Annotated in this window: 53 protein-coding genes, 1 other RNA gene and 3 pseudogenes (1 of these 57 only partly in view); 23 read left to right on the top strand and 34 right to left on the bottom strand. The window is 63.9% G+C overall.

Annotation, left to right across the window (positions count from 1 at the left end; translation table 11 throughout):
* The 7 genes from ilvC to miaA form a co-directional block, all read right to left on the bottom strand.
* On the bottom strand, window positions 1–609 hold the 5' portion of the coding sequence (gene ilvC / locus JQ621_RS12840; RefSeq protein ID WP_212235080.1) for a ketol-acid reductoisomerase. Its footprint begins 411 nt before the window's first position; 609 of the gene's 1,020 nt are visible here — the first part of the coding sequence; it begins with the start codon at window positions 607–609; its stop codon lies beyond the left edge, outside the window.
* Window positions 610–741: 132 nt separating this feature from the next.
* Complete coding sequence (locus JQ621_RS12835; protein WP_212235079.1) at window positions 742–1,344, bottom strand: LysE family translocator; 603 nt, start codon at window positions 1,342–1,344, stop codon at window positions 742–744.
* A gap of 7 nt (window positions 1,345–1,351) precedes the next feature.
* A complete protein-coding gene (locus JQ621_RS12830) occupies window positions 1,352–2,242 on the bottom strand; it encodes an EamA family transporter (protein ID WP_212235078.1) in 891 nt (296 codons plus the stop codon).
* A 50-nt stretch (window positions 2,243–2,292) separates the two neighbouring features.
* A complete protein-coding gene (locus JQ621_RS12825) occupies window positions 2,293–2,988 on the bottom strand; it encodes a class I SAM-dependent methyltransferase (protein WP_212235077.1) in 696 nt (231 codons plus the stop codon).
* Between the two features lie 3 nt (window positions 2,989–2,991).
* Complete coding sequence (ilvN, locus tag JQ621_RS12820; protein WP_212235076.1) at window positions 2,992–3,534, bottom strand: acetolactate synthase small subunit; 543 nt, start codon at window positions 3,532–3,534, stop codon at window positions 2,992–2,994.
* Between the two features lie 25 nt (window positions 3,535–3,559).
* On the bottom strand, window positions 3,560–5,335 hold the full coding sequence (locus JQ621_RS12815; RefSeq protein ID WP_212235075.1) for an acetolactate synthase 3 large subunit: 1,776 nt from the start codon (window positions 5,333–5,335) through the stop codon (window positions 3,560–3,562).
* A gap of 330 nt (window positions 5,336–5,665) precedes the next feature.
* A complete protein-coding gene (gene miaA, locus JQ621_RS12810) occupies window positions 5,666–6,607 on the bottom strand; it encodes a tRNA (adenosine(37)-N6)-dimethylallyltransferase MiaA (protein ID WP_212235074.1) in 942 nt (313 codons plus the stop codon).
* Between the two features lie 11 nt (window positions 6,608–6,618).
* On the opposite strand from miaA, the gene serB reads away from it, so the two are divergent.
* Complete coding sequence (gene serB / locus JQ621_RS12805) at window positions 6,619–7,524, top strand: phosphoserine phosphatase SerB (RefSeq protein ID WP_212235073.1); 906 nt, start codon at window positions 6,619–6,621, stop codon at window positions 7,522–7,524.
* Between the two features lie 130 nt (window positions 7,525–7,654).
* Here serB and JQ621_RS12800 read toward each other — a convergent pair whose 3' ends face one another.
* The 11 genes from JQ621_RS12800 to JQ621_RS12750 form a co-directional block, all read right to left on the bottom strand.
* A complete protein-coding gene (locus JQ621_RS12800) occupies window positions 7,655–9,163 on the bottom strand; it encodes a Do family serine endopeptidase (protein WP_212235072.1) in 1,509 nt (502 codons plus the stop codon).
* A gap of 143 nt (window positions 9,164–9,306) precedes the next feature.
* Window positions 9,307–9,513: a DUF2065 domain-containing protein gene (locus tag JQ621_RS12795; RefSeq protein WP_188100998.1), complete on the bottom strand. Its 207-nt coding sequence runs from the start codon at window positions 9,511–9,513 to the stop codon at window positions 9,307–9,309.
* Window positions 9,514–9,584: 71 nt separating this feature from the next.
* Complete coding sequence (gene hflC, locus JQ621_RS12790; protein WP_212235071.1) at window positions 9,585–10,481, bottom strand: protease modulator HflC; 897 nt, start codon at window positions 10,479–10,481, stop codon at window positions 9,585–9,587.
* The gene (gene hflK, locus JQ621_RS12785) at window positions 10,478–11,614 is read right to left on the bottom strand and encodes an FtsH protease activity modulator HflK (protein WP_212235070.1); all 1,137 of its coding nucleotides are present in this window, start codon (window positions 11,612–11,614) and stop codon (window positions 10,478–10,480) included. Before hflK ends, hflC begins: the two co-directional genes overlap by 4 nt.
* Window positions 11,615–11,773: 159 nt before the next feature.
* Window positions 11,774–12,289 carry a dihydrofolate reductase gene (locus JQ621_RS12780; protein WP_212235069.1) on the bottom strand — a complete coding sequence of 172 codons (516 nt, stop codon included), beginning with the start codon at window positions 12,287–12,289 and terminating at the stop codon, window positions 11,774–11,776.
* Complete coding sequence (locus JQ621_RS12775) at window positions 12,289–12,774, bottom strand: GNAT family N-acetyltransferase (protein WP_212235068.1); 486 nt, start codon at window positions 12,772–12,774, stop codon at window positions 12,289–12,291. Before JQ621_RS12775 ends, JQ621_RS12780 begins: the two co-directional genes overlap by 1 nt.
* A gap of 5 nt (window positions 12,775–12,779) precedes the next feature.
* On the bottom strand, window positions 12,780–13,574 hold the full coding sequence (locus JQ621_RS12770; RefSeq protein ID WP_212235067.1) for a thymidylate synthase: 795 nt from the start codon (window positions 13,572–13,574) through the stop codon (window positions 12,780–12,782).
* Between the two features lie 199 nt (window positions 13,575–13,773).
* Window positions 13,774–15,339 (bottom strand): tripartite tricarboxylate transporter permease, encoded by a 1,566-nt coding sequence (locus JQ621_RS12765; protein ID WP_212235066.1) that lies wholly within the window; start codon window positions 15,337–15,339, stop codon window positions 13,774–13,776.
* A 7-nt stretch (window positions 15,340–15,346) separates the two neighbouring features.
* Window positions 15,347–16,108, bottom strand: a complete 762-nt coding sequence (locus JQ621_RS12760; RefSeq protein WP_212235065.1) for a tripartite tricarboxylate transporter TctB family protein — start codon at window positions 16,106–16,108, stop codon at window positions 15,347–15,349.
* A gap of 94 nt (window positions 16,109–16,202) precedes the next feature.
* Window positions 16,203–16,733 carry a chromate transporter gene (locus JQ621_RS12755; RefSeq protein WP_212235064.1) on the bottom strand — a complete coding sequence of 177 codons (531 nt, stop codon included), beginning with the start codon at window positions 16,731–16,733 and terminating at the stop codon, window positions 16,203–16,205.
* Window positions 16,730–17,335 (bottom strand): chromate transporter, encoded by a 606-nt coding sequence (locus JQ621_RS12750; protein WP_212235063.1) that lies wholly within the window; start codon window positions 17,333–17,335, stop codon window positions 16,730–16,732. Before JQ621_RS12750 ends, JQ621_RS12755 begins: the two co-directional genes overlap by 4 nt.
* Window positions 17,336–17,431: 96 nt before the next feature.
* Here JQ621_RS12750 and ssrA point away from each other — a divergent pair.
* The 8 genes from ssrA (at window position 17,432) to JQ621_RS12710 (ending at window position 23,722) form a co-directional block, all read left to right on the top strand.
* Window positions 17,432–17,808: a transfer-messenger RNA gene (ssrA, locus tag JQ621_RS12745) on the top strand.
* A 114-nt stretch (window positions 17,809–17,922) separates the two neighbouring features.
* Window positions 17,923–18,441: an SspB family protein gene (locus JQ621_RS12740; protein ID WP_212235062.1), complete on the top strand. Its 519-nt coding sequence runs from the start codon at window positions 17,923–17,925 to the stop codon at window positions 18,439–18,441.
* 89 nt (window positions 18,442–18,530) lie between these two features.
* A complete protein-coding gene (gene fumC / locus JQ621_RS12735) occupies window positions 18,531–19,958 on the top strand; it encodes a class II fumarate hydratase (RefSeq protein WP_212235392.1) in 1,428 nt (475 codons plus the stop codon).
* A gap of 278 nt (window positions 19,959–20,236) precedes the next feature.
* On the top strand, window positions 20,237–20,425 hold the full coding sequence (locus tag JQ621_RS12730; protein ID WP_212235061.1) for a DUF4169 family protein: 189 nt from the start codon (window positions 20,237–20,239) through the stop codon (window positions 20,423–20,425).
* Window positions 20,422–20,676 (top strand): ribbon-helix-helix domain-containing protein, encoded by a 255-nt coding sequence (locus JQ621_RS12725; protein ID WP_008134463.1) that lies wholly within the window; start codon window positions 20,422–20,424, stop codon window positions 20,674–20,676. Before JQ621_RS12730 ends, JQ621_RS12725 begins: the two co-directional genes overlap by 4 nt.
* A gap of 119 nt (window positions 20,677–20,795) precedes the next feature.
* Complete coding sequence (locus tag JQ621_RS12720) at window positions 20,796–21,071, top strand: FeoA family protein (RefSeq protein WP_212235060.1); 276 nt, start codon at window positions 20,796–20,798, stop codon at window positions 21,069–21,071.
* Between the two features lie 23 nt (window positions 21,072–21,094).
* A complete protein-coding gene (gene feoB / locus JQ621_RS12715) occupies window positions 21,095–22,966 on the top strand; it encodes a ferrous iron transporter B (protein ID WP_212235059.1) in 1,872 nt (623 codons plus the stop codon).
* A 258-nt stretch (window positions 22,967–23,224) separates the two neighbouring features.
* Complete coding sequence (locus JQ621_RS12710; protein WP_212235058.1) at window positions 23,225–23,722, top strand: GNAT family N-acetyltransferase; 498 nt, start codon at window positions 23,225–23,227, stop codon at window positions 23,720–23,722.
* Between the two features lie 239 nt (window positions 23,723–23,961).
* Here the strand turns inward: JQ621_RS12710 and JQ621_RS12705 are convergent, their stop codons facing one another.
* The gene (locus tag JQ621_RS12705; RefSeq protein WP_212235057.1) at window positions 23,962–24,492 is read right to left on the bottom strand and encodes a hypothetical protein; all 531 of its coding nucleotides are present in this window, start codon (window positions 24,490–24,492) and stop codon (window positions 23,962–23,964) included.
* Between the two features lie 300 nt (window positions 24,493–24,792).
* On the bottom strand, window positions 24,793–25,383 hold the full coding sequence (locus JQ621_RS12700; RefSeq protein ID WP_212235056.1) for a TetR/AcrR family transcriptional regulator: 591 nt from the start codon (window positions 25,381–25,383) through the stop codon (window positions 24,793–24,795).
* A 98-nt stretch (window positions 25,384–25,481) separates the two neighbouring features.
* Here JQ621_RS12700 and JQ621_RS12695 point away from each other — a divergent pair.
* Window positions 25,482–26,232, top strand: a pseudogene (locus tag JQ621_RS12695) (SDR family oxidoreductase).
* Window positions 26,233–26,369: 137 nt separating this feature from the next.
* Entirely contained in the window at window positions 26,370–26,732 is a 363-nt protein-coding gene (locus tag JQ621_RS12690; protein ID WP_212235055.1) for a hypothetical protein, read from the top strand.
* Between the two features lie 133 nt (window positions 26,733–26,865).
* Here JQ621_RS12690 and JQ621_RS12685 read toward each other — a convergent pair whose 3' ends face one another.
* On the bottom strand, window positions 26,866–27,396 hold the full coding sequence (locus JQ621_RS12685; RefSeq protein WP_212235054.1) for a sterol desaturase family protein: 531 nt from the start codon (window positions 27,394–27,396) through the stop codon (window positions 26,866–26,868).
* Window positions 27,393–30,764 carry an AAA family ATPase gene (locus JQ621_RS12680; RefSeq protein ID WP_212235053.1) on the bottom strand — a complete coding sequence of 1,124 codons (3,372 nt, stop codon included), beginning with the start codon at window positions 30,762–30,764 and terminating at the stop codon, window positions 27,393–27,395. The genes JQ621_RS12685 and JQ621_RS12680 overlap by 4 nt, the downstream gene beginning before the upstream one ends.
* A gap of 160 nt (window positions 30,765–30,924) precedes the next feature.
* On the opposite strand from JQ621_RS12680, the gene JQ621_RS12675 reads away from it, so the two are divergent.
* On the top strand, window positions 30,925–31,764 hold the full coding sequence (locus tag JQ621_RS12675; RefSeq protein WP_212235052.1) for a class I SAM-dependent methyltransferase: 840 nt from the start codon (window positions 30,925–30,927) through the stop codon (window positions 31,762–31,764).
* 9 nt (window positions 31,765–31,773) lie between these two features.
* Here JQ621_RS12675 and JQ621_RS12670 read toward each other — a convergent pair whose 3' ends face one another.
* From JQ621_RS12670 to JQ621_RS12650, 5 genes are all read right to left on the bottom strand, one after another.
* Window positions 31,774–33,480, bottom strand: coding sequence for a di-heme-cytochrome C peroxidase (locus JQ621_RS12670; RefSeq protein ID WP_212235051.1), 1,707 nt, complete (start codon window positions 33,478–33,480; stop codon window positions 31,774–31,776).
* Between the two features lie 339 nt (window positions 33,481–33,819).
* A complete protein-coding gene (locus JQ621_RS12665; RefSeq protein ID WP_148775825.1) occupies window positions 33,820–34,065 on the bottom strand; it encodes a hypothetical protein in 246 nt (81 codons plus the stop codon).
* A 25-nt stretch (window positions 34,066–34,090) separates the two neighbouring features.
* A complete protein-coding gene (locus tag JQ621_RS12660) occupies window positions 34,091–35,215 on the bottom strand; it encodes a DUF2336 domain-containing protein (protein WP_212235050.1) in 1,125 nt (374 codons plus the stop codon).
* 232 nt (window positions 35,216–35,447) lie between these two features.
* Window positions 35,448–39,077 (bottom strand): AsmA family protein, encoded by a 3,630-nt coding sequence (locus JQ621_RS12655; RefSeq protein WP_212235049.1) that lies wholly within the window; start codon window positions 39,075–39,077, stop codon window positions 35,448–35,450.
* 143 nt (window positions 39,078–39,220) lie between these two features.
* A complete protein-coding gene (locus JQ621_RS12650; RefSeq protein ID WP_212235048.1) occupies window positions 39,221–40,453 on the bottom strand; it encodes a cytochrome P450 in 1,233 nt (410 codons plus the stop codon).
* Between the two features lie 129 nt (window positions 40,454–40,582).
* Between JQ621_RS12650 and JQ621_RS12645 the strand changes: the two genes are divergently transcribed.
* Complete coding sequence (locus JQ621_RS12645; protein ID WP_212235047.1) at window positions 40,583–41,194, top strand: TetR/AcrR family transcriptional regulator; 612 nt, start codon at window positions 40,583–40,585, stop codon at window positions 41,192–41,194.
* Window positions 41,195–41,452: 258 nt separating this feature from the next.
* Here JQ621_RS12645 and JQ621_RS12640 read toward each other — a convergent pair whose 3' ends face one another.
* Genes JQ621_RS12640 through JQ621_RS12625 form a run of 4 tightly spaced genes read right to left on the bottom strand, consistent with a single transcriptional unit; the run spans window position 41,453 to window position 47,106 of the window.
* Entirely contained in the window at window positions 41,453–42,121 is a 669-nt protein-coding gene (locus JQ621_RS12640; protein WP_312015414.1) for an SOUL family heme-binding protein, read from the bottom strand.
* Window positions 42,109–42,966 (bottom strand): DUF6671 family protein, encoded by an 858-nt coding sequence (locus JQ621_RS12635; RefSeq protein WP_212235046.1) that lies wholly within the window; start codon window positions 42,964–42,966, stop codon window positions 42,109–42,111. The genes JQ621_RS12640 and JQ621_RS12635 overlap by 13 nt, the downstream gene beginning before the upstream one ends.
* An 8-nt stretch (window positions 42,967–42,974) precedes the next feature.
* A complete protein-coding gene (locus JQ621_RS12630) occupies window positions 42,975–45,506 on the bottom strand; it encodes a YbcC family protein (RefSeq protein ID WP_212235045.1) in 2,532 nt (843 codons plus the stop codon).
* A gap of 13 nt (window positions 45,507–45,519) precedes the next feature.
* The gene (locus JQ621_RS12625; protein ID WP_212235044.1) at window positions 45,520–47,106 is read right to left on the bottom strand and encodes an NADH-quinone oxidoreductase subunit L; all 1,587 of its coding nucleotides are present in this window, start codon (window positions 47,104–47,106) and stop codon (window positions 45,520–45,522) included.
* A 104-nt stretch (window positions 47,107–47,210) separates the two neighbouring features.
* Here JQ621_RS12625 and JQ621_RS12620 point away from each other — a divergent pair, with 104 nt between their 5' ends.
* Window positions 47,211–48,101: a LysR substrate-binding domain-containing protein gene (locus tag JQ621_RS12620; RefSeq protein WP_212235043.1), complete on the top strand. Its 891-nt coding sequence runs from the start codon at window positions 47,211–47,213 to the stop codon at window positions 48,099–48,101.
* Window positions 48,102–48,262: 161 nt separating this feature from the next.
* On the opposite strand, the gene JQ621_RS12615 is transcribed toward JQ621_RS12620, so the two are convergent.
* The 3 genes from JQ621_RS12615 to JQ621_RS12605 all read right to left on the bottom strand — a co-directional run bounded on the left by JQ621_RS12615 (window position 48,263) and on the right by JQ621_RS12605 (window position 50,246).
* Window positions 48,263–48,715: a BLUF domain-containing protein gene (locus JQ621_RS12615; RefSeq protein ID WP_212235042.1), complete on the bottom strand. Its 453-nt coding sequence runs from the start codon at window positions 48,713–48,715 to the stop codon at window positions 48,263–48,265.
* A 5-nt stretch (window positions 48,716–48,720) separates the two neighbouring features.
* Window positions 48,721–49,494, bottom strand: a complete 774-nt coding sequence (locus JQ621_RS12610; RefSeq protein ID WP_212235041.1) for an EAL domain-containing protein — start codon at window positions 49,492–49,494, stop codon at window positions 48,721–48,723.
* A gap of 524 nt (window positions 49,495–50,018) precedes the next feature.
* Window positions 50,019–50,246 carry a hypothetical protein gene (locus tag JQ621_RS12605; RefSeq protein ID WP_212235420.1) on the bottom strand — a complete coding sequence of 76 codons (228 nt, stop codon included), beginning with the start codon at window positions 50,244–50,246 and terminating at the stop codon, window positions 50,019–50,021.
* Window positions 50,247–50,759: 513 nt separating this feature from the next.
* On the opposite strand from JQ621_RS12605, the gene JQ621_RS12600 reads away from it, so the two are divergent.
* From JQ621_RS12600 to JQ621_RS12560, 9 genes and pseudogenes are all read left to right on the top strand, one after another.
* Entirely contained in the window at window positions 50,760–51,557 is a 798-nt protein-coding gene (locus JQ621_RS12600; protein ID WP_212235040.1) for a helix-turn-helix transcriptional regulator, read from the top strand.
* Window positions 51,558–51,634: 77 nt separating this feature from the next.
* The gene (locus JQ621_RS12595; RefSeq protein WP_212235039.1) at window positions 51,635–52,060 is read left to right on the top strand and encodes a hypothetical protein; all 426 of its coding nucleotides are present in this window, start codon (window positions 51,635–51,637) and stop codon (window positions 52,058–52,060) included.
* Window positions 52,061–52,082: 22 nt separating this feature from the next.
* The gene (locus JQ621_RS12590) at window positions 52,083–52,328 is read left to right on the top strand and encodes a hypothetical protein (protein WP_212235038.1); all 246 of its coding nucleotides are present in this window, start codon (window positions 52,083–52,085) and stop codon (window positions 52,326–52,328) included.
* A 155-nt stretch (window positions 52,329–52,483) separates the two neighbouring features.
* Window positions 52,484–53,114: pseudogene (locus JQ621_RS12585) on the top strand (tyrosine-type recombinase/integrase).
* Window positions 53,115–53,246: 132 nt separating this feature from the next.
* Window positions 53,247–53,495, top strand: a pseudogene (locus JQ621_RS12580) (transposase); the annotation flags it as partial.
* An 87-nt stretch (window positions 53,496–53,582) separates the two neighbouring features.
* Entirely contained in the window at window positions 53,583–54,005 is a 423-nt protein-coding gene (gene tnpA, locus JQ621_RS12575) for an IS66-like element accessory protein TnpA (protein WP_212235037.1), read from the top strand.
* A complete protein-coding gene (gene tnpB / locus JQ621_RS12570; RefSeq protein WP_212235036.1) occupies window positions 53,999–54,352 on the top strand; it encodes an IS66 family insertion sequence element accessory protein TnpB in 354 nt (117 codons plus the stop codon). The genes tnpA and tnpB overlap by 7 nt, the downstream gene beginning before the upstream one ends.
* 51 nt (window positions 54,353–54,403) lie before the next feature.
* Window positions 54,404–55,969 carry an IS66 family transposase gene (gene tnpC, locus JQ621_RS12565; protein ID WP_212235035.1) on the top strand — a complete coding sequence of 522 codons (1,566 nt, stop codon included), beginning with the start codon at window positions 54,404–54,406 and terminating at the stop codon, window positions 55,967–55,969.
* On the top strand, window positions 55,966–56,553 hold a 588-nt coding region (locus JQ621_RS12560), incomplete at its 3' end, for a plasmid pRiA4b ORF-3 family protein (protein WP_212235034.1). The genes tnpC and JQ621_RS12560, both read left to right, overlap by 4 nt.

Here is a 56,553-nt window from a genome sequence, read left to right as displayed (position 1 = left end):
CAGGCCGCCGCAAAGCACGACCTGCTCACCGAACAGGTCGGTCTCGCACTCTTCCTTGAAGGTGGTCTCGATGATGCCGGCGCGGCCACCGCCGACAGCGGAGGCGTAGGACAGGCCGAGGTCATGGGCATTGCCCGAGACGTCCTTGGCGATCGCGATCAGGCAGGGCACGCCGCCACCGCGCTGGTACTCGGAGCGCACGGTGTGGCCGGGGCCCTTCGGCGCGATCATCAGCACGTCGAGGTCGGCACGCGGATCGAGCAGGTTGAAGTGGACGTTGAGGCCGTGCGCAAACACGAGGGCGGCGCCCTTCTTCATGTTGTCGTGCAGGTGCTCGCGATAGATATCGCCCTGGAGCTCGTCGGGGGTCAGCATCATGACGAGGTCGGCCCATTTGGCAGCTTCGGCGACTTCCATCACCTTGAAGCCGGCGGCTTCCGCCTTCTTCACCGAGCCCGAGTCCTTGCGCAGAGCAATGGCGACGTCCTTGACGCCGGAGTCCTTGAGATTGAGCGCATGGGCGTGGCCCTGGCTGCCATAGCCGACGATGGCGACCTTCTTGCCCTTGATCAGGTTCAGGTCGGCGTCGCGATCGTAATAAACACGCATAGTCGTTTCCTCGTTCAAGGCCGGAATCGGCCGATAGTCAGTGTCCGAAGGGTGAAATTTGCGGATTTCGGGGGCTGTCTAGAGCATTTCGGCCCCTGAGGGAAACCCGTTTCTGCATGGAAATCCGCGACATCATGCATCCATGAAAACGGGGTAGAGGGAGGCAAGCAGCAGCAGCGCCATCAGGATGTTGAAGGCGCGGACCAGCCGCTCCGAGGTCAGCACCGGTCGAAGTGCAGTGCCGAAGAGGGCCCAGGCCACGGTCGAGACCATGCCGACCAGGAGGCTGATCAGGGTCTGGATCGCGATGTTGACCGGGAATTGGGCAATGGCCGCATAGGCCGTGATGGTGCCGATCACGATCACCCAGCCCTTGGCATTGATCCACTGGAACAGGGCCGCGCCCCAGAAGGTCATCGGGCCGCGGCCGTCGGCCTTGCCCGGCTTGGCCGGGCCGGACATCGCGATGACTGCCGCGAGATAGATCAGGTACGCAGCGCCGGCGTATTTCAGGATGGTCTGGAGGATCGGATAGGCCAGGAAGATCGTGCCGAGCCCGAGGCCGACGGCGCCGACCATGAAGGCAAAGCCAAGGACGATGCCGGCAATGTGCGGAATCGTGCGCCGGAAACCGTAGGTCAAGCCCGAGGCCAGCAGCATGATGTTGTTCGGCCCTGGGGTGAAGTACATCACCACCATGAAGGCGAGGAAAGCATAGAAGAGGGAGTGGGCCATGTTCACCTCACGCAGTCTTCGCCTGCGATTCTTTGGGTGGCGTCCTGGGCCGCTTGACCAGCACCATCACGGCGATGCCGCCGATCACCGTCAGCATGCCGGCGAGGCGCAGCGGCCCGAAGCGCTCGCCAAACACGATGCTCGACGCCGCCGAACCGACGAACGGCACCAGCAGCGCGAACGGCACCACTTGCGCGGCGGGATAGTCGCGCAGCAGCCGCCCCCACAGCCAATAAGCAATGCTGGTGGAGACGGCGCCGATCGCCAGCAGGCAGAGAAGGCCGGCCAGCGACATGTGGGTCAGCGACTGAAAGGTCGGCGCCGGTCCGTTCACGACCAGCGCCAGCGTGAACAGCGGGACAGCCGCGGTCAGGCAGAGCCACGCGAAGAGGTCGAACATCGGCGCGCCACGCGCGCCGCGCAGCAGGAGGTTGCCGATCGCAAAACAGATCGGCGATATCATCAGCACGGCGAAGGCGCCGATGCTGAAATCATAACCGACCGTGCCGCAGATCATCAGCAGTCCGACGGCAGCAATGGCGATCCCGAGCGTCTGCACCGGCGTCGGACGCTCGCCGAATACGACCGCCGCAAAGCCGATCGTGAACAGCGCCTGGCTCTGCACGACGACGGAGGTCAGCCCCACCGGCACGCCATGAGCGATGCCATAGGCCTGGCTCAGGAACTGCCCGAGAAACAGCGTGAAGCTGATCGCGATCAGCAGCGACCATGCGACCTTCGGTTTGGGAATGAACAGGCACGGCGCGGCCGCGATGGAAAAGCGCATCGCCGTCATCAGCTCCGGCGAAAATTCGTCGAGCGCGATCCGGCTCGCCACGAAGGCAAGCCCCCAGATGATCGCCACCATGAGGGCGATGAGGATATCGGCCGGCTTCATTGTTGTTTCCGGTTCTGCGCCTGTGGTGCAGCCCTGCTTGTTCTTTGCGTCTAGCCTTGCTCGCCGGCTTTCGGTTTGCGGAGGAGATAAGTGCCGTGCATCGGCGCGTGATAGTCGGCCGAGACCAGCGTGAAGCCGACATCGGTCAGCATCCGCTCCATCACCCAGCCGAAAGTGGAATATTCGTCACGCATATGGGTCACCACGCTCTCCCTCGAGAAATCGTGGTTCTTGATGTGGTAGTCGGCCCATTGCTCGACGTCGCGCTCGACCGCGTCGGGCATCGAGGCGTAGACGATGTCGCGCAAATAGAAGCTGGCGCCGGGTTTCAGCGCGCGAAGGATCCGCGACATCGCCACGACCTTCCAGAAGTCAGGCAGATGGTGCAGCGTGAACTCGCTGACGATCAAATCATAGGATTCCGGCCGATAGGCAAAGCTGAGCAAGCCGGCCGATTGCGTGCGCACGGACGCCTTGCGGTCGCGGGCATAGATTTCGGCAAGCGCCAGCATCGCCGGCGAGATGTCGATGGCGTCGACCTCCGCGCCCATCAGGGCCGCTTCGGTGGCGAGAACGCCGTTGCCGCAGCCGATATCGGCGATGCGCCAGCCGCGCTGGACTCCAAGCATTTTAAGCGCGGCGCGCGCCCGCAGATCGGCATCCTCGTGGGCGTCATAGAGCGACGCCACCGCGGGCTCGATGCCCATCCGGTTCCGCTCGTTATAATACCAGTCGCGCGCCAGCATGGTTCACATCCCTTCAGGCCCGCGACCGATCGCGGCAACACCGGTGCGCGACACCTCGACGAGGCCGAGCGGGCGCATCAGGTCGATAAACTGGTTGATCTTGTCCGTATTGCCTGTGATCTCGAACACGAAACTCTCGGTGGTGGCATCGATCACGCGGGCGCGGAAGGCATCCGCCAGCCGCAGCGCCTCGACGCGGTGCTCGCCCTGCCCGCGCACCTTCACCATCGCGAGCTCGCGCTCGATCGAGCGCTTGCTCAACGTCATGTCGACGACCTGGTAGACCGGGATCATGCGGTCGAGCTGATGCTTGATCTGCTCGATCACCATCGGCGTCCCCGTGGTGACGATGGTGATGCGCGAGAGGTGCTTCTGCGCTTCGGTCTCCGAGACGGTGAGGCTCTCGATGTTGTAGCCGCGGCCGGAGAACAGGCCGATGACGCGCGCGAGCACGCCGGGCTCGTTCTGCACGAGCACCGCGAGCGTGTGCGTCTCGTTGGGATCGTGACGCTCCTCGATGAAGTAGGCGGATGCCGGCTGGTTCATTGTCGTCCCCTCAAAGGTATCTCACTCACACCAGCGCCTTGCCGCCGGCGAACGCCTTGGCGGTAGCTTCGTCGTTGGCCTGCTCGGGCAGCAGCATCTCGTTGTGCGCCTTGCCGGACGGGATCATCGGGAAGCAGTTTTCCAGCGCCGCGACCCGGCAGTCGAACAGCACCGGACGCTTGACCGAGATCATCTCCTTGATGGCGCCTTCAAGATCGGCCGGCTTTGTCACCTGCAGGCCGACGCCGCCATAGGCTTCCGCGAGCTTGACGAAGTCAGGCAGCGCCTCCGAATAGGAATGCGAAAGCCGGTTGCCGTGCAGCAGCTGCTGCCATTGGCGCACCATGCCCATGTACTGGTTGTTCAGGATGAAGATCTTGATCGGCAGCTCGTACTGAACTGCCGTCGACATCTCCTGCATCGTCATCTGCACCGAGGCGTCGCCAGCGATGTCGATGACGAGGCTGTCGGGATGCGCGACCTGCACGCCTATCGCTGCCGGCAGGCCATAGCCCATGGTGCCGAGACCGCCCGAGGTCATCCAGCGATGCGGCTCCTCGAAGCCGTAGAACTGCGCCGCCCACATCTGGTGCTGACCGACTTCCGTCGTGATGTAGGTGTCCCTGCCGCGCGTCGCCTCGAACAGGCTCTGGATCGCGTGCTGCGGCAGGATGATATCGTTGCTCTTCTTGTAATAGAGCGAGTTGCGCGCACGCCATTGCGCGATCTGCTGCCACCAGCTCTTGATGTCGGGCTTCTTCGCCTCGGCCTTGAACACCTGGAGGATGTCGCCGAGGATGTTGGCACAATCACCGATGATTGGTACATCGACACGGATGTTCTTGTTGATCGAGGACGGATCGATGTCGATGTGGATCTTCTTCGAGTTCGGCGAGAACGCGTCGACACGGCCGGTGATGCGGTCGTCGAACCGCGCGCCGACGCACAGCATGACGTCGCAATCATGCATCGTCATGTTGGCTTCGTAGGTCCCGTGCATGCCGAGCATGCCGAGCCAGTTCTTGCCCGACGCCGGATAGGCACCGAGACCCATCAGCGTCGAGGTGATCGGGAAGCCGGTGACCTCGACCAGCTCGCGCAGCAGTTTCGTCGCCTCGGGGCCGGAATTGATGACGCCGCCACCGCTGTAGATCACGGGGCGCTTGGCGTTCGCGAGGAGAGAGACCGCCTTGCGGATCTGTGTCGCATCGCCCTTCACGCGCGGCGCGTAGGAGCGGTGCACGTCGGATTTGCGGGGCGGATGATAGGTGCCGGTCGCGAACTGCACGTCCTTGGGAACGTCGACCAGCACCGGACCCGGGCGGCCCGTGGTCGCGACATAGAAGGCTTCGTGCAGCACCTTGGCGAGGTCGTTGACGTCGCGCACGAGCCAGTTGTGCTTGGTGCAGGGGCGCGTGATGCCGACGGTGTCGCATTCCTGGAACGCGTCGTTGCCGATCAGATGGGTCGGCACCTGGCCTGAGATGCAGACCAGCGGAATCGAGTCCATCAGCGCGTCAGTCAGCGGCGTCACCATGTTGGTGGCGCCGGGGCCGGAGGTCACCAGCGCGACACCGGGCTTGCCGGTCGAGCGGGCATATCCCTCGGCGGCGTGACCGGCGCCCTGCTCGTGGCGGACCAGGATGTGCTGGACTTCGCTCTGCTGGAAGATCTCGTCGTAGATGGGAAGGACGGCGCCGCCGGGATAGCCGAAAATGTCGGTCACGCCATGATCGATGAGCGCGCGGACGATCATCGCGGCGCCGGTCATCTGGTTCGGATCGTGGCTCTTGTCACTCATTGGCTTGCTCCGGATGCGCTGTTGTCAGCGGCTTCGTTCGTGTCGGGTTTTCGGAAATAAAAAAGGCCCCGAAGAGGGACCCTGCACACCGCCTGTCGTGTGGATGGCAGCTAGCCACCCCCGGCGGTGTGCCTGGGTACGACGGCGATAAGGAGTTTGGTAATAATATTACGCATTGCTGGCGCTCGGCTTCCCAAAGGTTGCGCGAAACATAACGACCAAAGCCCCGATGTCAAGGCAAAGCGGCCACTTCCGCGCTATTCTGGCAGTGTAGCGGGGTTCCTGGGTTCCGGCGAGAGGTAAAATCGGGAACTTGAGGACAAAAACGCGTCAACCGGGCTCCCGCGCCGCGTTGACGGCGGCGCCGAGCCAGTCCGTCGCCTCCTCTGGCCTCACCCACACAAAATCCGGCAGTTGGTGCCTAAACCAGGTGAACTGGCGCTTGGCGTAGTGGCGGGTGTCCGCCCGACCGATCTTGGCAGCCTCTTCGAGGCTGAGCTCGCCGCGCAGATGTCGGATCAGGGCCGGCACACCGTGGGCCTTCATGGCCGGCAGCAGCGGATCGAGGCCGCGGGCGGCAAGCCGCTCGACCTCATCAAGGGCGCCGGCGCCCAGCATGGCGTCGAAACGGGCATCGATGCGCGCATAGAGCTCTTCTCGATCGGGCGCGAGAAATACCGCGCGAAAACTGTCCTTGGGCAATAGCGGCGGCTGACCCTCATGGTGCCAGTCGAGCAACGAGCGGCCGGTTGCTTCGACGACTTCGAGTGCGCGCGCAATCCGGGTGCGGTCACGCAAGTTCAATCGCTCCGCCGAACTGGGATCGCGGTGCGCGAGTTCCGCATGCAGTGCCTCGACGCCGTTCCGCTCCAGGCGCGCGCGCACGTCTTCACGTATCTCCGCGGGGATCGGGGGCACGACCGAGAGACCTGCCGTCAGCGCCTTGAAATAGAGCCCGGTGCCACCGATGAAGATGGGCAGACGGCCCTCGGCCTCTGCTTCTTGCAGAATCTTCGCGGCATCCGTCACCCAGGCGCCGGCCGAGAAATTCACGGCCGCATCGACATGGCCGTAGAGCCGATGCGAAACGCGCGCCTCCTCATCCTGCGTGGGACGCGCGGTGATGATGCGGAGGTCGCGATAGACCTGCATGGAATCGGCGTTGATGACCACGCCCCGCGCGCTCAGAGCAAGCTCGAGTGCCAGCGCCGACTTGCCGCTGGCGGTCGGGCCTGCGATAAGCACGGCCTTGATCGGATGCCCCTCGTTCACGAAAACCTCAAATGTCCCTCGTCGCCACGCTGATCTGCAACCCTGACAATCCCGCCCTCGACTCGACCATCGTCGACGGCGCCCGCGCCGTGCTGCCCAACGCGGCGCCCGCGCACTGGCTGTTCGACGGAGTCGCGGTCGACATTCCCTTCGGCGCCGACAGTAACCTCGAAGGTGACCGTCACGCCATCGAACAGCGGCTCCGCGAGCTTCGCGGCGACCTGCCCATCGATATCGTGGTGCAGCCTGTTGGCTTCCGGCGCAAGAAGCTTTTTCTCGCCGACATGGATTCCACCATGATCGGCCAGGAATGCATCGACGAACTCGCTGATCTCGTCGGGATGAAGGCCCACGTGGCCGCGATCACCGAACGCGCGATGCGAGGGGAGATCGAGTTCGAGCCGGCGCTCCGCGAGCGCGTCGCGCTGCTGAAGGATCTTCCCGCCAACGTCGTCGACGAGGTGCTGGCCAAGCGCATCACGCTGACCCCGGGCGGCAGCACGCTGGTCGCCACCATGCGCGCCCACGGCGCCTATACCTGCCTCGTCTCCGGCGGCTTTACGCTGTTCACGAGCGCGGTCGCCGCCAGGATCGGCTTCCAGGAAAATCGCGCCAACGAGCTCGTGGTGCGCGACGGCAAGTTCACCGGCGAGGTGAAGGAGCCGATTTTGGGTCGCGCCGCCAAGCTTGCGACCTTGGTGGATCTGATGGAGTCGTTCGATCTGGACGACATCGACTCTGTCGTCGTCGGCGACGGCGCCAATGATCTCGCGATGATCCAGGCAGCGGGTCTGGGCGTAGCGTATCATGCGAAGCCGGCGGTGGCCGCCGCAGCGGCGGCGCGGATCGACCATGGCGATCTCACCGCGCTGCTCTATGCGCAGGGGTATCGGCGGGACGAATTCGTGGAGGGGTAGCCTCTCTTGCTACACGCTCGCAGCCGTAGGGTGGGCAAAGGCGCGCTTGCGACGTGCCCACCACTCTTGCTGTTGCGATAGAGATGGTGGGCACGCTTCGCTTTGCCCACCCTACGAGGTTGCGCCTCGACTACTGCACGCTCAGCGCCACGAAGCGCAGTTCGCCATCGCCATTCGACACCAGCAGCAGCACGGACTTCTTGCCGTCCTTCTTGAGCTGGTCGATCCGCTTCTGGATCTCATCGCCGCTCGATACCGCTTCCTGCGCGACTTCGACGATGACGTCGCCGGCGGAGAGCCGCTTCTCGGCAGCATCCGAATTCGCGTCGACATTGGTGACGACCACACCCTTGACGCTGTCCTTGATCTTGTAGCGCGCGCGCAGATCCTTGTTCAGCACGGCGAGATCCAGACCAAGCGCCTTCTGCGTCACCGGCTTCTCCGGCGGCGGCTCGTCGGTCTTCACCGCGGCCTGCACTTTGTCGGGATCCAGCAGGCGTCCGAGCGTGACCTTCTTGGTCTGCTCCTCACCCTTGCGGATGATCACGACGTCGACCTCCTTGCCGACCGCGGTGTCTGCGACGATGCGGGACAGGTCCTTCGGGTCCTTGACGTCCTTGCCGTCGAACTTGACGACCACGTCGCCTGGCTCGATGCCGGCCGGCTTGGCCGGGCCCTTGTCGTCGATGCCGGCAACCAGCGCACCACGCGCCGGCTTGATGCTGAGGCTCTCGGCGATCTCGTCGGTGACGCTCTGAATGCGCACGCCCAGCCAGCCGCGACGCAACTCGCCGAACTGGCGAAGCTGATCGACCACGCCCGCGACGGTCTTCGACGGCACGGCGAAGCCGATGCCGATCGAGCCGCCGGAAGGCGAGATGATCAGCGTGTTGACGCCGATGACGTCGCCTTCGAGGTTGAACAGCGGACCGCCGGAATTGCCGCGATTGATGGCGGCGTCGGTCTGGATGTAGCTGTCATAGGGTCCCGAGGAGATGTCGCGGTTCTTGGCCGAGACGATACCCGCCGTCACCGTGCCGCCGAGGCTGAACGGGTTGCCGATCGCAACCACCCAGTCGCCAAGGCGCAGCTTGTCGCTATCGCCGAACTTCACCGACACCAGCGGCTTCGGCGGCTTGAACTTCAGCACGGCAAGGTCGGTCTTCTTGTCGACGCCGACGAGCTCGGCCCTGATCTTGGTGCCGTCGTTGAGGATGACGTTGATTTCGTCGGCATCGGCAATGACGTGGTTGTTGGTGACCACGACGCCGGAGGTGTCGATGATGAAGCCCGATCCGAGCGAGTTGGCCTTGCGCGGCGGTCCGCCGCCGTTGTCACCGCCCTTGCCGCCGCCACCGGGACCTTTGCGGTTCTTGAAGAAGTCGTCGAAGAATTCCTCGAAGGGTGAGCCGGGCGGCAGTTGTGGCATGCTGTTGCTGCCGCCCTTGGCCTCGACCGTCTGCGAAGTCGAGATGTTGACGACCGCGTCGATCACTTTCTCCGCGACGTCGGCGATGCCCTCCGGTCCGCGCGCCTGCGCCGGGGAGCCGAACACGCTGAAAGCACTGAACGCAAGCGCGGCCAGCCCAATTCGCGCGCTATGGCGCAAGCGGGTCGGGACGATGGTGGCAGCGGTCATTGTGGTCTCCAGGGAAAAGGATTCGGGCTCAAGACTGCGCTCGAACGGGGGCGCGGCGCAAGCGCGGAGCTTAACGGGCCGCAAGAGTGCGATAATACGGCGAAAACCCGCGTCCCGCCTTCACATTGGCGTTGGTGCGGCGGCTAGATGGGACGTCGCATGACCCAGATCAGGATCAGGCCGGCCACGGCGGATCCGATCCCGACCGCCCGCAGGATATTGTCCGGCGTGGCGATGGCGCTCTTCATGGCCTTGCGCATCCAGGCCGGACTTGCCGCGAACATCAAGCCTTCCAGCACGAACAGGATGCCTAAGCCGATGAGGAAGTCGGCGAACGCAATGGACCTCATCGGATGGGAACCTCCCGTTGTGCTGTTATTGTCTGGACGAAGGGCGGCCAAACCAGCCGCCCTTGTCTAATTTAAGGTTTCGCCGGCGTCTCTGTCGCCATCTTGCCGGACGGGTTACCAAAATACCGGAAGAAATCCGAGTCCGGCCGCAGCAGGAAGCGGGTGTCATTCGGCTTCAACCCGGCCTCATAGGCGGTCATCGACCGGTAGAAGGCGAAGAAGTCAGCATCCTTGCCATAGGCCTCGGCAAACAGACGGTTGCGCTCGGCATCACCGACGCCGCGCGTCTGCTCGGCCTGGGAGTTCGCGTCGGCAATGATGACGGTCACATCGCGGTCGGCCTTAGAACGAATTTCCTGCGCCTTCTGGGCGCCCTGCGCGCGGAACTCAGCCGCCTCGCGCTGGCGTTCGGACTTCATCCGGTCGTAGACCGCCTGGCTATTCTGCTCCGGCAGATCGGCGCGGCGAATGCGGACGTCGACCACCTCGATGCCGTAACCACCGGCCTCGTGGTCGAGCTGCTCGCGGATGCGCCCCATCAGCTTTTCGCGTTCATCACGCACCACGGTGATGAACGTGACTTCGCCGAGCACGCGGCGCAGCGCCGCGTTCAGGAGCGAGGTGAGCTGGAGGTTGGCCGCCTGGATCGAGCCGACGCTCTGATAGAAGCGCAGCGCATCCTTGATGCGATAGCGCGCAAAGGCGTCGACCACCAGCCGCTTCTGGTCGGAGGCAATGACCTCCTGCGAGGGGTTCTCGAGATCGAGGATCCGCTTGTCGATGTTGATCACCGAATTCCAGGGGGCCTTGAAGTGAAGCCCGGGATCAGTGACCACCTCCACCGGCGCGCCGAATTGCAGCACGATGGTCTGCTCGGTCTGCTGCACCGTGAACAACGACATGTAGGCGACGATCGCGACCAGAAGCGCCGCAAGAAGCGCGACAATACCTGTGACGGGAGATCTCATCTTGTGCCTCCGCTCGGCAGCTGGCCTGTCGTCGTCGGCTTCTTGGCTGACAATTCGTTGAGCGGCAAATAGGGCACGATGCCCTGGCCCGAGGAGCCTCCGTCGTAGATCAGCTTGTCCGAGCCGCCAAGCACGCGCTCCATCGTCTCCAGATAGATCCGTTCACGCGTCACGTCGGGCGCCTTCTTGTATTCCTCGTACACTTTGAGGAAACGTGCGCTCTGGCCCTTGGCCTCGGCGACCGCCTGCTCCTTGTAGCCTTCGGCCGCTTGCAGGATCTGCGCAGCTTTGCCGCGCGCCTCCGGCACCACCTTGTTGGCATAGGTCTGCGCTTCGTTCGACAGCTGCTCGAGATTGGCGCGTGCCGCCTGTACGTCGCGGAACGCATCGATCACCTGCGCGGGCGGATCGATCTTCTGCATCTGAACCTGGGTGATCTGGATGCCGGCGCCGTAGCTGTCGAGCGTCTTCTGCATCAGGTCCTGCACCGTGGCTTCGTTCTGCGTCCGGGCGCCGGTCAGGATCGGCTGGATGTCGGACCGGCCGATCACCTCGCGCATCGCGCTTTCGGCGACCGCCTTCACGGTGCCCTCGGGATTCTGGATGTTGAACAGGAAGTTGCCGACGCCGTTGGGCTTGATACGCCACAGCACGGTAAAGTCGACGTCGACGATGTTCTCGTCGCCGGTCAGCATCAGGCTCTCTTCCGGCACGTCACGGATCGAGCGGCCGCGGCGGGCCGGATCGTCGATCAGCGTCATGCCGATGGAAATGGTGGAGACGCGCAGCGCCTTCGGAAGCAGCACGGTCTCGATCGGATAGGGCAGGTGATAGTTCAGACCAGGGTCCACGGTGCGAACGTGCTTGCCGAAGCGCAGCACGACGCCCTGCTCTTCGGACTGCACACGGAAAAAGCCCGACAGCAGCCAGAGCGCAATGATGATGAGCAGGATCAGCGTGATGCCGACGCCGGAGAAATAGCCGCCCGGCATGATCTGCTGGAGCCGGTCCTGGCCACGCCGGAGAAGGTCTTCCAGATCCGGCGGCCTTGGCCCGACCGGTTGCGGGCCTGTGCCCCATGGTCCTTTCGGACCCGAGCCCCATGGGCCACCGCCCTGATTCTTCCACGGCATTCGACGTTCTCCTCGGCAGACCGGGACTAGAACTAAGCCGGCCCGCATTGTCCGGTCCGGCTTTATAGGGGACCGAAAGGACCCTTACAACGCAGGCGTGACCGACCCACGAGCTATGCTCGGGGGCGGAAAAGTCAATGTAAACATTGGCGAATGCGGTTAATGGGACGGCCGCCGACGATATGTCACATAGGAGAAGCCGGCGCTGTCCTCGGGTCCGGCCGGATGGCGGACACGTGCCACCTCGTCCCATTGCGCCTTGTCGATGTCGAAATGCGTGTCGCCGTCGGGCCGCGCATGCACTTCCGTGATCTCGAGGCGATCGGCGCGATCTAGCCACTGCCGGAAGATTTCGGCGCCGCCGATCACCGCGATTTCAGCCGCCGAACGCCGCAGCGCGTCGCCGCGCGCGACCGCCTCCGCATCCGCGGACGATGTCGCGACGACGGCGCCGGCGGCGCGATAGGCCGCGTCGCGCGTGATGACGATATTGGTGCGGTTGGATAGCGGCCGGCGCCCCGGCAAGGATTCAAAGGTCTTGCGGCCCATGATCACGGGCTTGCCGATGGTCAGCGCCTTGAAGCGTGCCAGGTCGGATTTCAGCCGCCATGGCATCGCATTGCCGGCACCGATGACGCCGTTCTCCGCAATCGCGACGACGAACACGATCTCCATCAGGGCGCGCTCCCCGCAAGTCGCGTCAACGCTGGACCGGAGACGCGGCACAGCGTCCAGTCGTCCAGCATTACGGCGCCGAGCGACTTGTAGAACGTGATCGATGGCGCGTTCCAGTCGAGCACGGCCCATTGCAGGCGCGACCAGCCGTTCTCCACGCATTCCTTCGCGAGATAGACCAGCAGCGCCTTGCCGAGACCCTTGCCGCGATGCGACGGCCGCACATACAAATCTTCGAGATAGATGCCGTGGCGACCGCTGAAGGTGGAGAAGTTCAGGAACCAGACCGCGAAGCCGACCGCCTCGCCATTCCACTCGGCGATCGCGCAGAAGAGCCTGGGATCGCTGCCGAACAAGGCTTCCGCAATGTCAGCCTCGGTCGCCTCGACCTCATGCGAGAGCTTCTCGTACTCGGCGAGTTCACGGACGAAATGGAGGACAAGCCCGGCTTCGTCAGAGCGCGCACGGCGGATGTTCGACGCCATCAGCGCTAGACCGCGACTTCCGCTTTGATGTGCGGGTGCGGATCGTATCCGACGAGCTCAAAATCCTCGTAGCGGAACGAGAAGATGTCCTTCACATCAGGATTGATCCGCATCACCGGCAGCGCGCGCGGTGCGCGCGTGAGCTGGAGCCGCGCCTGCTCCAGATGGTTGGAATAAAGATGCGTGTCGCCGAACGAATGCACGAAGTCGCCGGGTTTCAGGCCGGTGACCTGCGCCATCATCATGGTGAGCAGCGCGTAGGAGGCGATGTTGAAGGGCACGCCGAGGAAGACGTCGGCCGAGCGCTGATAGAGCTGGCACGACAATTTTCCATTCGCGACATAGAACTGGAACAGGCAGTGACAGGGCGGCAGCGCCATCTTGTCGACTTCGGCGGGATTCCAGGCCGAGACGATCAGGCGGCGTGAGTCCGGGTTGCGTTTGATCATGTCGACGACGTTCGCGATCTGGTCGATGCTGCGTCCGTCGGGCGCGGGCCAGGAGCGCCACTGATGCCCGTAGACCGGGCCGAGATCACCATTGGCATCAGCCCACTCGTCCCAGATCGTGACGCCGTTGTCCCTGAGATATTTGATGTTGGTGTCGCCCTTCAGGAACCACAGCAGTTCATGCACGATCGCCTTCAGCGGCAGCCGCTTTGTGGTCAGCATCGGGAAGCCGGCGGACAGGTTGAAGCGCATCTGATGGCCGAACACCGACAGGGTGCCGGTGCCGGTCCGGTCGGTCTTCTCGGCGCCGTCTGAAAGAATCCGCTCGAGCAGGTCCTGATACTGGTGCATGTGCGATAGAGCCTTTGGGGAGGCGGCAAACTTAACGGCGCCCCCGGCGCTGCGACAGCGGCGATTCGCTGCCTCCACTGATTATACCCGGAAAAGTGAGGGCCCTCGGCCGAAACGACAAGGGGCGGAACTCAGCGTCCCGCCCCTCATCTATCAGCTTGAAAGTGCTGGCTAAGTCGCCGACGCAGGTGCGGCGCGATCAGCTCTCGGATTCGGTGAACACCTCGTCGCGCTTGGCCCGCAAGAAAGGCAGAACCGTGAGCACCAGCAGGAAGGCCGCGATCGCCAGCAGCACGGCCGACAGCGGACGCGTCAGGAATACGGTCCAGTCGCCGCGCGATATCAGAAGTGCCCGGCGCAGGTTTTCTTCCATCAGCGGTCCGAGCACCATGCCGAGCAGCAGCGGCGCCGGCTCGAAATCGTGCTTGATCAGCCAGTAGCCGACCAGACCAAACACGCCGGCGAGGATGACGTCGACCGGCGCGTTGTTCACCGAGTAGATGCCGATCGCGCAGAAGATCACGATCGAGGGGAACATCAGCCGATACGGCACGCGCAGCAGGCGGACCCAGATGCCGACCAGAGGCAGGTTGATGATGATCAGCATCAGATTGCCGATCCACATCGAGGCGATCATGCCCCAGACGAGTTCCGGCTGTTTCTGCATCACCTGCGGGCCCGGCACGATGCCATGGATGGTCATCGCGCCGACCATCAACGCCATCACCGCGTTCGGCGGAATTCCAAGGGTGAGCAGCGGAATGAAGGAGGTCTGAGCGGCCGCGTTGTTGGCGCTTTCCGGTGCTGCCACGCCCTCGATCGCGCCGCGGCCGAACCGCGACGGGTTCTTGGCGATCTTCTTCTCGAGCGTATAGGACGCAAAGGATGCGATGACAGCGCCGCCACCCGGCAGGATGCCGAGGATCGAACCGAGCACGGTGCCGCGCAGGATCGCAGGCGCGGAGTCGATCAGGTCTTTCCTGGTCGGCATCAGGCCGGTGATCTTCTGCTGCACGAGATCTCGGTTCATCTCGGCGCCGGCGTCGAGATTGCGGATGATCTCGGCAAAGCCGAACACGCCCATCGCCACCGTCGCAAAGCCGAGACCGTCGGCTAGCTCCGGAATGTTGAACGCCATGCGCGAGGCACCGGTCTCGATGTCGGAACCAACCATCGACAGCAGCAGGCCGAACACGATCATCGCGATCGCCTTGAGCACGGAGCCCTTGGCCAGCACGACGGCGAAGATCAGGCCGAGCACCATCAGCGAAAAGTATTCGGCAGGACCGAACGCCAGCGCGAGCTTTGTGAGCGGCGCGCCGAGGACAGCGATGAGCACGGTCGCAACGCAACCGGCGAAGAACGAGCCGATCGCGGCGATCGCCAGCGCCGGGCCGGCGCGGCCCTGCTTGGCCATCGCGTGGCCGTCGATGGCGGTGACGACCGATGTCGCCTCACCGGGAATATTGACCAGGATAGATGTGGTCGAGCCGCCGTACTGGGCGCCGTAATAGATGCCGGCGAGCATGATCAGTGCGCCGACCGGCGGCAAGCCGAAGGTGATCGGCAGCAGCATCGCCACGGTTGCAACAGTGCCGATGCCCGGCAGCACGCCGACAAGCGTGCCGACCAATGCGCCAATCAGGCACATGAGAATATTGATCGAGATCGGCAGCGACGCGCCATAGAGCCACCAGGGTGACCACCAGGAAATCTGGAAAACGACGCCGAAACCGAGGCCCAGATTGTGGAAGAGATCGAACATCAAACCCTCACTGAACCAGGAAGCGCGGGAACATCGGCATCGGCAGCCCGAGCACGTAGGGGAAGAGCAGCGCGCAACCGAGCGTCAGGCAGGCGCCGACGATGACCGCTTCGACCCAGCGCGTCTCATGTGTGCCCATCGCCGAGATCAGGAAGCTTGTAAACGCCGTAACCACCACCCCGAGCGGTCTGATCGCCAAGGCGAAGAAGACGATCGAAACCATCACAAACAGCGGCCCGCGCCAGGCATAGTGCGCCATCCCGGGCCCATCGGTCAGCAGTCCCGTCAAGGCGATGCCGGCGCCAAGTGCGACGAGCAGCCCGCCAAACATCCGCGGCGCAGTGCCGGCGCCGAAGGAGAAGCCGCGCATCCCCTGCAGATCGCTGGAGGCCCACAGCGCGAACAAGGCAAGCGCCATCAGAACGATGCCGCCGACATAGTCCTGCGCGGACCTGATCGTCATGAAGATCGTGAGGATTGCCACCGCAAACAACGGATAGGAATAAATCAGCGCCAGCAGCACATCCGATGACGCCTTCTTGGTCTCGCCGCCGATCGCACCGAGCAGCGCAGCAGGCGCGCCGGCAACCAGAGCGGTGATGTGGCTGACCAGAACCGTGGCCGGACCGCGTCCGGCGCCCCAGCCGAAGATCGTCCCGATCGACCAGATCAACTCGAAGATCTGCGGCGCGAGCGCCAGCAGGCAGAAGCCGAGCGCTACCGACGTGTGTTTGGTGGCTGTCGCCGAGTGGCCCATCGTATCGGCCATGCATGTCTCCTCCGCGACCCGTAAGTCACGAGCACTGTTGTTCTAATCGGCTGGAAATGGATCCCCGCCCCGGATCATTGCCTAGCCATTTTCATCACACAATGCCAGCAAAACCCAACAGGCCTCCCGCGAGCAGAAGCCATAGCGGATTGACGCGCGAGACGAAGGCAATCACTGCGACCGTCGCGGTCAGAAGCAGCGCAGCAATGCTGCGATCGGTCGACTGCGCGAGGATCAAGGCACTCGCCGCCATCAACCCGATCGACAGCGGAACCAGTGCAGCCTGGATCAGGGCGGGCCAGCGCGATTGGCTCGGCCGATTCAAGAGCCGGCTGACATAGTAGGCGAGCAGCGCCGTCGGCAGGCACATTGCCAGTGTCGCAGCCAGCGCGCCGGGAATGCCGGCGACAGCATAGCCGATCAGCGTGACGATCAGGACGTTCGGACCCGGCGAGAGCTGCGCAATCGCATAGGCGTCCGCGAACTGCTTGTCGGTCATCCAGTGATGCACATCGACCGCGATGCGGTGCATCTCGGGCACCGCAGCCGCAGCACCGCCAACCGCGAACAGCGACATGAGACTAAAGGTGGAGATCAGCGCCCAGATCGGATTCTGGCTGCTCATGCCGCTACCTTCCGTCGCATCAGATATGTAACCGCGACGCTGAGCGGGATCGCGACCAGCAGTACCGCTTGCAGCGGCCAGCGAAGCACACCGATGGCCGTGAACACGCCGAGCATCAGGACGAGCACGACGACGTCCATTCGCTTGAGGAGTGGCGTCATCATCCTGAAGACCACGGTGATGAGGAGGCCGACTGCGGCGCAGGAGATGCCTGCGAGACTACGACGCAGCACGTCCACGTCGCCGAACCGGGCGTAGATGATCGCGAGCACGGTCATGATGAGGGTCGGCGGCAGCAATAGCCCGGTAAACGCGGCAACGCCGCCGGCGATGCCGCGCAACCGCGATCCGAACACCATCGACAGATTGACGATGTTGGGCCCAGGCAGGAAGTGGCAGAGCGCAAAGGTCTCGTTGAACTCGTCCGCCGTCATCCAGCGATGCTGGTCGACGATGGCATGACGGGCGAACACCAGGACGCCGCCAAAGCCGGCCAGTGACATCCTGGCAAATGCCAGGAACAGCGCGAGCAGGCCGGGCGGAGGGGCGTGGGCGGTGGAGATGTCCGGCTCTTGGGCGGCCGGTGCTGAATCCGGGGACATGTCAGGAACTTAGAACGTCTCCCGCGGCGTGGCCAAGATCAGGCCGTGAACCAACTCGGACCTATCCAAAGGGAACATCGCCGCGGTCGCTCGAAACACCTGTCATTTGAAACCTTTGCCCCCTATATTGGAGGTGCCGGTTCGCCGGCTATGGAAATAAACGGTCGTCGCAATAAACCATTCGGACCCGGGGGCGGTACCCGGCGCCTCCACCAAAGCCCACCGGACTTCGGGCTTCAGCCCACCGAGAGGCGGGTTTTGGCGGGGGCGAAATAGGATCGACGAGGGCGTAAAGGGCGTACTTTTTCCCGGTATTGTTCCGCCGTTATCGGGCTAATGCAATAGTTGCCAACGACAACTTTGCTCCGGTTGCTCAGGCTGCGTAACGCAGTTTGAAAGACCATCTTAAAGTCCTAACGGGTTAAGCTCCGTTAGGCGGGGTTCGGAGGCACCTGGCAACAGAAGCCTCCACTTACCTCCGATTTCCTTCCCGGCGGGGACTCCTGCTGACCCGTCAGGCGCGGTACTATTGCGGCTTGGCGAGTCGGGCCGGCAGGGCCGGGCTCCGGGAATGCAACAGGACCACCATGGCGACCGATCATATCCGATACGATGTGCTGGCACGGGACGCCCTGCGCGGCGTGCTGCGCAAGGTGCTGACCGATGCCGCGGCCCACGGCCTGCCGGGCGAGCATCATTTCTTCATCACCTTCGTATCGAAGGCCGAGGGCGTGAAGCTGTCGAGCCGGCTGCTGGCCCAATACCCGGAAGAGATGACGATCATCCTCCAGCACCAGTTCTGGGACCTCACCGTCCTCGAGGACCGTTTCGAGGTCGGCCTGTCCTTTGGCGGCATTCCCGAGCGGCTGGTGGTGCCGTTCAGCGCCATCAAGAGCTTCCTCGACCCGTCCGTGAAGTTCGGTCTCCAGTTCGACACATCCGATGTCACCGAGGTGACGGGCGAGACCTTGCCGGCCGCCCCTGCCCCATCGGCTGTCGCGGTGCCCGCGCCTGCCGCTGAGCCTGCGGAGACCGTGGAAGAGCCGACCCCGCCGAACCAGGGCGGCGCCGAAGTCGTGCGGCTCGATCGTTTCCGCAAGAAATGATCTGAGTTGGCCGCGAGACCATCGCGGCCGGCCAAACTCCATATATAGAAGAGCACATGAAGAGGCCGCGCGGCGTTTCGCGCGGCGGAATGGATGTGCTCATGGCCAAAGCTGCGAAGACTGCCCGCTCCGCGACCCGCACCGAGACCGACAGTTTCGGTCCCATCGAGGTCCCCGCCGATCGCTATTGGGGCGCGCAGACCGAACGCTCGCGCCAGAATTTCCGCATCGGCATCGACCGCATGCCGATCTCGCTCGTGCACGCGCTCGGCATCGTCAAGCTTGCGGCCGCACAGACCAACCTCGAGCTCGGCCTGCTCGACAAGCGCAGAGCCGGCGCGATCATCCGCGCCGCGCATGAGGTGATCGAAGGCAAGCTCGACGACCACTTCCCGCTTGTCGTGTGGCAGACCGGCTCGGGCACCCAGAGCAACATGAACCTCAACGAGGTCATCGCCAACCGCGCCAACGAACTGCTCGGCGGCGAACTTGGCGCCAAGACGCCGGTGCATCCCAACGACCACGTCAACATGAGCCAGTCGTCGAACGACTCCTTCCCGACCGCAATGCACATCGCGGCCGCGAGCCGTATCACCGCCGACCTCGTCCCCGCGCTCGGCGAGCTTCATCGCGCGCTGCGCAAGAAGGAGCAGGAGTTCGCGAAGATCGTGAAGATCGGGCGCACCCACACCCAGGACGCGACGCCGCTGACGCTCGGCCAGGAATTTTCGGGCTATGCCGCGCAGGTCGAGAGCGGCATCGCGCGGCTCAAGGTCGCAGTGAAGGATCTCTATCCGCTGGCGCAGGGCGGCACCGCCGTCGGCACCGGCCTCAACTCCAAGCCGCGCTTTGCAAAGCTGTTCGCAAAGCACGTTGCAGGGATTACGAAGCTGCCCTTCACCAGCGCCGCCAACAAATTCGAAGCGCTGGCGTCAAACGATGCCTATGTGCTGGCGCACGGTGCCATCAACTCGGTCGCGACCGGCCTGTTCAAGATCGCCAACGATATCCGCCTGCTCGGATCGGGCCCGCGCTCCGGGCTCGGCGAATTGATCCTGCCGGAGAACGAGCCGGGCTCGTCGATCATGCCGGGCAAGGTTAATCCGACGCAGTGCGAGGCGATGACCATGGTGTGCTGCCAGGTGTTCGGCAACCACACGGCAATCACGGTCGCCGGCAGTCAGGGCCATTTCGAGCTCAACGTCTACAAGCCCGTTCTCGCCTACAACATGCTGCACTCGATCCGCCTGATGGCGGATGCCGCGCGCTCCTTCACCGAGCACTGCGTCAGCGGCATTCGCGCCGACCAGAAGCACATCAAGGAGCTGATGGAGCGTTCGCTGATGCTGGTGACCGCGCTGGCGCCGAAGATCGGATACGACAACGCCGCCAAGGTGGCCAAGACCGCGCACGCCAACGGCACCACGCTGAAGGAAGAGGCACTGCGGCTGGGCTTCGTCTCGTCAGACGAATTCGACCGCCTGGTGCAGCCGGAGAAGATGACGAGGCCCGGATAAATTCCGAATTCCGATAGTCATCCGTAGTGATACGGAGCCCGAAAGCTCATAATTATAAGGTTTAAAGGACAGGATTTGATTACCGTCAATGTGTCGACGGGGGCGCATGTTACGCAAGCCGCCTGCCCCTTTTCGGGGCGGAATTCATCGTTTGATGGCCGTCGAGGCCAATTGACGAGGACACGCGAATGACGATCAAGTCTTGCGGGGCGCAACGCAGCGCCCTGTTTCTGGAAGTTTCATCCAGCCTGAAGAGGAGCGGATGATGGAGACGCGCCATGGGGAACGTCATCAACCTGAATCGTTTCAGGAAGCGCGCCGAGCGGGAAGCCTCGGCGAAGCAGGCGGACGCCAACCGAACGAAGTTCGGCCGCACGAAGGCCGAGCGAGCGTCGCAGGAGAAGCAGGCGGACCAGGCGACAGCGCATCTGGACCAGCACCGGATCGATCGCGAGGAGCAGCCATGAAGTCGCCCGTCGTGAAACGTTCGATCGTGGTCGCCGGACACAAGACCAGCGTCAGCCTGGAAGAGGCGTTCTGGAACGGCATGAAGGAGATCTCGGGCCTGCGCAACATGACGCTGTCCGAACTGGTCGGCGAAATCGACGGCGCCCGCCAGCAGGGCAATCTGTCCTCGGCGATCCGCCTGTTCGTGCTCGACTACTTCAAGAGCCGCGCCATGGCCGCGATCCAGCCGGACAAGGTCCCGGCGCAGTAGTCCAGAGCAACTGGCACTTGGCCCACGGCTTTGTGATCTGCACTTTAAAATCGCTCTAAGGTGCAGTTTCGAGGAGCATGCGCGCTTGACCTCACTGCCCTGCGTTGAAAATACAGGGCATGACCGACACCCATGATACGCGCCGCGAGATGCCGCTGGGCCTGGCTCAGCGCGGCTATACCGGCGTCATTCACCACCTCTCCGCCAAGGACGCGGGCTCGGCCCTCTCGGACATCGAGCTCGAGAGCCGGCTGATCGAGCTCGGCTTCGTCGAGGGCGCGCGGGTCGAGGTCCTGCACGAGGGGCTGGTCGGGCGCGACCCGATCGCCGTGCGGGTCGACAACATCACCATCGCGGTCCGCCGCCGCGAAGCCATGGCCATCATCGTCGCCTAGAAGCGCGACCGGATATTTGATCCATGGAATTACCCCTTCTGCATCTCGCCCTGGTGGGCACGCCAAACAGCGGCAAGACGTCGCTGTTCAATGCGCTGACGGGCAGCCGGCAGAAGGTCGCGAACTATCCGGGCGTCACCGTCGAGCGCAAGGAGGGTTTCTTCGTCACTCCGTTGGGGCGGCAGGTCTCCGTCGTCGACCTGCCCGGCACCTATTCGCTGCGCGGCCGCAGCCCGGACGAGGAGATCACCCGCGACTTCGTGCTCGGCAAGGCCACCGGCGAGACCGTGCCCGATCTCGTGCTGTGCGTGGCCGACGCCACCAATCTGCGGCTGACCATCCGCCTGTTGCTGGAACTCAAGCGCACCGGCCGGCCGATGATCCTCGTCCTCAACATGTTCGACATCGCGAGCCGCCGCGGCATCTCGGTCGACGTCACCAGGCTCGCCAAGGAGCTTGGCGTGCCGGTGGTCACCTCGATTGCGGTGCGCAAGGGCGGCACGGCCGATCTTCTGGCCCTGACCGACGAGATCTCGGCAAGGCTCGCAGCCGAGTCCGCGGAGAACAACTGGCGCGCGCTCAGCGTCGCCGAGTTGCGCGCGACCCAGCGCGAGGCCGACCGCATCATCTCCGATTGCGTCAGCCTGCCTGCGCGCCCTGACACGATGACCGCGCGGATCGACGCGGTCGTGCTGCATCCGGTCGGCGGCCTGATCGTGCTGGCGCTGATCCTGTTCGTGATGTTCCAGGCGGTGTTCGCCTGGGCGCAGCCGCTGATGGAGCTGCTGCAATCCGGCTTCGATGCGCTGGGCGAGTTCGTGCACGCTACCCTGCCCGCCGGCCTGTTGCAGAGCTTCCTTCAGAACGGGGTGATATCGGGCGTCGGCAGCGTCATCGTGTTCCTGCCGCAGATCATCGTCATCTTCCTGTTCATCCTGCTGCTGGAAGATTTCGGCTACATGGCGCGCGCGGCGTTCCTGATGGACCGCATCATGGGCGGTGCCGGCCTGCACGGCCGCGCGTTCATCCCGCTGCTGTCGAGCTTTGCCTGCGCCATCCCGGGCATCATGGCGACGCGCGTGATCGACAACAAGCGCGACCGGCTGACCACGATCCTGATCGCGCCGCTGATGACCTGCTCGGCGCGCATTCCCGTCTACACGCTGATCATCTCCGCCTTCATTCCGGCGAAGGAGGTTTGGGGCTTCATCAACCTGCAGGGCCTCGTGATGTTCGGGCTCTACGCCGCCGGCATCACCAGCGCGCTTGCGGTCTCGTTCCTGATCAAGTTCTTCATGCTGCGCGACTACGCGCCGGCGCCCTTCATGCTGGAGCTGCCGGACTACAAGGTGCCGCGGCTGAAATCGATCGCGATCGGCATCTACACCCGCGCAAAGATGTTCCTGCAGCGCGCCGGCACCACGATCTTCTCGATGATGGTGTTGATCTGGTTCCTGGCCTCGTTCCCGCAGCCGCCGGCGGGCGCGACGGAGCCCGCGATCGACTTCAGCCTCGCTGCCATCATCGGCAAGGCGATCGAGCCGCTGCTTCATCCCGTCGGCTTCAACTGGCAGATCGCGGTTGCGCTGATTCCGGGCATGGCGGCGCGCGAGGTCGCGGTCGCAGCCCTCGGCACCGTCTATGCGATCGAGGGCGGCAAGGAAGCCGCCGAGCAGATCGGCCAGGTGCTGGCGACGAAATGGTCGCTGGCGACCGCGCTGTCGATGCTCGCCTGGTACATCTTCGCTCCGCAATGCGCCTCCACGCTCGCCGTCATCAGGCGCGAGACCGGCAGCTGGGGCTGGATGGCGGCGACCTTCGGCTACATGCTGGTGCTGGCCTATGCGGCGAGCCTGTTGACGTACAATCTCGCAGTCGCGCTCGGCGCAGGCTAGCCCCCCCCGAAAAGCCAGACGCGAAAACAACCCCATGCACAGTAGACGGGGGCTGCGAAAACAATGGCTTACGCGCACAGAACAGAAATCTTCCGCCCGTAGCCCGGACGGAGCGGAGCGCAATCCGGGAGTCCCGGCACGACGCGCCGGCCCGGGATTTCGCTCCGCTCCATCCGGGCTACGAACTTCGGAAAATCCGTTGACCCGTCGGGCAAAACACTGGCATGATGCCATCATCCCAAACGATCACCTGCTGCCATGGATAGCTTCAGCACGACGAGGCTGACCGCCGAGAGGCTGAACGAAAGTCACCTCGGCGACCTCGTCGCACTTCACCTCGATCCCGACGTCTCCCGTTACCTCGGCGGCATTCGCCCGGCCGAGGTCACGAAAACCTATCTCGCGACCAACATGGCCCATTGTGCCCAGCACGGCTTCGGGCTCTGGGCGCTGCTGACAAAGGACGGAGCTTTCGCCGGGCGGGCGGGCATCCGGCATATCCTCGTCGACGGCATCGACGAGATCGAGATTGCCTACACGTTCAAGCGCGATCTCTGGGGCCAGGGACTGGCAACCGAGATCGCGACCGCGCTGACGGAGATCGGATTGTCGCGGCTGGAGTTGCCGTCCCTGATCGGGCTGGTCTTCGTCAAACACGGCGCGTCTCGCCGCGTGCTGGAGAAATCGAACTACAAACTCGAGAAAAGCACGACGCATCACGGCGAGGACGTCGTGATCTATCGAATCCGGCGATGAGGGCGCAGCCTCAAGGCTGCATCGTGCAGGACCGCGCGGACGGATAAGTGAGCTCGACGGCCATGCGCTCCTGCTTGCCGGGCAATGGAAGACGTTCGAGAACCCTGCGCGTGACGCCGGCCAAGCCAGATCGCCGGACGCTCGCCTCACGGTCGGGGCGTTCAACCATGGAGCACCTTTTTCGCCGATCCGGCTCGAACATGGCGATGGGTTTCGCTGCGCTCCACCCGTCCTACGAGCTAGGGGTCAATCGGACGCGGCTGATCGGCCGCAGTCCAGCCCGGAGGAAGTGGCTCACTGTAGCCGCCGGCTCTGGCGTAGGAAACGCCGGAGGCGAATTGCCCGGTCGCGCCCTTGAAGCCCAGGATGTACCAGACCTCTACGAGATACCCGCCGGTTCGATCGCGATCCTCCGTCGCGAGCCAGGACACCTGGCTCATGCCTTTGCCAATGAGGCGGGAGACCTCTCGCGCCTGAACGGGGCCGTCCGGTTGGGCGAGAACCGCGTCAATGACCCCGTTGACGGCGTCCGTTGCTCGCGTGCGGTCTTCGGGTGTTTCGGCGCCGGTGTAGCCCAAGGGCGGAAAGTGATGAGGCTGGAATTTGGTTTCCCGTCTCAATCGCTCCAGCAGGGCGCGTTTCTCAGGTGTGAGCTGCACCACCTCGGTCGAAGGCTCGGGAAAGAGCTGCGCGTATTTCCAGTAAAGCACGCCCGCGAATGCGAGGACGCAGATGGCGAGAGCGCCGGCGAAAAGCAGGAGGTATTTCATAGAGCCAAGTTGGCTGATTTCATCGAGGCAATCAACATCGGCCAGCGCGTAGGATTGGTAGAGCGAAAGCGAAACTCATCAAAGCCTCCTCCGCGTGGAAACAGTACGGGTTTCGCAAGTGCTCAACTCATTCCTTCGTCCCAACCTGCCGAACGCGACAGCGCCGCGCGCAGCCGCTGTCCAGGATGCCATCGGCACCGGCATAGCCGGCGCGAAGCGTCCTGGACAGCGGAGAGCACGGCGCTACGCTCGTCTCTCAGGGACAAAAGATCATTGACCAATGCTAGGAGGTCCAACGGACTACCGGCCCGGCCATGCGGCCATCGCCGCCTGCGCCACCGTTCTCAATTCAGCCGTGATGGCGCCGTCCTTGGCCTGGATGGCCATCCCTTCATAGACGCTGAGATAGAGCCGGCTCAGCGCATCGGTGTCCGTGGCGTCAGGCAACTCACCACTGGCAACCGCAGCTTCGATGCGGGCGCGCAAATTGGAGAGCATCTCGAGGCGGACTTTCCTGACCGCGCGGGCGATCGAGGCCGGCCATTCGTCGCTGATGGCGCCGAGCACGGCCATGCAGCCGGCCGGCGCGGTCCGGGACTTTGGCAGGATCTCGGCCGCCGCGGTCAGCAGGTTCGCGATGCCCTCACGCGCGGTTGCGCCCTCGCCAAGCCTGTCCCACACCGGGGGCCCCTCGGTCGCGACGTAGTGCTCGAAGGCCGCGAGATAGAGCGCCTCCTTGCTTTCGAAAGCGGCATAGAGGCTAGGCGAGCGCACCCCCATGGCCTCGCACAGATCGTTCATCGAGGCCGCCGCATAGCCCTTGCGCCAGAACAGCAGCATCGCCGCCTCCAGCGCCGCGTCTCGATCAAATTCCCGTGGCCGTCCCGCCATGAGGGCTCTTTCTGTAGCGATCAACACATAATGGACTTGACCCGGGCGATCAAGATGCCAGATATTCTGTGTCGATCGTTACAAAATAGGAGATTACGATGACGCTGACGGGAAAACGGGCCCTGGTGACGGGCGCAAGCAGGGGTATCGGCGCGGCGATCGCGAAGGCGCTCGCGGCGGAGGGCGCTGATGTCGCCATCACTTATGAAAAATCCGCCGACAGCGCCGCGAAGGTCGTCGACGCGGTCAAGGCGACAGGCCGGAAGGGCGTCGCGATCCATGCCGACAGTGCCGACGTCGCCGCGGTCCAGGCCTCGGTCGACAAGACCGTCGCCGCCTTGGGCGGGCTCGATATCCTGGTCAACAACGCCGGCATTCTGCGGCTGGGCGGCCTCAACGACATGTCACTCGCCGACATCGACGCGCTGCTTGATGTCAATGTACGGTCCCCGATCGTCGCGAGCAAGGCGGCTCTGCCCCATCTTGGCAAGGGCGGCCGCATCATCACCATCGGCAGCTACTTCGCCGACCGCGTCCCATCGCCGGTGCTTGGTATCTATTCGGCCTCGAAGTTCGGCCTCGAAGTCGGCGTTGATCGCGTTCACAAAAGGACTGGCGCGGGAACTCGGCTCCAAGGACATCACCGTCAATCTGGTCCAGCCGGGCTCGATCGACACCGACATGAACCCGGCCCACGGCCCGACCGCGGAGACGCTGAAGCAGTTCATGGCACTCGGCCGCTACGGCGCGCCGGATGACATCGCCAATGCGGTGGCGTTCCTGGCGAGCGCGAAAGCGAAGTATATCACCGGTTCGACGCTGACCGTCGACGGCGGCGCGAACGCGTAAGCTTTGCGGAAGAGCGCAGCCGGGCAAAGGTCCGGCTGCGCCATCGCGACATGATCGTCGTTATCGCGCGAATCTGCACAAGTCGCCGCACCCGAATTTGAATGGCGTTTCGGCCATCCAGTCTCTATGGTCGGATCATGTCACGCCTTCTATGTCTATTCGTTGCTGTCATTCTGTCGCTGCTGCCGGTCACCGCACCGGCTGAATCAGTCCACAAGAAGCCCAAGCAAAGCTGGCACGGCTACGGCTTCCTGCCCGGCTACCGCCAGCCGCTCAGCAACAGCCAGCCGATCTTCATGCAGAAGAACGGGTTTCGGCGCTACGCGCGCGAAAACCAGCGTCCATGGTATATCGATCCCGTGCCGAGCTATTACCGCTACTTCGACGGCGAATGGCGCTATTTCGGCCGGCCCGGTTTCGGCGGCTCGCGCTACAATGGCGGCAGCTTCGGTCCGTGCTGGACGCGGACGCCGATCGGCATGATCTGGAATTGCGGTTGAGCGCGAGGCGAATGTCTCCGCAAGTCCGAAATCGTAGGGTGGGCAAAGCGAAGCGTGCCCACCATTTCCATCGCGTGGGCACGGCGCGCTGCGCCTTTGCCCACCCTACAATAGCGCGATCCGCGGTGAACAATCACTCGGAACAATAGGTTCCGAACACGCGATCCCACATGCTGGTGACCACACCGAAATTGCACGGCCGCTTGCCATAGTGATGGCGCGTGTGGCGGCGTTTCAGGCGCCAGAGATAGCCGCCGCGCCTGACAGGATGATGATGAATGATGTGGTGGAGCGCACCGAAATAGATGTAGCCCAGCATCAGCCCCGCCGTGACGGTGCAGGCGCTGCCGAACCCGACCAGCAGCCACACCGGCAGCAGCGATCCCAGACAGATCGAGCCGAGGCTCAGCCAGAGCGGCGAGCCGACCAGCGCGCGCGGATCGGAATGGTGGATGTCGTGCAAGGCGGCGAGATAAGCCGGCCCATGCAAGGCGAAGCGGTGAATGACGTATTCTGCGAGGCTCCACAGCAACAGCCCGCTTGCGAATCCGATCGCCGCCTCGTCCCAGCGCAGCGGCTCCTTGAGCAGCAGCGCGACCGCGACCAGCGCCGCGCTGGCCAGGGGATAGAATACGAAATCGGCAAAGTACAAAAACTTTTTCAACTGCATGGGCTCGTCTTGCTGGAGCGCTCCATGGCCGCCCGTGCTTCGAAAATTTCCGGTAACTCCTGTGCGTTGGTAAAACGCCCGACCACCGGGCTGAGCACGCTCCGCGCCTGCTCGTCCGTTCCGCTGGCCTGGTACAATCTGGCGAGCGAGAGGGCGGCCCGCAGCTCGTAGGTCGCGGTTCCCTGCGCCCGCGCGGTCGCGATGGCCTGGGTGAAAGCCGTCTCCGCAGCGACGATATCGATAGGGTCCTTGCGCAGCAGCAGCTCGCCGCGCCAGCGCTGAATCTCCGGGGTGAACCACTCCTGTCCCGTTCGCTCCACCTCGAGCAACTGCTCGTCGAGGATCGCGAGCGCCTCGTCGAATTGACCTTCGCATGCCTTTGCTTCCGCAAGCAGCGTCCAGGTCAGGGGCACGTAGAGCCCCGTCGCCATCTTTCCGACCAGCGGCAGCGCGATCGAATCCTCCATCTCCTTGAGCCCGGCGGTCCGCTCGCCGAGATGGCAACGGATCCAGCCGTTCCAGAATTTGCCGGCGCGCGTGTAGAGCAACAGGCCGTGCTCGCGGCTGAGCTCGATCACGGCATCGACATGCGGCCTCGCGCCCCCGGGATTGCCGCGCATCGCCTCGAGCACGATCTTGTGGAAATGCGCGTAGACCATCGTCGCGATGTGGCCGCTGTCGGTGGCGCGGCGGATCGCCTCCTGCGCCAACTGCCCGGCGCGATCGACCTCGCCGAGCGGCCACAGCACCAGCGCGAGATAGATCGCCGCCGCGATGCCGTAATCGTGGCCGTACAGGAATGCCAGATTGCGATCGTGCTCGTCGCGATAGATGGTGAGCGCCTGCTCGAGATGCCGCTTGGCATCGACGAAATTGCCCTCGAACCAGCGCGTCATGCCGCAAACGCGATGCGCGATCCCCGCTTCCGGCGCATCGGGCCGGTCGGCGGTGTCGTGCAGGAAGGCCTGTGCGAGCTCCTGCATCGAGCCGAGCTCGCTGCGAACGAGGCTCCCGACCCACAGGCCGTAGACGGCGGCAAACCGCTCCGGCGCGCCCTTGAGACCGGAGGCGAGCTCGCGCGCGCGTGCGAACGCGACCGACGTCTCCGGCGCACCATAGCCGCGCGTCGCGATCAGCGCGTTGCCGTAGGCGATCTGCAATTGCAGCCGGCGGCTCTGCCCCGAGGGGCTTTCGCTCAACCCCTCCGCAAGGCCGATCGCCTTGGCCAGATGCGCGATCGCCTCGTGACAGGCGGAGCTGCGCAAGGACCGGTCGCCCGCCTTGCCCCACCACTCCACGGCGTCCTCGACCAGACCTGCCTGCGTCAGATGGTGCGCGGTGATTTCGGGGGCGGCGGCGGCTGCATCCGGGAATTTCTCCTGCAACACGGTTGCGATCCGCTCGTGCAACCGGCGCCGGCTGCTCCTGAGCAGGCTCTCATAGGCGGTGTCCTGCACCAGCGCATGCTTGAAGACATAGGCGCCTTCGGGCGCGGACCTGCTGCGGAAGATCAGCTCGGCGGCTTCCAGCTGAGCAAGCCGCGCGTCGAGCTCGCCATCGTCCTTGTCGGCGATGGCGCGCAGCAGCGCGTCGGAGAATTCGCGGCCGATCACCGCGCAGATCTGCGCGACCTCCTTGGCCGGCCCGAGCCGGTCGAGCCGCGCCATCAACGAATCCTGAAGCGTCGTGGGGATCGACAGCCGCGGCAGGCTGCCGGCAATCTTGTAGCGGCCGCCAGCTCCGCGCTTGAGGACGCCCATCTCGAGCACGGTGCGGGTCAACTCCTCGACGAACAGCGGGATGCCATCGGTCCGCGTCGCGATCTGCGCCACGAGCTCGGACGGGACCGCGCGGCTTCCGATCACTTCTGCGATCATGCGTTCGACATCGGTCTCCCCAAGCCGTCCGAGCTCCAGCGTGGTCAGATTCGCCGGGCCCATCCACGGCAGCGTGAATTCGTTTCGGAACGTCAGGACGAGCAGGAGCCGGAGCTGGTCGGCCAGCCTGACCGCGAGCCCGAGCAGCTCGAGCGAGGTCGCGTCCGCCCAATGCAAATCCTCGACGATGCAGACCACCGGCGCCCCGGCGCTGAGGCGCTGCAGGCGCTGGATCAGCGCGGCAAGCGTGTTGCGACGCAGCTGTTGCGGCGTCCAGGCCAGCGGCGGATAGCGTCCATCGGTCGCAATCGAGAGCAGGTCCGCAAACAGCGGCACCAGCGTCGGCGTCCTCAGATCGCTGCGCCCGAGCAGCGCTTCGAGCTTGCGCAGTTTCTGCACGTTGCTGTCTCCGCCACCGATCTTGGCGGCCCGTTGCAACTGCGTGATGACGGGATAGAGCGCGCTGGCGCGATGATGCGGCGAGCATTGATAGCGCAAGCGAATATGCGGCTCCGCACCAATCCACCGATCGAGGAAATGCTCGGCCAGCCGTGATTTTCCGATGCCGGGCTCGCCCGAGATCAGCACGACCTGGCCCTGGCCGCGCCAGGCTCGCTGCTTGCACTCGGCCAGCCGCTCGAGCTCGTGCTCGCGGCCGACGAAACCGGCGAGGCCTGCCGCATGGTGGGCCTCGAAGCGGCTCGCCAGCGGCGACGGACGATCCACCGCCCAGACGTCGACCGGCTCGCTTAAACCCTTGATCACGCGCGTGCCGAGCTCGCGCAGCTGGAACAGACTGCCAAGCAGCCGGCGCGTCGAGGCCGCAATGACGACCGAGCCGGGATCGGCGAAGGCCTGCACACGCGCCGCAAGATTGGGCGTCTCGCCGATCACTTCGAGCCGGCTCGAGGCGCCCTTGGCGATCAGATCACCGACGACGACGAGCCCGGTCGCAATTCCGATCCGCACCTCGAGCTGCAGGCCCGGCTGCACGTCGATGGCGCGGACCGCGGCGGTGATCTCGAGCCCGGCGCGGACCGCGCGCTCGGCATCGTCCTCGTGCGCGGACGGATAGCCGAAATACGACAGGATGCCGTCGCCCACCAGTCGCGAGACGATGCCGTCATAGCTGGCGATGACCGCAGTCGCGGCCTCGCGATAGGCTTGCAGGATCTCGCGCATCTCCTCGGGATCGAACTGCTGCGACAGTGCGGTCGAGCCGACGAGGTCGCAGAACATGATCGTGAGCTGTCTGCGCTCGGCGCCCGCGTCGATCGTCGGTGCGAACAGACGCGCCTTCGGAACATCCAGCTCTGCAATGGACCGCAACAGCCTCCGCCGGTGTCCCAGCACGACGCCCATGGTCGCGAGATCGCGATCCGTAATCTCGGAAAGAATATCGAAATCAATGCCGTGGTCGGAAAAGGACTTTAGGTATTGAGGGAGGCCGACCTTCTCCAACCAAGCAGCAACCTGCCCAGTCATCACGCGGGTCCAGCATTATCTGTACTAAACTTAAAGTATAGCCCCCGTCGGAATGAAGTCAATCGTGGCACGCAAGCGTCGCCATTGTTGACGCATCGAACGCGCCGGCCCATGTTTCATGCTGGAAGCGTTCCCCATTTTCGCGTGAGAGTATTCATCCGTGAGGCAGGATCCGTATCCGACAGCGACAAACCCGATACATTCGGCCGTCGTAAAACTGTTTTATTCGCGCGCCGCGCGGCAGCTTTTCACCAACGCCTGGTACTCCCTGCTCAGCAACCTCGACCGGGACGCCGCGATCCGCTTCCTCAATTACGGCTACGCCTCGCTGAGCGGCGAGCAGGTCGCGCTGCAGGCCGCCGACGAGCCCGATCGCTATGCGATCCAGCTCTACCATCACGTGGCATCGGGAGCTGCGATCGAAGGCAAGGATGTGCTGGAGGTCGGCAGCGGCCGCGGCGGCGGCGCGTCCTACATCGCGCGATATCTCGGCCCGCGCAGTTACACCGGGCTCGACATCTGCAAGCCGGCGATCCGCTTCAGCAAGGCGCGCTATGCCGACCAGGGCAACCTCGCATTCCGGGTCGGCAATGCGCTGAGCCTGCCGTTCGCGAACGAGAGCTTCGACGTCGTGATCAACGTCGAGAGCGCGCAGCATTATGGCGACATGGGACGCTTTCTGGACGAGGTGCACCGCGTGCTCAGGCCGGGCGGCGCATTCCTGATGGCGTGTTTCGAGGATTCCTCGAAGGATGTATTTCCGCGCGAGTCCCTGCAGCAATCGCGCCTGCGCCTTGTCGGCGAGGACGACATCACGCCCAATGTCGCGCGCGCGCTGGAGCTCGACGGCGCGCGGCGAACGGCACTGGCGGACGAGATCGTGCCGCGGGTGCTGCTCGGTGTCTCGCACGAATTCGCGGGCATTCCGGGCACGCAATTGCACGCCTCGTTCGCGAACGGCACCTGCCCCTATTACTGCTTCACCTGCCGCAAGGACTGAGCGGGCCGCTCAGAGCGTCTTGAGAATTTCGATCAGCGCCTTGCGATCGTCCTCGGTCATGTCGGTACCGTAAGTGTGACCGGCGTTCGAGTTGCCACGGATGGTCGTGTCGAACAGGAACGCGCCCGGCGTCCGGACCTTGGTATCGTATCCCACGATTTCGGGATCGAACTCCCAATTGCCGACATAGAACGTCTTCGGCCGCAGGTCCGGCGGCAGCAGGAGATCGTTCAGCGACGGCACCGAGCCGTTGTGCAGATAGGGCGCCATCGCCCAGATGCCGTTGAGCGGCCTTGCCCGGTAAGCCAGCGGCGCCCTGTACTGGTTGGGACGGCCGCAATTGATCTCGGCGGCGCGGGCCGCATTCTCCTTGGACTTGCCGATCCACTGTGCGGCGATGTTTCCGGTGAGAACCTCGGCGGCCTTGTAGTTGGACATCGCATCCGGCCCGCCGATCTTCGACAAAGCGATCCTGCGGCGGTTGAACGTCATCGCCTGCTCGGGATCGGTGCCGATCCGGCGGAGGTCGACCAGCGGGACCTGGATCTCGCTGCAAGCATCGGAAGCTGCTGCATCAGAGGGTGCGGCTTCGTGGCAATTCGCGCAGGCGCTGACATAGACGAGCTGGCCGCGCAGGGCCCGCTTCTGGTCGAGCGCGCCGAGAATGGTCTCGGGCCAGTGCGGGGAGCGCAGCTCCATCAGCTTGCGCTGCCCCCAGACGACGTTATCCATCTGAACCCCATGCATCACGTCGGGTCCGAGCATCGTCGCGTCATGCTTGATCGGCGCGAGCACACCGAGCGCCTCGACGATGTTGCGCGTCAGCGGCTGGCGGATCGAGGCGTTGTACAGCACCCAGTTGAAGCGCGGCGTATCCCACAGCGCCGGATATCGCACCGGCGCGGTGAGGTGCGCGTAGTTTCTGGTCTCGCCGATGTCCGTCACGTCGCCCGGCAGCCTGAACGGTCCCGCCAGAAGCTGGTTCAGGCCGGCGCCGTGCGCATCGAGCCTGCCCGCTCCGCCCGCCGTATCGCCCGAATTCCCGCCGACGATCTGGTTGAACTTGGCAGCCGCCTGCAAAACGCCGCCGAAGCATTGCAATCCGCTCTGCACGTCGGCGAGTGGCGCCTTCACGCGTGCCAGGAAGCGCTGTTGAGCTCCATCCTGATTCATGAGAACCGCGCCGATGGACCCGACCAGCTGCCCGACGAATGAATCGATATCGATATGGGCAGGGCCGCCCTCGATGCGGATCTGCTGGCCACGGTAGCTGACCTGGCCCGTGTGACAGCCCGCGCAGCCAAGGCCAAGCCAATTGCCTTTCCAGCAGGCGTGCCGGCCGTCGGGAATATCCACTGACGTGCTGTAGAGTCCGATGGCGAGGCCATCGGGATTGGCGGTGCTGACGGGCTCGGTCAGGAAACCCAGCCGCTGCAAATTGTCGGGCGCCTTGATCAGCGCGGTCTGCCCGGGCTGCTGCCCCGGCTGCTCCAGCGCGACGAACCATTCGTAGGGAATCAGCGCCGTGCCTTGCGAGATGAAATGCCACTGATTGGCGGTCTCATCGCTCCAGCCCTGTTGCAGATGGACCGGACCACCCTGTGCCGGCTTGTCTTGAGGCTTGTCCTGAGGCTTGTCCTGCGCCGAAGCGGAAACGACGGTGGCGAGAAGGGTTGCGACGGCAATCAATGATACGCGCACATCAAATTTCATCATCGGCTCCAATTCTCGTGAAGCTCTCTGTCATGACGGCGTCGGTGCCGTCGCTACCTGGCAATCAGCAATCGTCCGCCCCTGGATGGCACTGTGTGTGCCGCACCGGGAGCCTTCCGGAAATTTTCATGCGGGGAACAACGCGCAAATCCCGTTGCCCGCGGCCGTCTTTCGGACGCCCGCAAGCAGAAGCTACATCATGCCGGAGATAAGCGCAAAGGTAGAGATGGGGCAAGACGCGCGGCGAGGCGCGAAAAAGCCGGCGCGCGCTTCCGCGACGATTGCAAATGACCGGATCGACCTTCTGCCGATACGACCGGGACACGTGGGGCCTTGCGGCTCCTACCGGAAATACCCCAGCACAAGATCGGTATCCGCGCTGGCGGCGACCGTGCCGTTCAGCTCGGCGTCGATGACGCGGCGGCAGGCTTCGATCGCGGCGTGATCGCCGAGATCGTTGGCGGCTTCGAGCACGAGCCAGGCGGCGTCGACCGTGGCCTTTTCCGGAGCCGCCCCGCCCGTCTCGGCGGCGAGGTTGTTGGTGAGGCTCTTGTTCTTGCGAACCGCGGTGCCGAATTGAGGCAACATTGCAAATACTCCCTCGATTTCCCGCTCAGTGGACCTGGAGCTCGGGCTGACGACCCGATGCGGGATCGGCGCCGGCGCTGTTCTTGCGCGACTGGTAGAATTTCAGAATGCTGCGTGAGGTCTCGATCTTGAGCCTGCCGAAATCACGCTCGTTGTCGTGGAGCTCGCGCGCCGTGATCAAATGATCCTTGGCGCCGAGGAACAGCAACGACATCGTCGTGTCCCAGGAGAAATCGAGCGCCTTGCACAGCACCAGGATCATCTCGCGATTGCGGTCCATCAGCGCACGCTCGATCACGTCGACCGGCAGCGATGACAGCAGCGACAGGCCAATCTGGACCTCGTCGAAACGATGCTGGCGTGCATAGTTCGAGATCGAAACCTGGTTGAGATTGCCCTGCCGGTACTGCGTCGTCACCAAGCGCTTGGCGACGAAATAGCTGCGCGAGGAGGGGCCGAACTTGGACTGCAGATCTCCGGTGACCTCGGTCACCGAGCTCTGGATCTGCGACATCATCTCCGGGCGCTCTGTCTCGAGCCGGCGGCGGACGTCTTCCGACGCCTTCGAAATGAGCTGCTGGAAGATGTGGCGCGGCACGTCCTTGCGCAGGCCAAGTTGTTCAGCAAGAATCGAATCTCCCTCGGCGCGACGGACCATGTGCAACAGGCCCGAGCCGGAGAAGCGCGCGCCCTCGTTCCTGGCGACCGAGGTGACAACCTCCTGGTTACCACGCTTGACGAGAACGTCGGTCACGGCCTCGCCGATCGTATCGCGCTGGGAGATCGCGAGCAGATGCGCCTGGCCCTTGGTCATGGCGCTTTCGACCAGCACTTTCTCGCCGATGCGATTGGAGTCGCGCAGCACGGGGCCGGCGACCTCGATCTCGTCGTCCAGGGCGAGCTTCTCGATGACGTTGAGCGGAGCATGATCGCAACCCGCCATCAATCCGGAGAGCTGCGCCCGGGCTTCGACCTCGATCTCGTCGGCAAGCCGGCCGATGACCTCGCCGAACATGCTGATGTCGTCGTCGACGTAGCGACCTGTGATCAGAAGGTCCGTCGCATGCCACAACGCCTTCGCCCGGCTTTCGTCCGTGCCGCGCGCGATCGCGTCGTCCAGATCCTGCAGAAGCGTGTTCGCCCCGTTCATCTCGATAACCCCAGTTCTTGGACAGCCATCCTGCTGATGCGGGCAGGACTCCGGATTCCTCTGGGGCCAACGCTAGGGAACAAACGCGAGGATCGAGTAAAATCGTCACATCAGTTTTGCCGGGGAAAATTCGTTCAAATGCAGGGGAATGGGTTTACCGGCACGCAAGGTGCTACACCTCTGCCGGAGGGAGAGGTGTGCGTCGAGCCCTGGGGCTTTTGCTGCTTCACCCTTACGGATTCGACGGCGTCAGGACCAGCGGCGGCTTGGGCCGGGGTTTTGGGGGCGGCGGCCCCGGGGCGGGACGCACGTCGATGGGCGGTGGCAGCGGCGCGACTTGCTGGCTTGCCAGCGGCGGGCTCGGTACCGCGGGCGCGGCAAGCGGAGGCTTCGGCAACGGAGCGGCCTTGGGTTCAACCCTGGGCCTCGGCGGGGCGCGGCGGGGATCGCGACCAGGCATCGGCACGTCGGTCAGCGCAGGTGCGGGCTCGGGCTCGGGCGAGACCAGTGTCGGCAGCGCGGCGGTCGCCGGCGGCGGCTCGCCACGCTCGATGGCATCGAGGCGACGAGTCTCGCGATCAATCGTGCGCACGGCAAGCCACGACGACAGCGGCGTCAAATCGACAGTACGGCTGAGCTTGTCGGGGGGGCCGGCCGCAAACAGCTGGATTTCCGGCGGTGCGCCGGAGAGGCCGGTCATGATCGGCGTCAGGCTGGCGCGGATGTCGGCCTGGTCGGCCGGAATGTCGTAACCGCCCGAGACGATGGCGCGTGCGTTCCTGGCTTCGAGCGGAGTCGCGCCGACGCGCAGGCGGCCGTCGCGGATCGTGAACGCGATCTGGGCCGAAGCGATCGCGATCGGAGCCGCCGACAAGGCGGGCTCGACCAGCTGGCGCAGCCTGGCGTCGTCGCTCACCTGGCCGCCGTCGCTGGCGCGGATGGCGATCTCGAAGGCGCGCGGATTGAGGCCGTTGATCTCGGCCGAGTCGAGCGTCACCGTGCCATTGCCGGCGAGCGCGCCGGTCAGGGCCGACACGCTGCGGCCCTGGCTCGTCAGCGTCATCTGCACCGAGGCGCGCCCCTTCGGCAGCGCGAGACCACGGTAGCGCAACGAGGCCGCATCGACATTGGTCAGATCGAGATGCGCATTGAGCGCAAGACCGCCTGCGCCGTTGCGCGCATCCAGGCTCGCGGTCATCTCGCCGCCGCCAACGCCGCCCTTGAGCGCATCGAGCGCGAGCGACTGACCGTCGCTCCGGAGCGTGCCGCTGAACGGACGCAGCTCGATTCCATCAGGCAGGCTGCCGCGCAGTGCCTGGAACGCGACGCGGCCACGCCAGCCGGTGACGAGGCCTGCGCCGAGCGGCTCGCCGCTGTCGCGCCCGGCGGCACCGATGGCCAGCGCCAGAGCAGGCACGAGATCGAGCGTGTCCAGGCCGATTTCGCCATCGACACTCTTCTCCTGGTCGAGCGTCATGGCGAGATGGCCGCGCAGATGCGAGCCGGATGCGGTGCTGTCGAGATCGTCGAAGGTCAGGCGATTGCCCGAGAGCGTGAGGCGGGAGGACAGGCTCACGCTCTGAGCCGATTTGTCGGCGGGGCTGGCTCCGAACAGCGGCGCGAGATTGGCGTTGCGCATATGCACGCTCGCACTGCCCTTCGGCTCCGACAATTCGACGCTGCCTTGCGCATCCGCATCCAGTCCGCCACCGCTGAGCTTTGCGTTCAGTTGCATCGGCTTGCGCCAGGCGCCGCTCAACCGGCCTTCGATGCGGGATGCGCCCTCACCCGCCGCAACCGCGCGATCGAGACCGAGGACAGCCAGCAAGGTGCTGCCGCGCGGGGCCGACATCCGCGCATCGACGGTGAACTCGTTGCGGGAGAGGGCATCGAAATCGAGCCCGCGAAGATCGGACAACGGAGGCTCGGCTGTTGCCTGAAGATGGCCTGTCACTTGCGGCGTCGCGAAATCGAGCTGGGCCAGGGCCGAGCGGTGGCCACTATCCCCCTTCTTGTCGGCGCCGAGGTCGAGCACCAGACTTGCGGTCGACGATCCCGAGGCGGAATCGATCGCCAGAAGACGCTGCGACCATGCGGGCGACAGCGTTTCGACGATGGAGGCCATCGGCCGCAGCGAAGCCGCCGTCATGTCCAGCACGAACCTTCCCTGCGAATTGACCCGATCGAGATTTCCGCCACCATCAACGGACACGCCGCCGGCCTGATCGAACTTCAGGCGATCGAGAGCGATGCTCTTCGGATCGTAGGCGAGCCCGGCCGAAAACCGCTGCAGCTCCTGGCCGGCCGAGATCGCCCGGGCAATGTCGAGCGAGAGTTTTGCTTCTTCGGGCCATTCGCCCTGCGAGCCAGCGAGCGCGCGAACGAAACTCGTAGCAGCATCGAGGTCGAGACGGTCGGCCTTCAGCTCGGCATCGACGCGCGAGCCCTTGGCTGCGCCGGTCTGGACGAAGGCGATACGGCCTTCGACAGTGCCGCCCTCGATGTCGGCTTTCAGCTTGTCGATGGCGAGATGGTTGGCGGCGATCGTCACGTCACCGGAGAGGCGCAGCTGTCGCGTGCTGCGCCTGATGACCTCGTTGCGGCCCTGCAGCCAGGCCACCAGCGTATCGGGATCGGAGGACTCGACGCTGAGGCGGCCGCTGAAACTGTCGGCACCGGGCGTGGCACCGTTGAGAGAGACCTGCGTCGTGCCGGGCGCGCGCAGCTCGAGCCGCTGGAAGGTCCAGGACCGGCCGTCGGTCTGCAATTCGGTCGTGATGTTCTGGAGCGGACGGCCGCCCAGCATGATCTGGTCGGAGTTGAACTCGATCTGCGCCGGGATCGGCGCCTGCGGGATCGCGGCAAGGCCCGCGCGCAGCGCCGGCAGGATGCGCAGCGGCTCGGCATCGTCCCGGCCGGCGAGCTTGTCGACATCGACCTGGCGCGCCGACAGCACTGCGCGCAGCAGCGGCGAGGCCCCAAACCTGAGGTCACCGACGCCGCCAACCTTGAGCGCCGCGTCTTCGGGGCCGAAGCTCGCGTCGATCTGGTCGAATTTGGCGCCGGCCGGATCGGCCTTGAGTTTTGCCGTCAGCTTCCAGGGCGTCGGCCCCGCCTCGCCCGGCTTCTTCGGTGGTGGCACCGCCAGCGTCAGCGCGCCATCGAATTTCGGCAGGCGGTTGTCGAAGGCGAGGACGCCTTCGAGATCGGCCAGGATCGCCCGCTCGCCGGGATCGACATTGAGGTGAAGGCGGGTGGCGCTGCCGTCGGGGCTGGGACCGGACGAGACGCGGAAGGGATAGCGCACCCCATGAGCGGAAAAACCACCATCGCCCCGCACCGAGCCGGCAAGTGAGCGCACGTCGCCGGAGAAGACGATGTCGTTGAGCTCGAGCGTCGAGCGGCTGGCGGCATCGTGAAGGGCGATGCGGCCGGTGAGGTTCAGCCGCTCGATGGCAAGCGAAGCGAGGTTGAAGGTGCCGCTCGCGGTCGACGGCAGATCCACCTTGCCCTTGGCGTCGAGACCAAGATCGACGGCCATGCCGCCAACCGTCAGCTCGGTGGCGCGCCATTCGCCCCGCATCAGCGAGCTCAGGCTGAACTCCACGTCGAGCTTGTCGGCGCGCAGGCGCCCGAGATCGTTGTTGCCGCCGAAGGTGACCGAACGCAGCCGCACGGTCGGGGCCGGCAACAGCCGCGCGTCGAGCTCGCCAGCGACCCGCACCGGGACGCCGATGATTCGGGTCGCCTCTGCCTCGAACTGGGGCCGGAACTGGTTCCAGTCGATGAAGTAGGGCCCGATCAGCGCGGCGAGCAGCGCCAAGATAAAGGCAATCGCCAATCCGAGCAGCGTCGTCTGCACGGGTCTCCCCTCGGCCAAACCGGCACCCGGGTCAAACCCAAGCTCACAACCAAGCTTCAGGCGCGCCGGAACAGCCCCTTATATAGGGGGAAGTGTGGCGAAGTCACAGCGACTGTTGCGCGCGGAGGTTAATGTCTCAGGCCTTACCAACTGGCGGGAAGCTGCTTCAGCCCCCGCAGCACGAAGGTCGGACGCCATTCCGGGTTCTCGACGTCGTCGATCCGCAGATCCGGCAGCCGCCGCAGCAGCGTGGCGATGGCGATCTCGGCCTCGATGCGCGCCAATTGGGCCCCCAGGCAGAAATGGATGCCGCCGCCGAACGACAGCGGCCGGACGTTCGGCCTGGTCACGTCGAGCCTGTCGGGGTGATCGGGATAGACCGCCGGGTCGTGATTGGCCGAGCCGAGCAGGCAGAGCACGGTCTCCCCCTTCGGAATGGTCTTGCCGCCGAGATCGTCGATCTCCTCCAGCGCAACGCGCCCGGTCATCTGCACTGACGAATCGTAGCGCAGGAACTCCTCGATCGCATTGACCATCAGGTCCGGCCGCGCTTTCAGAAGGGCGAGCTGCTCCGGATTGCGGTGGAGCGCGAGCAAGCCGTTGCCGATCAGATTGACCGTCGTCTCATGGCCGGCGCCGAACAGCAGGATGATGTTGGCGGTCAGTTCCTCATTGGTGAGCTTGTTGCCGTCTTCCTCGGCCTGCACCAGCTGGGTGGTGAGGTCGTCTCCGGAAGAGCGGCGACGCAGTTCGAACAGCTGCTGGAAGTACATCTGCGCCATCATGTTGGCGGCGTTGCCCTTGGCGATCTCCTCCGGCGACATCGGCACCGGTTCGAGCAGCCGGCCGCCATCGCGCGAGCTCTTGTAGAAAACCTCGCGGTGATCCTCGGGAATGCCGAGCATCTCGCAGATGATGGTGACTGGAAGGCGGAAGGCAAAGTCCTCGATCAGATCCATCCGGCCGCGATCCATCACGGCATCGATGGTCTGATCGACGATCTGCTGGATGCGCGGCCGCATGTCCTCGACGCGGCGGGCGGTGAAGGCCTTCACGACGAGGCCACGCAGGCGGGTGTGATCGGGAGGATCGGATTGCAGCATCCAGTGGCTCATGCTGCGGAACACCGGCTCGTTCATGATCTCGGGGCTATAGCGGCGCTTGGTGCGCTCGACGAAATCCTTGCCGAAGCGCTTGTCGCGCATCACCAGGCTGACATCGGCATGGCGGCTGGCGACGAACTGACCGAACGGCGTGACGTGGATCGGATCGATCGTGCGCAGCCGCTCGTAATGCGGATAGGGATTGCGGATGAAGTCCGGCGCCAGCGGGTTGAACAGCGGATCGCCGCTTGTCGGCTGCACTTGCTCGCTCATGGTGACCTCACGTCGGTTGCCGCATGACACGATACGCGAGGCAGCCCCTTGCCCGGCGTAACCATCCCTCTCGAATTATCAACTCGATACATTGTTGTATCGAGTTGCATTCTGCCCTAAACTGGTCGGATGTCAAGGGTGAGAACCAGGCCGACGAGGGACGATACGCGCGACAGACTGTTCGAGGCGGCCGCCCGCATGTTCGAACGGGATGGGATCGGCGGCGCCAGCATCGAGGCGATCGCGGCCGAGGCCGGCTTCACCCGCGGCGCGTTCTATTCGAACTTCAAGAGCAAGGACGAGCTGATCATCGCGATGATCGAGGATCACGTCGAGCAGTCGATCCGGCGCAACATGGACATCCTTGCACAGCACGACAACCTCGACGATTTCATCGCGGCGCTGAAATCGATGGATCGCAGCCGGCAGGACCCGCTCGGCCGCTCTCCCCTGCTCCACATGGAGATGATCCTGTTCGTCGCGCGCGCCGAGAAGCGCCGGCCCGAGCTTGCCAAGCGCCTGCGCGCGCGACGCAAGCTGATCGCCGACATCGTCGAGGCCACGCTGAAGAGCAACGGCCGGAACGACACGCTGAACCCGCCCTGGATGGCCTCCGTCGTGCTGGCGCTGGAAGACGGCTTCCGCCTGCACCGGCTGATCGATCCCGAGACGACGCCAGCCGACAGTTTCTTGCGCGCGATTACGGATTTGCGGCGCAGGACGGGATTGGCGTCGGACTAAAAATGGCCGGAAGCAGGTTTCACAAATACGATCCAGGAGAGACGTTGGCACGGCGGTGGAATAAGTGACGTAGTATTTTCACGAATTGCAGAAGAGAGAAATCTAAAGCCCAGACCGGGGTAGCAGAAGCCGCACCTGCAGACACATTTGACAATTCTGTTTTGACCTAGCGTCTGCGCGCGGCGCCTGCGATCACCGATCTACGGCGTATGACGGGATTGGCGGGGGAGTGGACGCTCCGCCGGCTCGCGATGTCCATCACTCGCTCAGGGCAAACAGCACCTCGTTGCGGCGCAGGATCGGCAGCGTCCAGGGCGGATTGTAGAAGGCAAGCAGCGGCTCGCCGGTGACCTTGATGCCCTTCGCAGCGGCGTAATCGCGCAATTCACGGGTCTTTGCCGCGATCAGTTCAGTCGTTGCGGTCCCCGGAAAGGTGATGGCGATCATCTTGCGCGAGGCAACCGGCACCAGCCGGACTCCGCTATCGCCGGGCGCAGGCAGCGTCGCCAGGGACCATTGCGCCGGCATGATGAAGCTGACCGTCCATTGCTGCGCGCCGACAGACTGCTGCGCAACCGGCGCCGTCATCGCGATCTTGGTGGCCGATGCGTTGCGACCGAAAATGTAGGCCGCAATGCGCCGGAACCCCTCCTCGATCGCCGGCCTGCGCTCACCCGTGGTTTCGACCTCGGCGATGACCATGGGGGCATAGGTCCGGAGCTCGATCGCGCCGGATGCGTCGACGACCTCGTATTTCGGCTGCTCGACACGGCTCATCAGGGGACCGGCGGCGATGGCCGCGACAGACGCGAGGACCACGATGCCTAGCGCGATCCAGAGCAGCATGCGCGGCCTGAGACGAAACGGAGCGGACGACGGGACGGACGGAGACGGCACATTCTGCGGCTCGAAGCTCAGGGGTTGCATATCTGGCACCAAGTTGGGTCGGCATACAAGGCCGCCGCGCGCTCGCGGCGCAGCACTCTGGTAACGCAGGCCGAGCAGCCGTGGATCTCCGCCCGGATTCGCCGGGTCGGGGCGCCGCATTCCGCACAGGGCAGACCGCGTTCGACATCGACGAGGCCGAAGCCTGGCGCGCCGCAGGAAGGGCAGCATCGTGCGGTGCGGACGGCGAGCCCCCGGGCAAGACGCGCGATCGAATTCATGCGGGTCGGATTGAGATGCGCGCGCATGTCGGTCTCGAGCGCCGCCCTGCCGGCGCGCGCGAATACGTCGCCAAGCGCCGCATCGAGCTGTTTGCGGTCGCGCAGCCCCTTGGCCGGCGCACGACCGTCACGCGGCTCGGCGCGGACCACCACGGCGTGATCGGGGAAGCCGATCCGCGCGAGGAAAGCTTCGATCGGGTCGCCCGGCGCGATCGTGACATGATCGTAATTGGTCCGGGTCCGCCGGAAGACGACGATCTCGTGCCCGGTCGCCGAATCCCGCAACAGCAGCAGTTCGCGGCCGGACGCGACGAACGGCAGATCGGGATCTGGGCCGAACGCGCCCTCGCTGCCGATCCCGATCGGCGCGCCGGTCCGCGAGATCGCAAGCAGGGCCTTGGCGCGCGCGGCATCCAGCATGGTGCCGCTTCGCGCGATCTCCCCGGTGAAGGTTCCCAACGCGTCGGTATCGACACCGGGGACGGTCGAAATCGTCATCCCGAACCAGCGGCCCAGGACAGGCGCGATCGCGCGCTCCTTGCCATGCATGGTCGCGATCGCTGCCCAGCGGTCGCGATAGGGATGCTCGAGCATCGTCCCAGGCAAGCCACGCCTCATGTCGCCGCCCAGACGCCGGGACGGATGCAGCGGCGGATGGTCGATCCCGCATCGTCGAGCGAATGCAGCAGCACCCAGCCATTGCTGACGAGGTCGCGAACGGCCGCGTGACGTTGCATGACCTCGTCCATGGCCGATTCGGGCGCCACAATGAAGACGTTGAGACGAATCGGCTCGTGGACGAAGCGCGTGCCGTCGTGCACCGACTGCCAAGGCAGCCCGACCCTGAGGTCGCCCGCATTGCCTTCGAGCACGCCGAGCTGGCCGACGATGTTGTGCAGCACCTTGTTGCCGCTGCCGAACGCGGTATTGTTCACGGTCGAGCCGTAGTACTGCAGATTGATCCAGCTCGCGACCACCATCGGCGCCGTCATGATCAGCTCGAGCACGCGATAGCCTTGATCTTGCTGGTGCGCGTAGGAATGCAGGAACGCCCGGCCCGACATGTCGAGCCCACGGGTTAAGCTGCGCGGCGCGGCGATGAAAGCGGCGTTGCCGGCGAGGCCCCATTCGGGACGCACCTGCGACCAGTCATGGCTGCGTGCGGTGACGGCGGCGTCGACGCCAGCGGCGTCCCTGATCCCGAGCAGCGCGCTACGCTCGAGCCGTGCCAGATGCGCGGCCTCGGTCAACCGCTCCTTCAGCCGCGCGAGGTCCTCCGCCAGCGTCGCGGGAACGTCGTCCTCGTCGAACAGCTTGACGGCGTCCGTGGTGGTGTCGTGCAGCGCCGCGATGAACCGGCAGTCGGAGGGAATGTCGATGCCCCTTCCGCGCAGGCCCTCGCGCACCCGCGCATCGTTGAGGATGGCGGCCGCGACGCGCGCATTGGCCTCGCCGGTGTGGCCGCCGCAGGCGCCGCAGTCGAGACCCGTCGCATGCGGGTTGTTGACCGTGCTGCTGCCGTGCCCGGCGAGGAGCACGAGCCGCGCAAATGGACCGGTCAGCGACATCGCCTTCAGCACCGCTTCGGCCATGTCGACGCCTTGTCTCTCGGTGAAGCCGGTGGACCGGCCATCGAGCACGCGCGGTGTGAGGCGCGGCCCCGCCCGGGCGGCAATATCCGGGTCGAGGCCATCGACCACGGGCGACGGGACGGGCCGGGTGACGCCGGCACTGTCGGTCGCGATCTTGGCGGCAAAGCCGAGGCCGGCGGTCTCGACGAAGGAAAACGACGAGACCGCCGAGACCTTGAACGATTTCCAGGCCTTGGCGACGCGGCGCCTCAGCAGCCGCAGGCCCAGCACCTCGGCCTCCTCGACCTCGCCGGCCCCCTTGACGGCCTCGCAGACGATGAAGGCAGGCTTGAGCAAGACAGGACATTGCGCACCACCCCGCGCATGACCTATCGGGACATACTCGATCGGGAAGCCGAAGAAGCCCGCAAAGCCGATGGTCTCCACCTCGGGATAGACCGTCTCGAGCGCCCGCCGGAAGACCTCCGAGCGCACGTCGATGCAGAAAGCCGCCTGCACCGCGGGCCGCTCCTTCGAACCACCGATCGCCGCACGCCCGCCATGGCCGGCCAGTCGTGCGACCAGCTTGCGGCGGAAGACGATCTCGTAGGCCTCCTGCAGGATAATATCGACGGCCAAATCTGGCGTCTCGTCGAGCCGATGATCGGCGGGCAGCTTCGCCGCCTCTTCCATGGCCAGCGCCCAGGCCGCCTTGAACGCGGTATCGGTCCGCGCCTCGAACAGCGCAAAGCCCCATGCCAGCCGTATCGCCAGCAATTCCAGCAGCGTGTCGTCGCGCCGGCCGTCGAGCTCTGCGCTCCATCCGATATAACGCGCGTAGGCGGACCAGTTGAGATCGAACAGCGCACGGACCAGATAGTCTTCGATCGCGCGCTCGGGAATCCCGAGCCGCTCAATGATGAACCCGATTGCGCGCACCGGATCGGACGGCAGCGCCGCGACGGACTTCCTGAACCCGGCAATGCCCATGACCTCCGGATTTCGGTCATGCACCGCGAGCGCGCGCCAGGCGGCGTACGGCTTGAGCTTCCTCGCCGGATTCGGCCAGTTCGCCTGCCCCTCGTCGAAATAGCTGGCACAGAATGCCGATATCTCGTCGATCATGAACGCGACCAGCGAGACGTAACGGTCGCCCGCGGCGAGCCGGTCCAGTACTTCGGCGACGGTGGCCACGACGGCCGGCGGTGCAGCGGAGCCGGCCTCGGACCGGAGGATCAGCTTCAACCGCTCGAGATCGAGACTCGTTTCAGGGTAGACCTCCAGTGCCTCGCGCAACGCCGCATCGTCGATGCGCCCCTCATCCACCGCCCCGCGGTAGAAGGCGCGCGGCATCAAGATCCGCGTCCGCACCACGCGCTCGAAGGTCGCGGCGGTGGCCGCAAAGCTCTGGCCGGTGAATCCGAGGAAGGGATTGACGGCAACGAAATGCTTGAGCGGCCAGAGCGGCGCGACGCGCTGGCACGCGGCCACGATGCGCGCCTCGAGCCGAACATCGTGGTCTGCGTCAACGGCATCTGTCGCTTGCATCGGCTTGGCAAGGGCGGCCTGGGTCATGATGTCCCCGGATTCAAGGGTTGGACGTGAAGGAGGTCGAGGCGCGTGGCCATAGTCTCAGGACGAGACGGTTGGCGAGCGTGTTCATATAGAGCCCGTTGCGCAGGTGGACGTAGGCAGCGACCCAGAACGGCGCGTCGGCGCGGCGCATCATCTGGTTCTGGAACAGGGTCACCGCCGCGAAGCAGAGCACGACCAGGCCGGCAATCAGCAGCGGCGCGATGCCGTCCACCGGACGCGCAACGGGAACACTGCCGGCGGCGAGCCATGCCGCAACGGCCTGCAGCGCGAAGTAGACGAGAGCGACGCCGGCCGCGGTCACGGCTCCGCGGGCGACCACGAACGCATTCGGCCGCTCGTCGATCGCATTGGCCATGAGATGCACGAGGCCCATGAGCAGCACCGATCCCAGCGCGATCTGCGCCGGATTGGTGCGCAGGGTTATGCCGAGACCCCAGCCGATCAGCAGCGTCAGGCCGACAACGCTCGCAAGTGCGATGATCAGCCGGGCCGCATGCGGCTGACCTCCGGGGCCTGCTGTCCAGGAGGCCCGGGCGAGATCGATGATGCTGCCAGATGACAGGAAAGCGTGCGCCTTGTAGAGCGAATGGGCGACGATGTGCAGCAGCGCGGCCGAGAACGCGCCGAGCCCGCATTGCAGCAGCATGAAACCCATCTGCGCGACGGTCGAATAGGCGAGCTGCACCTTGACCGACGTCTGGGTCAGCATGACCAGCGAACCGAACAGGGCTGTAAAACCGCCGATCACGGCCAGCAAGTCGAGCGCGGGAGTCGCCAGCAGCAGAATGTCGCTGAGGCGCAGCACCAGGAAACCGCCGGCGTTGATGATGCCGGCGTGCAGCAAGGCGGAGACAGGGGTCGGCGTCTCCATCACCTCGATCAGCCAGCCATGCAGCGGCATCTGCGCGGATTTGAGCATTGCCGTGCCGACGATGAGCAGCGCGGCCAAGGTGATCGCGGGCGATCCGACGCTCACGCTCGCACGAGCCTGGGCTGCCAGATCCGGGAGTTCGAGCGTGCCGAACTGAAGGTACAGGAGCAATGCCGCGATCACGAGGAAGCCATCGCCGAGCCGGCTGGCGACGAACTTCTTGCGCGACGCCCGGACCGCGGCAGGCCGGGTCCCGTAAAACCGCAGGAGTTTGCCGAGCGACAAGCTGGTGGCAATCCATGCGGCGAGCAGAACGACCAGATTGCCCGAGATCAGCAGCGTCAGAACCGAAGCGAGCGTCAGCAGCAGCCATCGGGTGAACCTGACATGCCCGGGATCACCGTCGAGATAATTGCGGCTGTAGCTCACGACCACGAGACCGATGAAGCCGACCAACAGGCAGAGGATCGCGCTCAGCGCATCGACCTGGAGCGAGAGCCCGATCCCATGCGCGCCGAGCAACGGTGTTCGCGCTGCCCCAACCAGCGCGGAGGCGACGGCCGCGATGACCACGACAGCAAACGCGACCGCGGTCGCGCCGATCGACGCACGGGCAAAGTCGCGCGCGGTGCCTCGCGGACCAAGAAGCGCGGCTACGAAGAGCGTGAGTGGTGCGAGCGCATTAAGGAAAGGCAGGAGCTTGGTCATAGCGCCTCGGCAATATTGATCCGACGGCAACGGCTTAGCTTGCGGCTTCTTTTCTGCATAATTCAATTATTGAACGCGATCGTTAGATTATATAGAACGACGTCATGCCGCACCTGAACTTCCATCATCTGCGCTATTTTTGGATTATCGCGACGGAAGGCAGCATGAGCCGTGCCGCACGGCGTCTCAACGTTTCGCCGTCATCATTGTCCGTGCAGGTCAAGGCACTCGAGGAGCAACTCGGCCAGCAGCTGTTCGAACGTGTCGGACGCACGCTCCAGCTTACGGAAGCCGGGCGGATCGCGCTGGATTATGCCGGCAGCGTCTTCAAGTCCGGCCACGAGCTTATCGAGACGCTGTCGGGCCTGCGGCAGGGACGGCAATTGCTGCGGGTGGGGGCCGCAGCAACGCTGTCGCGCAACTTTCAGATCTCATTTCTGAAACCGCTGATCGGCCGTAAAGACGTCGAGCTTATCATCCATGCCGGTCTGTTCGAAGATCTGCTGCAGCTGCTCGATGCACACAAGCTCGACCTCGTGCTCGCCAACCAACCGGCGGCGCCGGATTCCATCAGAAATTTCGAGAACACGCTGATCGACGAGCAACATGTCAGCCTGGTGAGCCGCAAGCCGCCGAAGCGGAAGGCCTTCCGGTTTCCGCAGGATCTCGCCCACACGCCTATCGTGCTGCCCGGACGGGGCAGCGCGATGAGGTCCGCGTTCGATGCGCTGCTCGGCAGCAGCGGCATCGTTCCGATCATCGCCGCCGAGGTCGACGACATGGCGATGTTGCGACTGATGGCGCGCGAGAGCGGCGGTGTCACGCTGGTTCCATCGATCGTCGTCATCGACGAACTCCGCTCGGGCACGCTGGTCGAACGCGCCCGGCTCGACACGCTCCGGGAGCAGTTTTTCTGCGTCAGCCAGCAGCGCCGTTATCCGAACCCGCTGGTCGCCGAGCTGATAGGAGCGCGCGGCCTCCGCGTAGCGCGTTGACGCCACCAATCAGACCGCGGGGCAGACTTCCGCATACGCCAGAGGCTGATCACACGACGCCTCGCTTTCCCTTGGCGGAACTGTGAGCCGATCTCTGCAGCAGCGTACGCCGGGCATAGGCTTTCCGCGCGTGCATTAACGTTCCGACTGCGGTCCGCGATCTACCATCTAGGAACCGAAACGGAGATGAGTTGGTCCTCCAACGTCACCATTTCGAGAATGTATTTCAAGAAGAGGTCGGCGCTCAATCCGGTAGGATCGAATCCCTCCGCAAAACCGAATTTGGCGTTGAGCTTTTCCGCCGTTTCGTTCTTTTCAGCAAGACCCATGGCCCAGCGGTCGAACTGGCGCGAAGCCACTTCGACGGCCTCCACTAGAACGACGGAGCAGTGGCGCGGGTCGGACGCGATGCGGCAAAACAGTTCTGAAACGCTGGCGCGTTCGCCTTCGAGGACCTGCCCGAAGAATTGCCGATTGAACATGAGGCCGCCCGTGATGCCTTTCGGGCCGTTGTTCGTACCCGCGGACAAAACGATCTTCCGGAGCTCGCTACGGCGAGGATCATTCGCCTGCTTCAAGAGATTGGTGCTGTAATACGCGAGACGAAAAAGCATCGCAGTCAAACCGCGTCGCGGAAGGAGATGATCCGATCGAGAACGGGCACGGCCGGCAATGACATGAGGCCCGGCTTGGCGAAATAATAGCCTTGAAAAAGAGCTATCCCCGCCGCCCGTAGGACAGTTAGTTCCTGCTCGCTCTCCACGCCTTCGGCCAGGACGCTGATATCGAGCGCGCGAGCGATGCCGACGATCCCCGCGACGATGGCTTGCTTGGACCGACTCTGATGGATGTCCCGCAACAGCTCCATGTCGATCTTGATAAGATCCGGCTGCAGCCGGGCCAGCAGCCCAAGACCCGCATATCCCGCGCCGAAATCGTCCAGCGCCGTCCAAAAGCCGAATTTGCGGTAGGCGTCCACGATCTTCTGCACGTGGCCGGGATTGGCCATCTTCTCGTTCTCGGTGAACTCGAACATCAGGTTTCGGTGTGGGAAATTGGCTCGCTTGGCCGCCGCAAGCGACTTCTGAATGCAAGCGGTAGGCTCGTAGACGGCGTTCGGCATGAAGTTGATCGACAGGCGCAGATCGGTCCCCGTGAACAGAGCACCCGCGGTTTCGATCGCCATGACCCGGGAAGCCTGATCGAACTGATATCGGATGTCGTCTCCTACCTGCTCCAGGATCGAGAACGCCGGCTCTCCCTTGCCCCCCCTTACAAGAGCTTCATACCCCCACACTCTCTGGGCGCCTACATCGACGATCGGTTGAAACGCCATCTTGAACCTGAACGGCAATTCCGAACCCTCTCGGCATCCGACACATGCAGAACTCATTGGTCGTCCTCGCACGACAAAAAAACAATGTAGGGCGAACGCCTTTCTCTAGGGTTAATCGGGTGGCACGGAGCGGTCTCTGCCGAAATGGTTTCGCGTGGCCTGACAGGCGGAATTGCCGATCCCAGCGCCACGCGCCGCTAGGCCATGGCCGGTCCGCATCCGAGCCAAACGGCAAAAACGATCAGGAAAAGTCGAAGCGCGCCCATTACAGACTCACGTGATTAGCGTAATTGCCGTACAGCCTAGCATAATCGCTTACTGTGACAATAATCACAAAGATCGATCTGTCCGCCCTGCCATCGAGCCAGGAAAGAGGTCCAAAGTTCCGTGCTTCCATAGCGGATTCGCGGAGCGCAATTAATGGAAGACCGCTCATGGCACGTTGCTGACCCTCATTCGGAGAACCGCAATGTCTGCTTCCGGTAGGTGAGCCGACCAAGGTGAAGCAGTCTGTCAAGGGCACCGTGCCTCGTTGCAGACTTTCTTGGCGAGAGTTCGATCCAGCACCCGAGGTTGATCGGCTAGAAGAATCCGGCGCTGAGATCCAGCCCATAAGTCAGCGACAGCAGCCACACCAGGAGGGCAGCTCCACAGAACAAAGCGGTCTGCTTAAGGACATACGCCTGCCATGACGATGCGGGGAATACCCGGACGAAAGCGTCGGCAATCGTTGAAGATACAGTGAGGCGCATGATGATGATCTCGCGGATTTCGCTAACGACTTGGCTTGAGCGAGGGTCGTGCTTCACGCACGGGTTCGCGGTTTCGCTGTCGGCGACGGCGAGATTCTTCGATCTCCCAAAGAGCCCATACTAAGCTGGCCCCAAGGCAACCGGAAATCAGCATGAGCAAAAATGCTTGCTCGCTAACGGTCTGGGTCACATAATTTCCAGTGCGAATAAGCGATCCGGTCAGGGAATGTTAACCGCCGGCAGCGGGCCAGAGGGGCGGATTACCGCTTTGAGGGGCTCTTCGGCGAATACCACGAGCGCAATCAAAGCGGCACATGCCAGGATGGTGAAAAAGCCGAGCCGCCATCGCCCCTCCGTTCGGTCGTCGTCAGGCGTGTCAAGCCGGCGCGCGCCCGTTGCTCTGCGCATCGTTAATCTCCGAATATCGTGACTTTGAGAGTACCCGTCTTCCCAGCACTCGTGCCGAATATTGCGACAATTGATGCGCCTGAAAACTACCTAGAAAGGTGGTTCGTAGTCTTTTATGTATGCCGGCGCGGGTCGGTGATCAGCGCACGCTTTGGGAATGACATGCATCTCTCCACGGATCCTACCGATCCGCAAAATCAAGAAGTCTACGCACTCTGGGATCAGCTTGCCGAGTTCTCGGTCGGCGACAGCGACGCGGCACTGACACACCTGCTGTCCGCACTGCGTACCATGTTGTCGGCGCGCAACGCGCTATGGGGTGTGGTCGTGCGATTGCCTTCGCCGAAGCGGGCCGATCCCTTGCTCGGCTGGCGTCCGCGCCTCGTCCGGGTGCTGGACCCGATACCGGCGGTGGCTGCATCCGTGCAGAAGCAGTACGATACGCTCTGGTCCGACAACGTCGACCTGTCTCAGATCCTGTCGATGTCGGGAGATGAGCCGTTCCGCGTCCGGCTGCTGTTCGAAGCGCTGCCGCCGGAATGGTTCGAGGGCGAGCACTATCGGCGGCACTATCTGGATGTCGGATTCGCCGACAGCATTTCCGTGCGCATTGCGCTCAATGACGACGTGAGGATTCGCCTGTTCGTATTTCGCGATGCGCAGGCACCCCGCTTCACGGTGCAGGACGGCGCGCGTCTCGGCTTCGTGATGCGCGCCTTGAGATGGTTTCACCGCCAACAACTGCTCAGCCACGGCCTGCTCATCGCCAACGCAGCCCTGACGCCCGCTGAACGCAGGGTGTTGCTCGCATTGCTCGACGGGCACACCGAAAAGCAGATCGCGCAGAGGCTCGACCATAGTCCGAACACCACGCATTTCCATGTCAAGTCGATCTACGCCAAGTTCGGCGTCGGCAATCGGTCGGCTCTCACTGCGCTGTGGCTCGGCAAGCTGCGTTAGCGAATAGCCGGCGTAGTCTTATGCGGTAAACTGCGGTGCATTGCGACCCAGTGGGATCAGTGATTCAGTCTGTCTAATTGGCAACACTCAAGATCATGATGGGTCATCGGCAAGTCGAACAGGAAGCAAGGGACCCGCCCATTTCCCTTCTGTCGCGCGGAACGGGTTCATTTGGCAAGGCCGCCGCGCCAGGCTTTACTACACTGCCTCCATTCCAAGTGGCCATCTCCGGGCTGCACGCGATCACTCTGGACGTGCCATCCGTTAGCAGATCCGTCCGGATCCGGACGTCGCATATCGACGCGAAGCCGGCGACCACCGGCGACGACAGCTTCAGCTGGATCGGGAGCTCCAAGTTCTCCGGCACCGCTGGCCAGCTGCATTACGTTTCCGAACACGGCAGCACGATCGTGGAGGGTGACGTCAACGGCGATCGGATCGCCGATTTTCAGATCGAGTTGAAGGGAAAGGTCGCCTTGAGCGCGTCTGACTTTCTTCTTTGAAGCTTTTTTTCATGAGAGATCTATGGCAACTGAGCCAAGCAGCCCGCGCGAGGAGCGGCTAGAGAAGCTTGTTGGCGAAGAGTGGCAAACAGCTGCTCAGATCCGCCGTCTCTTTGGAGGAGAGTCAGTCAGCGTGATTAAAGCGCTCGATTGTTTGTGGAGGGCTGGGCGCATCGAGGAAGACGCCCAGGAGATCGAGATCGGCGCAAAGCGTCTGGGCGGCGGCGGCGCCTTCCAACTTGTCCGCTATCGCCGTCGGGCTATGTAAACAGGGTGCTAGGGCGTAGTTCAGCTTCGGGTCAAAATCGGTCCTGCCATCGCTCGAATTGGACCAAAGTACGTCTCCAATCGTCTCAAAGCGGACGTGGGATTGGAAGGACTCCGGGCTGAAAATGACCAGCCTCACTAGCTGAGGAGGTCAACATGACCGATATCCCAAGCACCATCCCTGCCATCTCGAAACAAGGTCCTTGGAACAAGGGGACGATCGTCGGCGCAAAGCCGCCGCTCCGTCCCAAGCACGTCTGGTCAATCCGAACCAAGCTCCAGGTCGAAGGCCGAACGCGTGATCTGGCGCTGTTCAACGTCGCCATCGACAGCAAGCTGCGCGGCTGCGACGTAGTCGCATTGAGAGTCGATGACGTTGCGCCGGGCGGGTACGGCCGATCGCGCGATCGTCCGACAGAAGAAGACCGGCCGGCCAGTCAAATTTGAACTGACGGAATCAACCCGGCAGGCAATTGACGATTATCTACGGGCTACTTGCAAGAAGTCAGGAGAATACCTCTTCACGAGCCCGCGGCGGAGTGGGCATTTGACGACCCGCCAGTATGCCCGTCTCCTATCTCACTGGATCGCTGACATCGGATTGGATCCGCACTTGTTCGGGACGCATTCTCTTCGCCGCACCACAGCGACCTTGAACTACCGCCGAACCGGCAACCTGCGAGCTGTGCAGCTCCTACTGGGGCACACCAAGATCGAAAGTACCGTCCGGTATCTCGGCATCGAGGTCGATGACGCCCTCGCGATAGCCGAACAAGTCGATGTCTGATTTCGGGGGCAGAGCAGACCGCCTCTGCTTTGCCTTCACAGGCGGCTTCGGGCCGATTGTGTTGAAAAAGGCGACTGTTGCGACGCAGTGGGATCAGTGATTCAGTCAGTCTAGTTTGCAGGACTGAAGATCATGATGGGACATCGACAAGTCGAACAGGCTGCGTTGTTCTACGAGTTCTCGCTGGAGAGGCATGTTCCCGCCGACCATTTACTCCGGTCGATCGATAGATTTGTCGACCTTGAACAGGTCAGGCAGGACCTGGCACCCTTCTACAGTAGCATCGGTCGACCTTCGATCGATCCCGAGCTGATGATCCGGATGCTCTTGATCGGTTACTGCTTCGGCATTCGATCGGAGCGGCGCTTGTGCGATGAGGTGTAAGCGGGGCTGCGAGGCCCGTCAGATTGTTTGTGCGTAGACCTGTGAGCGCCGTTAGAAGAGCCATCTTCTGCAAGGGTGCTCACAATGGACGACCATTCGGACGACATAAGACGACCGTTGTCACCGCGCATAGAAGTGTACGCCGGCGGCGGCCGGAAACAGTGGCCAGATGATTTGAAGGCGCAGATTGTCGCGGACAGTCTTGAGCCGGGCGCGATCGTAACAGATGTCGCACGTCGCCATCGCTGCCGGCCCCAGCAGGTGCATGACTGGCGGCGCCGGGCGCGTTCAGGTCAACTGGTGCTGCCAGCTGCGGGGGGAGCACTGTCGTTTGTGCCGTTGGTGTCGGAATCGTCGCCATCGGTGGCTGCAGCTCCCTCCGGGTCGCCGGAAGCAGCCGTTGTGACGGTTGAGCTCCATGGGGCACGAGTTGAGGTGCGAGGGACGCCTGGCCTTGCCGTGTTGAGTGATGTGTTTGTTGCGTTGCGCCGGACACGTTCATGCTGACGGCTCCCGCTGGCCTCATGACTTATGTTGCGACCCGACCTGTAGACTTCAGGAAGGGCGCAGATGGCCTGGCGCTGTTGGCGAAGGAGACGCTGGGCCACGATCCGATGAAGGGCGTGGCGGTGGTCTTCCGTGCGAAGCGCGCTGATCGGGTGAAGATCGTTGTCTGGGATGGTAGTGGCCTCGTGCTGTATTGGAAGCGGCTTGAGGGCAGCGCCTTCAAGTGGCCGCCGGTCGTTGACGGCGTCATGCGAATGAACGCCGCGCAGTTGTCCGCGCTTCTGGCCGGCATGGATTGGACACGTATGCATGCGCCTCGAATCCCGCAGCCGAAAGCGCTTGCGTAGGACATAAAATCTTCGCTGCATCGGGGCGCGAAGCATGGCAAGCTCTGGTCAATGAGTGATTTGCCTGATGAGCTGCCGAGCGATCCAGCCGAGTTGCGCGCCTTTGCCGCGGCTCTGCTGGATCGCTGCGCCAGGCTCGAGCGGTTGCTCAAGCTTGCAAAAGACGCGCAGTTCGGTCGATCCTCGGAAAAGCTTGACGCTGATCAGCTCCAGCTTGTTCTGGAGGATATCGATCAGGCTGTCGCGGCTCTCGAGGCAGCCGAGGACCGCGCCAATCCCAAGACACGCGAGAAGAGAGCTGCCGAGCGCAGGGCCAATCGTGGCAAGCTGCCGGAGCATTTGCCGCGCATCATCGAGACCCTGGTGCCCGCTGCAACCTGCTGCCCGTGCTGCGCAGGCGACCTTTTTGAGATCGGTCACGATGAGAGCCAGAGGCTGGACGTCGTGCCGGCGCAGTATCGCGTCATCGTCACCCGCCGCCCCAAACTGGCCTGCCGCGCCTGTCACGGCGTCGTCCTCCAGCATGCTGCTCCCGAGCGATTGATCAGGGGAGGACTGCCGACCGAGCGGCTCGTCGCGCATGTGATCGACGCCAAGTATCATTGGCATTTGCCGCTCTACCGCCAGGCGCAGATGCTGACGACGCACGGTATCGCCATCGACCGTTCCACGCTCGCCTTCTGGGTCGGCTACGCCGCCCAGGAATTGAAGCCCTTGTGGCATCGTCTACGCCAGCTTCTGCTCGCCTCTTCGAAGCTCTGTGTCGACGAGACCCCCGCACCGGTTTTGGATCCGGGGCGCGGCAGGACCAAAACCGGCTATTTCTGGGCGCTGTCACGCGATGACAGGCCCTGGGCCGGACCTGACCCACCTGGTGTGGTTTACGCCTATGCACCGGGCCGTGGGGCCGTTCATGGCTTGCAGCTACTCGAGGGCTTTCGCGGCATCATCCACTGCGACGGTTATCAGGCTTACAAGACTATGACCCGAGAGACGCGTGCGGACGCCTTGTCCGGGACGCTCGCCTTCTGCTGGTCGCATCTGAGGCGCCAGTTTGTGAAGATCGAGCGCGAGGCCGCTCCGGCGCCAGCTCCGGTTGCCCGCGAGGCTCTCGAGCGCATCGCCCAGCTTTACGCGATCGAAAAGCCCCTCCGGGGCCGGTCGGATGCCGAGCGCCGTGCTGGCCGGCAGGCGCATGCCCGGCCTTTGGCTGCAGCTTTGAAGCAATGGTTTGAGGCAATGCTTGATCATCTTGCCGAGAAGAGCGATACGGCGAAGGCTCTGCGCTATGCGCTGCGTCACTGGGACGGCTTGACGCTCTATCTTGATGACGGGCGCATCGAGATGGACACGAATGCTGTCGAGCATGCGATGCGGCCGATCAAGCTCAACGCTAAGAACTCCCTTTTTGCCGGTTGCGACGAGGGCGCCGAGAATTGGGCAGTTCTGGCTTCGTTAATCGAGACCTGTAAGCTCAATGGCGTCAGTGCCGAGCACTGGCTCGCTGATGTTCTCGCGAAGCTCGTCAATGGTTGGCCTGCGGCGCGACTGGACGAACTGCTCCCTTGGGCGTCGACCTATACGATGCATGCACACGATCCGAGGCTGGCGGCATGAGCCTGAACACGACCGCGGTCCGGATCAAGGTAACTCTCAAGGATGTGAAGCCGGAGGTGATGCGTCGCCTTGTCGTACCCGTTACCCTGCGCCTTGATCGGTTGCATCTGACGCTTCAGGAGGCATTCGGCTGGACGAACAGTCACCTCTTCGAGTTCTTCGCTGGTGAGGCACATTGGGGGATTCCCGACCCCGACAATGATTACGGCCACCAGCCCATGGATGCCCATAAAGCGCGGCTTTGCGATATCGTTCGAGAGACCGGCGCCAAGACGATCCACTATCTCTATGACTTCGGCGACAGCTGGGACCATGTGATCAAGCTCGAAAAATGGTTCGACAACACCACGACGGAGGGCATGCCCTTCCTGCTCGAGGCCGCCGGTCGTTGTCCTCCGGAAGACGTCGGCGGTGCGCCAGGCTATGCCGAATACCTCGACGCCATCAGCGACCCTGCTCATCCGGAGCACGAACATATGCGCCGCTGGGGCCCGGAGCGGTTCGATCCCAACGTGATCGATCGGAAGGCCCTCGAGGCCGCCGTCAACGCGTTGTCCGACACATGGAAACCGCGGCGACGCGCC

The sequence above is a fragment of the Bradyrhizobium manausense genome, from assembly GCF_018129685.1.
GTDB lineage: Bacteria > Pseudomonadota > Alphaproteobacteria > Rhizobiales > Xanthobacteraceae > Bradyrhizobium > Bradyrhizobium manausense_D.
Note: the sequence above shows the minus strand (reverse complement) of the source record. Positions and strands in the feature narration are given on the sequence as shown.

Excerpts from the sequence above, each read along its gene's own strand:
- JQ621_RS12765 (WP_212235066.1), bottom strand. The coding sequence starts at position 15,339 with ATGTTCGATCTCTTCCACAATCTGGGCCTCGGTTTCGGCGTCGTTTTC.
- ilvN (WP_212235076.1), bottom strand. The coding sequence starts at position 3,534 with ATGAACCAGCCGGCATCCGCCTACTTCATCGAGGAGCGTCACGATCCC.
- JQ621_RS12835 (WP_212235079.1), bottom strand. The coding sequence starts at position 1,344 with ATGGCCCACTCCCTCTTCTATGCTTTCCTCGCCTTCATGGTGGTGATG.
- JQ621_RS12760 (WP_212235065.1), bottom strand. The coding sequence starts at position 16,108 with ATGGCCGATACGATGGGCCACTCGGCGACAGCCACCAAACACACGTCG.
- JQ621_RS12700 (WP_212235056.1), bottom strand. The coding sequence starts at position 25,383 with ATGGCGGGACGGCCACGGGAATTTGATCGAGACGCGGCGCTGGAGGCG.
- JQ621_RS12815 (WP_212235075.1), bottom strand. The coding sequence starts at position 5,335 with ATGAGTGACAAGAGCCACGATCCGAACCAGATGACCGGCGCCGCGATG.
- JQ621_RS12630 (WP_212235045.1), bottom strand. The coding sequence starts at position 45,506 with ATGACCCAGGCCGCCCTTGCCAAGCCGATGCAAGCGACAGATGCCGTT.
- hflK (WP_212235070.1), bottom strand. The coding sequence starts at position 11,614 with ATGCCGTGGAAGAATCAGGGCGGTGGCCCATGGGGCTCGGGTCCGAAA.
- JQ621_RS12600 (WP_212235040.1), top strand. The coding sequence starts at position 50,760 with ATGCATCTCTCCACGGATCCTACCGATCCGCAAAATCAAGAAGTCTAC.
- JQ621_RS12625 (WP_212235044.1), bottom strand. The coding sequence starts at position 47,106 with ATGACCAAGCTCCTGCCTTTCCTTAATGCGCTCGCACCACTCACGCTC.
- serB (WP_212235073.1), top strand. The coding sequence starts at position 6,619 with ATGTCCCTCGTCGCCACGCTGATCTGCAACCCTGACAATCCCGCCCTC.
- JQ621_RS12615 (WP_212235042.1), bottom strand. The coding sequence starts at position 48,715 with ATGCTTTTTCGTCTCGCGTATTACAGCACCAATCTCTTGAAGCAGGCG.
- JQ621_RS12755 (WP_212235064.1), bottom strand. The coding sequence starts at position 16,733 with ATGAGCAGCCAGAATCCGATCTGGGCGCTGATCTCCACCTTTAGTCTC.
- feoB (WP_212235059.1), top strand. The coding sequence starts at position 21,095 with ATGGAATTACCCCTTCTGCATCTCGCCCTGGTGGGCACGCCAAACAGC.
- JQ621_RS12660 (WP_212235050.1), bottom strand. The coding sequence starts at position 35,215 with ATGAACGGGGCGAACACGCTTCTGCAGGATCTGGACGACGCGATCGCG.
- tnpA (WP_212235037.1), top strand. The coding sequence starts at position 53,583 with ATGGACGACCATTCGGACGACATAAGACGACCGTTGTCACCGCGCATA.
- tnpC (WP_212235035.1), top strand. The coding sequence starts at position 54,404 with ATGAGTGATTTGCCTGATGAGCTGCCGAGCGATCCAGCCGAGTTGCGC.
- JQ621_RS12780 (WP_212235069.1), bottom strand. The coding sequence starts at position 12,289 with ATGGAGATCGTGTTCGTCGTCGCGATTGCGGAGAACGGCGTCATCGGT.
- JQ621_RS12830 (WP_212235078.1), bottom strand. The coding sequence starts at position 2,242 with ATGAAGCCGGCCGATATCCTCATCGCCCTCATGGTGGCGATCATCTGG.
- JQ621_RS12680 (WP_212235053.1), bottom strand. The coding sequence starts at position 30,764 with ATGACTGGGCAGGTTGCTGCTTGGTTGGAGAAGGTCGGCCTCCCTCAA.
- JQ621_RS12640 (WP_312015414.1), bottom strand. The coding sequence starts at position 42,121 with ATGCAACCCCTGAGCTTCGAGCCGCAGAATGTGCCGTCTCCGTCCGTC.
- JQ621_RS12720 (WP_212235060.1), top strand. The coding sequence starts at position 20,796 with ATGACCGACACCCATGATACGCGCCGCGAGATGCCGCTGGGCCTGGCT.
- JQ621_RS12710 (WP_212235058.1), top strand. The coding sequence starts at position 23,225 with ATGGATAGCTTCAGCACGACGAGGCTGACCGCCGAGAGGCTGAACGAA.
- JQ621_RS12825 (WP_212235077.1), bottom strand. The coding sequence starts at position 2,988 with ATGCTGGCGCGCGACTGGTATTATAACGAGCGGAACCGGATGGGCATC.
- JQ621_RS12800 (WP_212235072.1), bottom strand. The coding sequence starts at position 9,163 with ATGACCGCTGCCACCATCGTCCCGACCCGCTTGCGCCATAGCGCGCGA.
- JQ621_RS12610 (WP_212235041.1), bottom strand. The coding sequence starts at position 49,494 with ATGAGTTCTGCATGTGTCGGATGCCGAGAGGGTTCGGAATTGCCGTTC.
- JQ621_RS12690 (WP_212235055.1), top strand. The coding sequence starts at position 26,370 with ATGTCACGCCTTCTATGTCTATTCGTTGCTGTCATTCTGTCGCTGCTG.
- JQ621_RS12775 (WP_212235068.1), bottom strand. The coding sequence starts at position 12,774 with ATGGCGTCGAACATCCGCCGTGCGCGCTCTGACGAAGCCGGGCTTGTC.
- JQ621_RS12795 (WP_188100998.1), bottom strand. The coding sequence starts at position 9,513 with ATGAGGTCCATTGCGTTCGCCGACTTCCTCATCGGCTTAGGCATCCTG.
- JQ621_RS12725 (WP_008134463.1), top strand. The coding sequence starts at position 20,422 with ATGAAGTCGCCCGTCGTGAAACGTTCGATCGTGGTCGCCGGACACAAG.
- JQ621_RS12645 (WP_212235047.1), top strand. The coding sequence starts at position 40,583 with ATGTCAAGGGTGAGAACCAGGCCGACGAGGGACGATACGCGCGACAGA.
- JQ621_RS12730 (WP_212235061.1), top strand. The coding sequence starts at position 20,237 with ATGGGGAACGTCATCAACCTGAATCGTTTCAGGAAGCGCGCCGAGCGG.
- tnpB (WP_212235036.1), top strand. The coding sequence starts at position 53,999 with ATGCTGACGGCTCCCGCTGGCCTCATGACTTATGTTGCGACCCGACCT.
- JQ621_RS12670 (WP_212235051.1), bottom strand. The coding sequence starts at position 33,480 with ATGATGAAATTTGATGTGCGCGTATCATTGATTGCCGTCGCAACCCTT.
- hflC (WP_212235071.1), bottom strand. The coding sequence starts at position 10,481 with ATGAGATCTCCCGTCACAGGTATTGTCGCGCTTCTTGCGGCGCTTCTG.
- JQ621_RS12665 (WP_148775825.1), bottom strand. The coding sequence starts at position 34,065 with ATGTTGCCTCAATTCGGCACCGCGGTTCGCAAGAACAAGAGCCTCACC.
- JQ621_RS12650 (WP_212235048.1), bottom strand. The coding sequence starts at position 40,453 with ATGAGCGAGCAAGTGCAGCCGACAAGCGGCGATCCGCTGTTCAACCCG.
- JQ621_RS12740 (WP_212235062.1), top strand. The coding sequence starts at position 17,923 with ATGGCGACCGATCATATCCGATACGATGTGCTGGCACGGGACGCCCTG.
- JQ621_RS12590 (WP_212235038.1), top strand. The coding sequence starts at position 52,083 with ATGGCAACTGAGCCAAGCAGCCCGCGCGAGGAGCGGCTAGAGAAGCTT.
- JQ621_RS12770 (WP_212235067.1), bottom strand. The coding sequence starts at position 13,574 with ATGCACCAGTATCAGGACCTGCTCGAGCGGATTCTTTCAGACGGCGCC.
- JQ621_RS12705 (WP_212235057.1), bottom strand. The coding sequence starts at position 24,492 with ATGAAATACCTCCTGCTTTTCGCCGGCGCTCTCGCCATCTGCGTCCTC.
- JQ621_RS12620 (WP_212235043.1), top strand. The coding sequence starts at position 47,211 with ATGCCGCACCTGAACTTCCATCATCTGCGCTATTTTTGGATTATCGCG.
- JQ621_RS12750 (WP_212235063.1), bottom strand. The coding sequence starts at position 17,335 with ATGTCCCCGGATTCAGCACCGGCCGCCCAAGAGCCGGACATCTCCACC.
- fumC (WP_212235392.1), top strand. The coding sequence starts at position 18,531 with ATGGATGTGCTCATGGCCAAAGCTGCGAAGACTGCCCGCTCCGCGACC.